Genomic DNA, 57,671 nt, shown 5'->3' with positions numbered 1-57,671 from the left:
CAACATTAACCGATTTAGTGTTGCCTGGCGAAACCAACCCTTTAAATAATTTATTTGGTGGCGAATTATTAGCACGAATGGATAGAGCCGCAAGTATTACTGCGCGTCGTCATTCGAGAAGAATTTGCGTTACGGCTTCTGTAAATCACGTGGCGTTTAACAGAGCCATTCCTTTAGGAAGTGTGGTTACGGTAGAATCTAAAGTATCGAGAACCTTCAATACTTCTATGGAAATTTTTATTGATGTTTGGATTGAAGATAGAGAATCAGGCATAAAAAATAAAGCCAACGAAGCCATTTATACTTTTGTTGCCGTTGACGAAACAGGTAGACCGGTTTCGGTTCCCGCTATCGAACCACAAACCGAATTAGAAATTGAACGTTTTGAAGCAGCGCTAAGAAGAAAACAATTAAGCTTGGTATTGGCAGGAAAAATGAAACCCAGTGAAGCAACGGAGTTACGAGCGTTGTTTATAGAATAATATTTTATCGTTTGTCAAACTGAACTTGTTTCAGTTTCTCTACTCCAACTGAGATTCTGAAACGAGTTCAGAATGACAAAATCAGAATTTAATTTGCGTTTACTAAAGCATATTCGGGATAGGTTTCTTTTAGATACGCTTCTGCTTTTTTAGGGATTTCTACAACCATAATGTATTCTATTAATATCAAAGAAACGAGAAGAAAACTAATACTTAATACACCAAGAGAATTCTCTAACACTTTTTCTGAATGCAGCATAATTTGAATTGGTAAATAAATCATTCCAACGATAGAAGAACGTCCCAAAATAATTTCTTTTAATAGCCATTTTTTTTGCGTTGCGGCATTTGCTTTTTTGTTTTTATTTGCAAAATATATGATAAAGAAATAAAAGCTTAAAATAATAATTACAAAAGCAATAAGTACAACATCTGCTTTATATAATGAGATATTTAAAAAAAAGTAGGTTATCCCAACTAACGTAGTTGTTAAAATAACTTTAGGTATTGTAAAAAATGTCTTAAAATGATTCCAAATGATTCCGTTGTATTTTCTGTTTAAGGCCGCTTGACGTTTTTCTACTACATCCATAAACCCAAAAACACCAAACTTTTTGAATTCTTTTTGCAACGCATCTTCAAATGAAATTTTTGAGTTTTCTTGCCATTGTGCTTCAATAGAATTAGCCAAATGATCTACTAATTCCGTTTGCAAATCGTAGTATTCCACATAATGTTGACGCGTGAATTGGTATAAGCGGTCTATTTGTTCGGGGGTTAGTTTCATATCAATTTATATTTTTTAATAAACTGTTGGTGTTTTACGAAATAATAAGCAGAAAAAGGAAAATTAGCTAAGACTAAAAATCCAATAAAATAAGCATAAGTAAACGAAATTTGGAAAATTATAAAGTAAAAAAACACCAACAAAACTGGGAAATGAAAATAATCAAAATGAAATCGAAAACTAGTTTTAACGCTTTTATTATTCATAATTCGTCGCAACAGAAAATAGACAATGCCACAAAATCCAACACTATATTTGAATAGCAAAATATTTTCATTTGATTTAGAAAAAGTAAAAAAGAAACTAAAAATTAGCGACGCTAACAAAACCAAAGCATAATGAAAAGCTACTTTATATTTTATTTTCTGAATTACAAAACAAGGAAATAACCGCTCGTTACTGATTAACCAATATTTTTTAACTTGTAACTCCGTTTTCCATAATTGACTTGCCATCAGAAATGCTTCTTCAAAAGACAATTTGTTTTGTTCCATTATGTCTTCGGTTGCAGTCGCTAAATGGTCTTTTAACTCCAATTTAAAATCTAAAAATCGAGTTGGTGCTGTTCTAAAAAACGGTCAATATAGTCGAGTTGTGTGTTGGTTAGTTTCATAGTTTAAACTTTAGATAATTTCCTTTCGAATTGAAAATGATTGTATAAAAAATAAAACGAATAAATTGAATAAACAATATACCAAATATTTTGGAAAACATTGAAAAATAATCGATTCATAGTAAACTTTTGATTCATCGCAAAAATATAATACCAATCGAATTCTATACAAATTAATTGGATTGCCAAAATAAGAACTGAACCCACACAATGAACATTAAACATATAACTGAAAATTGTTTTGGTTTCAGATTTGTAGACCAAATACCTTCCGATAAATAAAAATACAATTAACACAATTAAAAGTATTTCATATCCTTGTTCCAATTGGACTAAAAACTTATTTGATTTATTTTGCATTATTATCCAAACTGTTGTGAAAGTAATAACTACACTTAATAACAACCAATAGAAAGATTGCTTTTTTGATTCTTTAACCCATTTATCTATAAATAATTTGGGGCCATTTAACCAAAATGGTGACCAAAACGCGTTTGAAGCTGGTCTTAGCTGTGCTTCCCATTTATCAAAAGAATTGATTAATGCTGTTTTAAAATCAACATCTTGGTTTATCATTACTTCTTCAATATCTGAAGCAATATGGTCCGTCAGTTCTATTTTTATGTCGTCATAAACAACTCCGTTCAACACTAAAGTTTCGTCTATTTTTGCTATTTGTTCGATAGTTAATTTCATACTAAATATAATTATATCGATGTTTGTGAAATTTCACTAGTTCTTGAATAAAATAAGCAACATAACCAAAAAGTAAATACGAGAAAACAAACAAAGTTGTTTTAGAAATAGTTTCCATTTCATGATATCGAAGAAAAAGAAGCTGAAGCCAATAAATGAGAGCGAGTATGCTTCCGGTTTTTTCAACCCTGTAAAATCTTTTTTTTAGATAATACCTAAAATAAAAAAATTGAAAAGCAAACAGAAAAAGAATTAGCGAAATAACCATTTCTTTAAATTCAAAATTTGGAGTAAAAATCCGAATGATATCAAAATAATTAAAAAATAAAAATAAGAATACACCAAAAACTAAAATAATAGGGGATACTAAAAACAACAAAAACTGCTTGATAGGTTCCCAAGAGTAATCATGCCCTTTTTTATTATTTTTCAAGATAGCTTTTTTGTGAACAGCCATATAATCTTTGAAAGCATCATAAAAATCAAGTTGTTCTGAATTCATTTTTTGCTCTATTGCGGTTGCCACATGGTCGAGCATTTCCATACGAATGTCGTAATAAATGACTTCACTATTTTTTAGATAATTATCTATGAATTTAATGTTTTCGAGTGTTAGATTCATATTTATGCTAGTTTAGGATTCACAATGGTTTGCATATTTTTGATAAATTCTTCCAATTCAGACAAACGGTTTACAGTTTCTGTGGTGCCTTTTTCGGTAAGTTTATAGTATTTTCTTAAACGATTATCTACTTTTTCTACCTCAACATCTAATAAGCCATCGGCTTCTAATTTGTGCAAAGCAGGATATAATGCGCCTTCCGTAATGTTCAATTCGCCTTTAGTGATTTCTTTTACTTTTTGCGTAATTTCATAGCCATACATTCTGCCTTTTTCTTCTAAAAGCTTCATAATAATGGTATTCAAACTGCCTTTATATAATTGTGAGTTTTTCATTTTAGTTAAAATTTCAAAAGCAAATATATACATAATTTTCTTATGCATAACATTCTTAAGTATATTTTTTTGTTTTTTTTTCTTTTCTCTAACTTTTATATTCTTAATAAATAGTATTTTTGTAAAAAAACAAACATGGATTTTTATAAATTAGCCATAAAAGAAATCAAACGAGAAACAAAAAATGCGGTTTCAATCGTTTTTAATATTCCACAAGAATTAAAATCAGCTTACCAATTTATAGCTGGGCAATATGTAACTTTAAAACTAACTTTAGATGGGAAAGAACTTCGTAGAGCTTATTCTATTTGTTCTTCACCAAAAAGCAATGAAATGCGTATTGCAGTAAAAGAAGTAAAAAACGGTACTTTTTCCAAGTTTGCCAACACAAAATTAGCTGTTGGTGATTTGTTAGAAGTCAGTATTCCTGAAGGAAAATTTATTTTTGAAGCCAAACTAGAACACCAAAGAAGCTATGCCGCTTTTGCTGCTGGTAGCGGAATTACGCCTGTTTTATCGATTGCAAAAAGTGTCTTAGAAGAAGAACCAAATAGTACTTTTGTTTTAATTTATGGCAACAAAGACGAATCGGAAACTATATTTCACGAGGAATTAAAGGCGCTTCAACTAAAAAATTTAGGTCGATTTTTTGTGAATTTTGTGTATAGTCAAGCCAATATTGCTGGCGAATTATCTGGTAGAATTGACAAAAATGTTGTAAATACTGTTTTAAAAAACAAACATTCCGATAAAACCTTTTCTAAGTTTTATTTGTGCGGGCCTGAAGCAATGATACAAGTAGTTACGGCGACTTTAAAAGAAAACAATGTAGCTGAAAAAGACATTAAATTTGAATTGTTTGGCACTTCAACTGCATCAGAAAACAAAGTTGTGTCTGGAAATGAAGGTCACACGGCTATTTCAATTACAGTAGATGCTGATGAAGTTTCGTTTGAAATGAGTCAACAACAAACCATTTTAGAAGCAGCTTTAAAACAAGGTTTAGACGTGCCTTATTCTTGCCAAGGTGGTATTTGTAGCAGCTGTATTTGTCGAGTGACAGAAGGAAGCGCTACTATGAAGAAAAACCAAATTTTAACAGACAATGAAGTGGCTGAAGGATTGGTTTTAGCTTGTCAAGCTGTGCCAACATCCTCTGAAATTAAAATTGATTTTGATGATATTTAAATAGTCTAAAGTTTTAATGTCATAAAGTCTAAAGTCTTGTTATGATAAAAATTTCAAACCCTTGAAAAAATTATACGAAATGTTCAAAAAAATAGCGACTTGTTGGACGAACCAGAAGTTATGCAGTTGCCTGAATATTGCGAAAAATTACAAGATGAAATTGTTGATTATAAGTTTGATAAACAACAAGGCAAACAACTTATTTTGTTAGATATTATTAGGGAAATTATAATGGGTTGTAATGAAGTTGAAAAAGAGCAAATGGAACACGACCGTTTTGGTTATGAAGCGCCAAATTATCAAGCAACTATTTCTAATTTAAAGAGTTATATTTTAGAAATTTGTAAAGACAATCAGGTTTATTTGTGAGTCTTTTAAACCATTAAGGAATTAAGAAAATTAAGCATAAAACTTAATTTTCTTAATTCCTTAATGGTTTAAAACAAAATTAATTTTTCCAACAACATTTTCCACAGAAATACTTCGCATTGCGTTTTCATAGCCTACTACTTTTTTATTTCCATATACCGAAGTGGGTAAAAATGGATATTTTTTTCTATCTGAAGTCAGACAAAAATCATCTGGTTGATGGAATGGTTGAAATCCTGCAAATGGATGTGTAGCGCCCCAAAGGGTAATCACTTTTACGCCCAACATAGCGGCAATATGCGCATTTCCAGAATCCATAGATAACATTACATTTAAATTAGAAATTATGGCTAATTCTTCTTTTAAATTGGTTTTTCCGGCTAAAACAAGTACGTTTTCGTGATTGTTTTTTAGCTGATTTAGTTTCTTAATTTCTTCGCTACCGCCACCAAATAATAAAATTTTATTTGAATCGTTTTTGACTAATTCATCTATTACGTGTTGCATTAAATCTATTGGGTATACTTTGCTTTCGTATTGAGCAAAAGGTGCTATTCCTATCCAATTTTCTTCTTTTGTCCCAGTAATTTTTATTAATTCGTCAGATAAAATAACTTTTTCTGGAAATGTAGGTGATTCTAAATGTAAAGGAAAACCTAATTTTTCAAACGTTTCGCAATGTCTATCAAACATTGTTTTTGTTGGAGAAATGGTTTTAATGGCTAATTTTGTAAGGGCTTTTTTGTCTTGTCTGCCTTTATCTGTAGCAGCTAAATTTTTGCCATTCAAAGCAAATAGTGTTCTTATAATTTTTGATCGTAATACATTGTGTAAATCGGCAACGGCGTCAATATTCAGTTTTCGTAAATCGGAAAACAAACGCAAAAGTCCTAAAAAACCTTTATGTCTTTCCTTTAAATCAATTGGAAAAAAAGTTGTGTTTTCAATATCATCGAAAAAAGGTTTGAAAAACGGACGAGAAACAACGGTAATTTTTACGTTGGGATATTGCAAAGAAAAAGCTCTCAGTACAGGAACTGTCATAGCAACATCGCCCATAGCTGAAAGCCGAATAACTAAAATGTGTGAAGACATTTATTTTTTATTTTGATACAAAACTGGATTCAAATCCGCATCATTGTACATTTTCATTTGTTTATACACCTTCATAAATTTGTCGCCATTACCGATATCTTCAATTAATTGACTAATGGAAATAAACATATCGTTTTTTTGATCTAACAATACATTTAATTTTTCTTGACATTTTGCTCGGTGTTCAGCAGTGGCTTCTTCACGAGTAGCTTCTTCATTCATGTGGTAAATCTTCAAAGCTAAAATAGATAATCTATCCATTGCCCAAGCTGGACTTTCGGTATTAATTCTAGCATTTGGTTTCACTTGAACGTGTGCGTATTTTTGCAAGAAATAACCGTCAATATATTCTACCATATCGGTTCTGACTTGGTTAGAAGCATCAATTTTTCGTTTTAAATCTAACGCTGCAAAAGGATCAATATTTGGGTCGCGCACAATATCTTCATAATGCCACTGCACTGTATCTATCCAATTTTTAGCATACAATAAATGTTCAACTGAACCTTTTTCGTACGGATTTAATACCGGCTGATACACATCATCAATAATATGATACGCTTTAATAGATTGTTCAAAAATGGGAAAGGCAAATTCTGCAAACATAGTTTCTATTTTAATTTACAAAAATAAGGATTTTTTGTACTTTTAACCACAAATTACAAAATATCTCACATGAACATTCATTATATTTCCGAAGAAAACAGTATTTTAAATTATTTTTTAGGGCAACTTAGAGAAGTAACCATTCAAAAAGACAGCATGCGTTTCAGAAGAAATATGGAGCGTATTGGTGAAATTATGGCTTATGAAATTAGTAAAAAACTAACATATAGTGACATCGCTATTACAACTCCGTTAGGCATTAAAAATACTACAGAAATTGGAGACAAAATTGTGTTATGTTCTATACTAAGAGCTGGTTTAACGCTTCATCAGGGGTTTTTAAATTATTTTGATGAAGCAGAAAATGGTTTTATTTCAGCTTACAGAAATCATTATAATTCGGATGAAAATTTCGATATTTTGGTGGAATACCAAGCTGTGCCTAACATGAATAATAAAACATTAGTTTTGGTAGACCCGATGTTAGCCACTGGGCAGTCGTTAGTGGCGGTTTTAAATAAAATTTTAGCTATGCATCAACCAAAAGAAATTCATATTGCTGTTGTTATTGCTGCGCCTGAAGGCATTAAATACTTGGAAGAAAATTTGCCTAAAAACTGCCATTTATGGGTAGCTTCATTAGACGAAAAATTAAATGAAAAAAACTATATTATCCCCGGTTTAGGTGATGCTGGTGATTTAGCGTATGGAAACAAATTATAATTGAACAAAAAAGAAAAACAAGCCAATGCCTAACAACAAGTATAAAGACACTTCTTTATAAATAGAGTTTTCCATTTTTTCAAACATATTTGCCCCTAAAATAGATAAAGGCGCAAAAGTATACATTAGTAAATCATTAGATTTATTCGCTGAAAAAACATAAATACCCACAGCTAAAAGAAAAGCAAAATATACTTGTTTATAAGACGACTGCATATTTAAAGGTTTGTTTTGATAGTCGAATGTTTGAGAAACAAAAAACATTACACCAATAGAAACAAATAAAGACAAAGCCATGTTTTGATACACGTCTTTAAATTCAAAAAAGTTAAAACTTACCTGAAAAACAGCCTTGTTAATGGAATAGTTGTCAAATAAAAATAAACTAGTGGCAATATATAAAATCCAAACACAAAGAAATGACACAAATGGTAAAATCCAGTTTTTATATTCTTTCCCTGAGTGAAAAATCATAGAAATAAAAACCAAAATAATATACAAAATACTCCAAAAATGAAAAATAGCTGAAAGGAAAATCCAGAAAGAAGCATCAAATATTTTTTCCTTTGATGAGCTTAATGTTTTTAAAGAAATTAACCTTCGTAAAGCCAATAACAAAAACATATTTGATAGCACAATTTTAATGTTATTTAGTACCGATGGAAATAATAATATAAATACAAAAAACAAAAGTATTGCATAATTATCGTTTTGTGTTAAAGTGTTTTTAAGTGAAATGAAATTCACTAAAAAAAATGACAACAAAAGCAATAGAAAAACAATAATTTTGGAAAACAGATCACCTGAAGTAAAATTTTCATTTGGAACCTGAAATTGGTACAAAAAAAAGCAAGAAAACAACATTATTAATACTAATGCGTAATTTATTGGTCGAGTTTTACTAAAAAGACTTGCAATCATAAAGATATTTTATATTTTTGTAGTGTAAATATAATAATAAAAAAATGAAAGCATTTTTCGAAGCAATACAATTTTTATTTGTTGAAGTACTTTTTGTACCAATGGACTTTTTAAGAAGTTTAGAATTAACAAATTGGTGGGGAGCAAATATTATCAATTGGGTATTTATTTGTACTTGTTGTTATTTTGCATTTTACTGGACAAAACAATTACAGCTTTTCAAAAAGTCTGGAGCTGACGATCAGGACACCACTGCACATTCATTCTTAACAAAATAAAAGCATAAGATTCGATTATAAATCGAACCCTATATCTTTTCTATAATTCATCTTATCAAACTTTAGATTTTCTATGGTTTGATAAGATTTTTTTGTGGCCTCTATAAATGAATTCCCGAATGAAGTTACTGCTAACACTCTTCCGCCATTAGATACAATTTTTCCGTTTTCTTCTTTAGTTCCTGCATGAAAAATTAAAGAATCTGTTTTGTGGTCTAAACCAAAAATTTCTTTCCCTTTTTCGAATGCTTCAGGATAACCGCCCGAAACAACAACAACAGTCGCCGCCGTTCTTTCATCTAAACTCAAATCAAAATCTGCTAATTTTTCAGTGGCAACTGCTTCAAACAAAGCAACTAAATCACTTTTTATTCTTGGAATAACGACTTCTGTTTCTGGATCACCCATTCTTACGTTATACTCAATCACAAAAGGATTGTCGCCCACTTTTATCAAGCCGATAAATACGAAGCCTTTGTATTCAATATTGTCATTTTTTAAACCCGTAATGGTAGGAATCACAATTTGCGATTCGATTTTTTGCATTAAAGTAGCGTCTGCAAATGGAACTGGAGAAATAGCGCCCATTCCGCCTGTATTCAAGCCGGTGTCTCCTTCACCAATTCTTTTATAATCTTTTGCTGTGGGTAATATTTTATAGTTTTTCCCATCAGTTAGCACAAAACAACTTAATTCAATTCCATCTAAAAACTCTTCAATTACTACTTTTGCGCTTGCTGAACCGAATTTTGCATCGACAAGCATTGCTTTTAATTCGTTTTTAGCCTCTTGTAAATCATTTAGAATTACTACGCCTTTTCCAGCGGCTAAACCGTCTGCTTTAAGAACATATGGTGAAGATAAAGTTTCTAAAAATGCGTATCCTTTTTCTACGGTTTCAGAAGTAAAACTTTCATACTTTGCCGTTGGAATATTATTTTTTACTAAAAATTCTTTAGCAAATTCTTTGCTTCCTTCTAATTGTGCACCTAATTTACTAGGTCCAATTACTGGAATATGTGAAATTTGAATATCGTTTTTAAAGAAATCATAAATACCATTTACTAAAGGGTCTTCAGGGCCTACTATTACCATTTTTACAGCATTTTCCAAAACAAATTGTTTGATTGTTTCAAAATCGTTTGGATTTACTGAAATATTTGTTGCAATTTTTGCGGTTCCTGCATTTCCAGGTGCTACAAATAGTTGCTTGCATAACTGGCTTTGAGTCATTTTCCAAGCAAAAGCGTGTTCTCTTCCGCCAGATCCTAATAGTAAAATATTCATGATGGTGTGTGTTGTTTTTTATTGGTGCAAAAATAGTCTCTTTAATTAAAAAATAAGAAGGTTTTTTATAAGAAATTTATTTTTGCTCCTTCAATTTATGGAATTAAAATGAAGAATTTGAGTTAATACGCTTTTTCATCGCCTTTAATGGCGTTAATGACTGTTTTATTTATAATTTTTAAATCTAATAAAATAGACCAATTTTCTAAATAAAAAATGTCGAATTTCACTCTGTTTACAATATCTTTTTCTGTTTCTACTTCTCCTCTGCAGCCATTTATTTGTGCTAAACCGGTAATTCCTGGCTTTATAAAATGCCTAACCATAAATTTATCAACGCTTTTAGCATACATTTCGGTGTGACTAACCATGTGAGGTCTTGGTCCTACTACCGACATATCTCCTAATACTACGTTGAAAAATTGTGGCAACTCGTCAAGACTAAACTTTCGTAATATTTTTCCAAATTTAGTTACTCTTGGGTCGTTTTTTTGAACTTGTTCTAAATCAGCTTTTGAATTTAATCGCATAGATCTAAATTTATAACAATTAAACTCTTTATAATTCAACCCATTTCTTCTTTGTTTAAAGAAAACTGGCCCTCTGGATTCTATTTTTATTATTATTGCTATTAAAGGAGCTAACCACGATAAAAGCAATAAAATAACGAGTAATGAAAACACAACATCAAAAAAATGTTTGAATCTTTTGTTAATTATTTTATCTAAAGGTATGGTTCTTAAAGAAATAACAGGCACATAGCCATAGTATTCTACTGCTAGATTGCGTAACATTCTGTTTTTGCTATCTGGTAGCAGTTTTATGGTTTTAAGATTGTTATCTGCAAAATGTATTAATCCTTGTAAATCGGTACTATTGAGCGTGTTTAATGAGCCGTAAATTTCATCTACATTGTTTTTAGTTACAAAATCGTAACACGCTTTAATTTCTTCTTTTTTATTTATTTTTAGACTAAAAACATGCATTAAATTATATCCATAATTTGGATTGGTAGAAAAAAATGTTTTCAATTCTTCTACATCTTTTCCGTTCCCTAAAATGATAACATTTCTTATGTTTCCACCATATAATAATCGGTATTTTTTTAGCAGAAAAAATATTGAAAACTTAACAAAACCAACAGAAATGAAGGAAAAAATAATATAATTCCATACTTCATCTGGAGTTACATATTTATATTTATAACCAACGTATGCGAACGTAATTAAGCTTATAAAAATAAATTGCTTAAGAAGTTTTCCTAAAATTGTAATTTCTTTAGTAAACCTATACACTTCATAATATCCTGAATAGTATGAAACAACAATCCAAGATACCGATAAAATAGTATGATAGCCAAAATTACTCATAGCGGAACGAAGACAAACTAAAATTAAAAGATTTATTAATAATAAATCTATAAAAGTAATTAGAGGTCTAATAAATCCTGAATATCTTCCTTTTTTTGGCTTCAAACTAATAAATGTATTTTGAGAAATCTTTGTGTTCTTCTTTTGCTAATTCTTCTGGTGAAAGTGATTTAAAATACTCGTAGGTAATTTTCATGCCTTCTTCTCTTTTTACTTTAGCTGTCCATCCTAAAATTTCTTTAGCCTTAGTAATATCCGGTTGGCGTTGCATTGGGTCGTTTACGGGTAATTCTTTATAAATGACCTTTTGTTTGGTACCTGTTAATTTAATTATTTCTTCAGCAAAATCAGAAATAGTAATTTCATCCGGATTTCCAATATTTACTGGTAAATGGTAATCGGAAAGTAATAATCTATAAATACCTTCTACTTGATCTGTAACGTAACAAAATGAGCGAGTTTGACTTCCGTTCCCAAAAATCGTTAAATCTTCGCCTCGAAGCGCTTGACCAATAAATGCAGGAATAACTCGACCGTCATTTAATCGCATTCTTGGTCCGTAAGTATTAAAAATTCGGACAATTCGGGTTTCCACACCATGAAACGTGTGATAGGCCATTGTAATTGATTCTTGAAAACGTTTGGCTTCATCATATACGCCTCGTGGACCAATGGTATTTACGTTTCCGTAATATTCTTCTGTTTGTGGATGTACTAATGGATCACCATATATTTCAGAAGTAGAAGCAATTAATATTCTTGCTTTTTTAACTCTAGCCAAACCTAATAAATTATGAGTTCCTAAAGAGCCTACTTTTAAGGTTTGAATTGGAATTTTTAAATAATCAATTGGACTTGCTGGAGAAGCGAAGTGCAAAATATAATCTAAATTACCAGGAACATGAACAAATTTAGTAATATCATGATGATAAAACTCAAAGTTTTTTTCTTTAAATAAGTGCTCTATATTTTTTAAATCGCCCGTAATTAAATTATCCATTCCCATAACAAAATAGCCTTCAGCTAAAAACCGATCGCACAAATGAGAACCTAAAAATCCTGCAGCTCCTGTAATTAATATTCTTTTCATTTTATTTATTTTTCTAATTGTGGGTTTACTTTCGTGTTAAATAAACAATAAAAAAAGGCAAAAAACAAAACGCCTCTTTGTCTCCACAAAAAAGATTCTGTCAAAAATAAGCTTATGATTAGAATAGCAAAAGAAATATGTATAAAATCTTTACGTTTAAATGCATTTTTTATATTAGTAGCTAAAATTGTAATCAAAACTAAAAAACCTATGAAACCAAGTTCGGCAAAATTTTGAACATATTGATTATGAAAATTAAACAATCCGTATCCTGGATAAAGCTCGTATTTTTTCTCTTTTTCTATAAGTTTAGGTTGTGAAGCATTTAAACCTAATCCTTTCCAAAACAAAGGTTCTTCACTAAAAATTTCTAAAAACATTCGGAATTGATACACCCTGAAAGCAGTACCTGGAAAATAATCACCCTGTGAAAATGTCTCGTTGTTCCAAGCTTCATATATGCTTACATAATTAACGCCTTCATCTGCCTCATTGTAAACGCTATGGCTTACGCTGGTGTTGGTGTTGGATTGAAATTCGACTAAAAATCTATTTTTTATTTTACTAAAACTAAATACAGCTACTAAAATTAGGGTTAAAATGGATAAATTTCTCAAACGCATTTTGCTTGACGATTTTGAAAAATAAAAAAAATGAAGTCCAATTAAGAACACAAACACTATAATTATGTTTTTAGAAGATAGTAAAAAAATAAATCCAAAAAGAATAGCGGCACAAATGATATCAAACTTCTTTTTTATTTCCTGATTTAAGAAGTAAAAAAATGCCACAGCCATGTAAACAGATACGTGTATTGCGTTTAGTAATTTTGGTACCAATCCAAAATCATTGTCGTATTCACCATGATAGAAAAAAGCCCTTTGGTCTCCTGAAATCATATATCTAATCCATGCTCTTAATAGAAAAAAACCTGCATAAAACACCATTGCATAGCTATAATATTTTATTAATTTATAAACTTGATTTTTATTAAACGGCCGCATGATTAAAAAAGCCGCAGGAATTAATAACAAAAAGATTTCTTTGTAAATAGCTGGTATTGTTGCCGCTTTATCAATTGACCAAAAATATGAACTTGCCATCCAAATAAATAGTACTATTGGAAATAATAAAGTAACGTTAAATGAAATTTTGTTTGTTCTATTAAAAAACAAAACAGAAAAAATAAAAATCGCAGTACTAACATTATTAATTGCCATTATAGTTGGCAATGTAATGAGGATAAGCAAAAAAGGTAAAAAAGATTTATTTAACTTTTGCTCCTTTAGAATTTCTTGCCAGGCATTTGCTAAAAAACTGTAAATATTGTTCATTTATTTTGTTCCAATTAAAATTATTTGCGATGGCTTCAAAGTTGTTTTTTACAAACTGCAAGTTATCAATTTTTTTAATTGTTTCAAGTATTTTTTTAACATCTAATGAATTTTCAAAATAAAACGCGTTTTCTTTCAAAACACCATGATTGAAATGATTACGATGTGCAGCAATTAATGCTTGTGATGCCATCGCTTCCAATAAAGACGGATTCGTTCCGCCTACTGTATGACCATGAAAATATAAATTTGAAAAATATCTTAAATTATCTAAATGATTTAAATTATAAATCGCTCCTAAAAATTGTATTTTTTTGCAAGATGCAAACTTGGTTTTTAGGTAGTCCCCATATTTTGTGTTGTGATTTCCAATAACTAAAATTGGTTTTTCATCTTTACTTAACAACACCCCTTCCAAAACCATATCTAAATTATTTTCTGGTTCGAAACGTGCCATAATCAGGTTGAAATTATACTTTTCAACTTTATAACTATTTATAATTTCTTCGTTTGGCGTATCAAAATTATGTGCGCCATAAGCAATGTATTCACTTTCCTTGCTATGCGTTTTTAAAAGATACTCTTGAATACCTAAGGAATCTGCAATTAAATAATCGCTTTTTGTAGCCGCCCATTTTTCGGCAATCTTCAAAAGTTTTTGAACGGGTTTATTGTATTTACTTCGTCTCCATTCTAACCCATCCATATTAGTAATTACTACGCTGTTTTTTGGATGTAATCCATACCAAAAAGCACTGCTGGTGTAGCCTAATTGTAAAATGATGTCAAAATTTCTTTTTCGAGCATCTAAAATACAATTTAAATCATAAATAAATTGACCCGCTGTTCCGATTTTATGTTCCGGATCGTAGCATTTAATTAAATTTACCTTTTCAAATGTTTCCCCTGAATAGGTGTGATTATGAGGTGAATACACAAACACGTCATGACCTTCTTTTGCGGCATACGTGGCGAAAAATTCGGCAAATTGCTCAAATCCTCCATAATTATTGGGTATGCCTCGGGTTCCTAAAATTCCTATTTTCATTTGAATGAATTATTGAAACAAAAATAGTGTTTTTAAAAAAACATTCTAATTATTTTTCAAAATGTTACCTAAAACTGTAGCAGAAATTTTCCAAGAATATTTCGACTTAACTTTTTCTCTAATTTCTTCCACTGAAAATTGCGAAATTGCGAAAGAAATTTTTTGACTAATTTCGTCAATTGAATTTGGGTCAAATAAAAAATCTTTCATGAAAGTAAATTCTGACATTGCTGTTTTGTTGGAACAGATTGTTGGAATATTAGCGGCAATTGATTCAAGTGGCGGAATTCCGAAACCTTCCGCAAAAGAAGGATAAATAGAAATTGTAGCACCTCGAGTTAAAGAAAGAAGTTCTTTGGAATTTACTTTTTCTAAAAAAAAAACGGTTTTTTTAATGTCTCTTGATAGGCTGGAAAAATATTTTTCAAATGCTACATCTTGAATATCTTTACTTCCTACGAAAACCAATTGATGCTTTTTATAATACCCATCAATTACAAATGATTTAAGTAAATTTAAGTGGTTTTTTCTGGGCTCTCTTCTACTTACGAATAAAAAATAATTTTGAATTTTATGTTTTTCGAAAACCCGTTTTTGAATTGCCGCTTTATTATAAGAATCAAAATAAACTGCATCCACGGCGTTAGGTGTTACATAAATATTTTGTAATTTAAAATGTTGTATTAATCTTTCTTTTGAGTATTCTGAAACCGTTAAAACAAAATCCGCTTTTTTAGCACTTAAATAAAACAAAATTTTGTTTTTAATTCGATAGGCTAATGGGAAAAATTTTGGATAATCTAAAAACAGCACGTCATGAATTGTTACTATATATTTACATTTTTTTATGGGTGGTGCTATGTATTGAAAGTGCGCAAAATCAATGGAATGTTTCTTTATTATTGAAGGAATATCGAATAAGAGTCTTTTAAATTTATTTTTAGAAGGATATTTTAAATAAATGACATTTTCTCTTTGACCAAAAATACTTTTTAAAGTATCAGGATGAAATGAAATTAAATAAAACAAAATATTTACATCTTGAAATAATTCTGAGTAAATACCTTTTAAATAAGTTGTAGTGCCTTGTGCTTTTCCGTCAAAAACATGGCAATCCACTAACACTTTCGTTTTATTTGAGTAGTTATTTTTCAATTAAATTAGTATTAGATTGTTTTGCAATTACTTCTTTCAAAGCAATTAAAAAACCTATGATTATGGATTTATTATCTAATTTTAAATACAATCCTAAAAACACCCAATTAGAAACAATCAAAAACACACTTGTTCCGATTAATAAATAATTAATGTAAAGTAATTTTGGGTTATTCGTTTTGGGTTGTCTGAAAAGTAAAATTAAAAAAAAGATTAAAAAAAGCACCCCTAAAATTCCTGACTTAAAGAAAACTGTCATAAAACCATTATGAACATAAGGAATAAATTGAACAAATTCTCCATCATTAGTGAATACTTTTCTTCCTAAATTTAATCGGGAACCTAGCCCTTCACCAAATAATATTGCCAATGCTCCTTCATGAGAAACTTGCTGAACAGTTATAATATTTTCAAATGATCTGTAATTATCATTAAAATCTTTCCAATCGTTTTTATTAATTTTAGTCTTAAATGCTTCTTCTGGTGCAATTTTTATTTTATAAAGAAACGCGTCTAATCCTTTGCCTCCTCTTTTTGGATTGTATGATACGATAGCAAAATATGACACGGCTGTTAAACTAAAAATCGTAACTAAAACAGTTAGTGATTTTCTTGTTAATTTAAAATAGCCTTTCATCGCTAAAAACAAAATAACAAACTGAATCATATTTGTTCGAGCCGCATAAAGCGTACTCGACAAAACCACAACTATCAAAATATAGTTGATGCGTTTTTTAGAAATTGTAATATCTAACTCTTTATGAAAAATTAGCATTATAATGACATAAATTTCATAGTCGCTGAAATAACCTCCTTTTTCTCTTAATAAAGTAAGGTTTAAACTTTTAACTTGTAGAAAAGCAATAAAAATAGTACCAATGTGAATAATCGCTATAATTAAGCCAACATATATAAAATAATTTAATCGTAATGTTTTTTCGTTTTTAAAAATTTGATATCCTAATAATAAGCCAATAATAGGTTTAATCATGTAAGTAATATCTCTTATAAAAAGGAAAAGTTTAGGTTGATAAAATAACGAAGATAAAAAGGCGATAAGTAGAATTGCGGAAAATGTAGCAACGTATTTAAAAATAGTTACCGAATAGTTTTTATTAATAGTAACTAAAAATGTGATAAACCAAATTGCAAACGTTAATTCATAATTTGGGATTAATGAAACAACGATACATATTAAAAATAAAATTTTACTTGTAAAATCTTTATCAATTTTCATGTTTGGGAATAAGTATTGACTGTTTTATTAAAATTTTGACTTTAATGTTGCCTTTGTAAATATATAATAAAATAGTATAAATAATAATTCTGCAATAATAAGAGAAAAAACAATGGCTTTCAACTGAAATTGATTTACAAAAAACACTATTAAAGCTATATTAACTAAAGTAACAAAGATAGTCGTTTTAATATATTTGGCGTGTTTTTCCTTTATAAACATTAATTGTTCTAACGGAAGTGTTACGGCCATTAATAAAGAAACAAGCAAGGAAATTTTAAACAATGTGCTTAATTGGAAAATTGCTGTGGCAGATAATTGGAAAAAACGAAGCACTTGGTCTGAAAAAAGAAAAATACCAAGCAAAAAAAAGCTTATTATGGAGGCAGAAATCAGACTGTATTTTTTCCAATACATCAAACCATTTTGTGGGTTGTTTACGTATTTTAAACAAGCACTTGAGTAAAAAAACTTTAAGAAAACTTGTAAAAAAGTTCTACATAAACTAATGATTTGCTCAATGATTTTGTATTGCCCTGCAATGGAGAACCCTAGAAAAAAACTAGTAAGTACTAGCGGCGACAATTGTCTGACTGATAAAAACAATTGTGAAACACAAAACGAAAAGTCATTTTGAATTATTTTCCTAACCACTAAATAATTTGGCAAAACAATTTGAAAATTATATTTTCTCTTGATGACTAGTAGTCCAAAAAAATTGAATATAAAGGAACTAATTCCAAGGAAAAAATTTACAAAAATATAGTCGTTTTTGTGGTTTACAAGACAAAAAACCAAAATAACATAAATGGTTTTTGAAAATATGTTTAAAAAACTAACTAGCTTAAAATTTTCTATCCCTTGAAGAAACCAAACTGGATTAAAAACCTGTGCAAAAACAATGGTTAAGGCAAATAAAAACAAATCTCTTTCTTGATTAAAAAAATCAATAGAAAAAATAAGTGTTACAGAAATTAGTAACGCAAACACAAACAAAATTAACTTTGTAAAAATTGCAGTGTTTAATATTTTTTGTAATTTTTGTGAGCTGTTTCTGTTTTCGGAGACTTCTTTAGTACCTTTTATATCAAAAGCATAATCTACAATTAGCATCAAAAATAAGCAAAAGGCAAATGCTAATCCTACTTTTCCAAATCCGGCTTCACCGCAAATTAAAATAATTTTTGGCGCTACCACAAGTGGACTTAAGAGATTAAAAACTTGTCCAAATCCATAAATAAAAAAGTTGGTTTTTTTTTTATTTAAAATGAATGATGTGAGCTTGTTTTTAATCATACTTTTTATATCCAAAAATGAATTAATACTGGTTTTGGCGTTTGCTCATAAATTCCTTTCACGTAATAGTTATATTCTGGAACAAAACTTTTAATTAAATCTATTATTTCTTTTGGGTTGTTTTGAGTATGATATGTGGTAATGGCGATTTTTGGTTTGTTATTTTTTATAGTCTGTTCTGCGCCTTTTAGCATTTCTAACTCGAAACCTTCAATATCTGCTTTCAAATATGTAATTGTTTGATTTTTGTTGAAAAGAGTGTCTATTTTATTGATGGCTATTTCTTGAGTATTTGCTTTGTTTCCATTAGATATCATTCCTTCTAATGAATTTTCATCAAAATTAATTGTACCATCACTATTTCCAACAGCTACATTAAAAATAGTTGTTTTTTCTTTAAAATTAAGAAACGTTTTATTCAAACAATTACAAAACAATTTACTAGGTTCGATCATGTAAATATGTTCACATTTATCAATAACAGAAATAGGTAACAGTCCTTCTGCGGTGCCAATATCTAAAATAATTTCGCCGGGATTAATTTCGGTATGTTCTTTTTGATAATAATGCCAATCTTCGGTATCAAATGATTCTGCAACTACTTGATTTAGCCTTGATATAGAGAACTTAGAAGGCCAAAATAACTTTTTATTTAAATTAGTAAAAGTGATTTCGAAATCTTCATTATGAGTAATGTTTTTAATAAATTTATTAGCTATACTAGCAACTTTAGGCTTAAATAAAAATTTTATTAATTCGAAAAAACTAACATTGTTTTTATTAATAAAAATCCAAAAAAACAATATTTTTATTCTACGCATAAATAAATGTTTTTATTAAATAATAATGCTATTCTTGATCTCTAAGAATAGCATTACCAATATAGTTGTATATTATTATTTTACTAATTTTTCAATTTCTGGTTGCAATACCGTTTCGTGTGGGTATAAAGCTGGTTCTTGTCTTTTTCCGTCTTTAACTATTGCTTTTATAATTCCCGTTTTAAAATCTACTGAAGTAGAAAGTTCTGCCGGTCTGAAGTAATTTGCTAATAGAGGAATTTCTGATTTAAATGATTTTCCTAAATATTCAATATTTACACCGTTAAGTTTTATATCTTCTTGGTTATCATTAACACCAAAATCTAATCTAAACATAGTTGGAATAACATCTTCTGGTATATTGAAAACTATATCCTGTGGGTTCTCACTTCCTTTAACTTCAACCCAAACTGACTCTTTCTCGTTAAAATCACTTGAAGATTTTTCAGTATAATAAACCTGAAAATTATCATCTTTTTTTACTACTACATTTAAAGTAACTTTAAAATTTTTATTAATCTCTGTTTGATTAGTATCGACATTGGATTTCTCATTATTACTCTCGTTTTTACAACCGAATATTGTACTTACTACTAGTAAAATAGTTATAAATTTTGTTTTCATATTAATTGTTTTTTGCAAATTTAAAAATGTAATTTTATATATAACGCGTTTTTTATTAAAATATTTTATTTTCTTTTAAAATCTCCTCTTGAAAAGTATTTTTCAACGAAACAATATACTAAAATAAAAAAATAACGGCTCCCCATTTCTTTTATTTTAAGTTTGGATTCTCCATATTTTCTATTGGTCCATGAATTAGGAACAACGGTGTATGAATACCCTCTAATTATTGCTTTTAAAGGCAACTCTATTGTTAAGTTAAAATGAGGTGATAAAATAGGTTTTACGCCTTCAATCACTTCTCTTTTATATAATTTAAATGCGTTTGTGGTATCGTTATACTTAATTCGCATTACCATTCTGATTATAAAATTAGCAATTCTGTTTATAATTTTTTTAACCCATGGATAATCAATTACTTTACCGCCCTTTATAAATCGACTTCCAAACACACAATCATAATTTCCTTCTACCATTGTGTTATAATATAGTATTAAATCACTTGGAGAATCGGATAAATCTGCCATCATAACCGCAACACAATCTCCAGAGAAACGCTCTAATCCATAACGAACTGCATATCCAAAACCATTTGATCCAAAATTAGTTTCATATTTAACTGCGGGATATTTTTGTGCTAACGTTTCTAAAACTTTTAAAGTTCCATCTTTAGAATTATCGTTAACAATAAAAATTTCATGCTCAAAATTAACCTTAGAAAAAGCATGTTCAATACAGTCTATCGTTTCGGCTATAGATTCTTCTTCGTTATATGCAGGAATTACTATACTTAGCTTCATAACTGGCTTTTATTTTGATAAATTATTTCACTAAAATCTCCAAATCCATGTTTTATTACAGCTATTTGCTTAAATCCATTTGTGTTTAATAATTCTTCGATTTTTTCTTGCTGATTATTATTAATATACATGTCGTCGTTGTGACTTTCTATTTGGATGTATTTAATAGGTATAATTTTTATCTCATTGCTAAACAATCCTTCTAAACACTGTAACTCATGTCCTTCCACATCAATTTTTAAAACATCAAAAAAGATGTTTGAATTCTCGTTTAAATAATCTAATAATCTAATAACATTTACTTTATAACTATCTACTATGATATTTTCTTTTGAAATTCCTAAAACCTTTGCTTTCTTGTCTAAATATTTTGAATCTAAATTGAGTTCTTCAAAAGTAGAGGTTTCGTCAAGAATATTCTCATGAAACTCCAATTCCCCTTTGATTTTACTCACCCCAAAATTATGAATAGTAATATTTGTTTTTGATTTGTATTTGTTTTCCAAATACCTAAACAGTTTCTTGTTGGGCTCAAAAGCGTTTATTTTAGCATTAAAATTTACTTTCAGAAAAAAATCTATTGATTGTCCTTTGTTTGCACCAATATCTAAAATATTTATTTCTTGACTTTTTAAATTTTCTTTATAAAACTTCTTTAGTTTCGGGTAAAAGAAAATAGCTTCATTGATATGAATAAGTTGTTGGATTATTTTTGTTCTAAAACTCATCAATAATTATCGTTTAGACATATTCTCATATATCTGAGTTAAAATATCATTAATATTATATTTCCAATTCCATCCCGGATAATGTGATTTGAATTTGCTTACATCACTTATCCACCAAATGTGATCGCCAATTCTGTTGGCTTCAGAATATTCATAATTCATCGGTTTCCCTGTGATATTTTCGCACATTTCAATAGCTTCTGACATAGAGCAGTTAGAATGTCTTCCACCACCAGCATTATAGACTTCACCTTGCTTTGGGTTTTGATAAAAATGCCAAAACATGTTTACTAAATCCCAACTATGAATGTTATCTCTAACTTGTTTCCCTTTGTATCCAAAAACTGTATATTTATCTTCTATGATGGCACATTTCATTAAATAAGAAAGAAATCCATGTAACTGTGTTCCAGAATGATTTGGTCCTGTTAAGCAACCTCCTCTGAAAACTCCGGTATTCATCCCAAAATATTTACCATATTCTTGAACCAAAACATCTGCTGCTACTTTTGAAGCACCAAATAAAGAATGTTTGGTGTGATCGATACTCATGTTTTCGTCTATTCCTTCTTTAAAAAACTGATGATTTTCGTCAATTTCCCAACGTTTTTCTAACTCAATTAAAGGTAAATAATTTGGTGTATCACCGTATACTTTGTTTGTTGAAGTAAAAATAAAAACTGCTTTTTCGCAATGCAATCTGGTCATTTCTAGCAAATTCAACGTTCCATTAGCATTTACGGTAAAATCAGTAATCGGTTCATTTGCGGCCCAATCATGACTTGGTTGTGCAGCTGTGTGAACCACCAATTTAATATCAGAATTGTATTTTGAAAAAATAATTTCTAGTTCATTAATGTTACGAATATCTGCGTTGTTATGTTCAAAATTAGGAATGGTGTCAATTAATCTTTTAGTATTCCATTCCGTAGAAGCGTCTTCGCCAAAAAATTTGGCTCTCATGTTATTGTCTATTCCAATAACTTTGTCAAATTTTTCTGCAAAAAAACTTACAGATTCGCTTCCTATTAAACCAGAAGAACCGGTGATGATACAAATATTCATTATTGTGTGATTTTTTTTGAATTAAAAATTCTTTTTTTCCCTTTATTATCTACAAGCAAATATAGTTTATTATAGTTAACTGGTAAATCTTGGGTTTTAATCCTGAAAATACATCCGGCACTTTCTAAATTAGCTTTCTTAAAATATGGGTTCAAATCATATCGTTTAAATTTTTGTCCTTTAAAAAATATTTTTCTGTTTTGAATGGTATCTTCAATAGCTAAGGTTATTTCTTGGTCTTTGGTGTTTAAACTATCAATGAAAGCCCACCCTTCAATATAAACTGAGTTTTGTAATTTTTCAATTTTATCAATATTACCCGAAACAGAATTGCTTTCATAATTATTTAGGTCTACATCTATTTTATTAGAATAATTTATTTCTTTATTTACTAAATCTTCAGTTGGTAAAAAATAAGTTTCTGAAGCATTAGCTTTTAATAATACGTTTTTATAATAATCTTGTTCAAAACCATTTAAATTTTTGTGATTCCCGTTATAGTAACTTAACACTCCATAATAATTCTGCTTTTTTCTAAATTCTAAATATTCTTGCTGTGGAAAGCTCATTGCAAAAAAATATCCAGTAGTAAATACTAATAAAACCGAATTTAAGTACCATAAATTAATCTTCGTTTTTGGAGTATTTTCAATAAAAAAGAAAATCATGCAAATTAAAAAAATACAGCTATTTATTCTGTATCTTGAAGCTATAGACATATCAATACCTAGCTGAGATCTAGTTATTCCTGTAACAAATGAAATCAAAATAAATAAAGACATTACTGAAAAAACAAAAAGGTTTTTTCTAAAGTATTTTATCTTAATCAAGTAAATATAAAAAACAAAAAACAAAAAGCCTACACCAGTAGAAATCATCAATGATTCGTTAATATCATTAGTGAAAATTAAATTTTTGGCGAAAATGTTACCTAAAAATGAAAATGAGAATAAAAAAGATCTGAACTTAAAATTTCTTAAAGTTTCTATTATTTCTGGACTATTAGGTGGTTTTTGGTAATCGATAAAATAAATTACAATTAATATTAACGAAATAATTAGAAACTGAAATAAATATTTTTTCTCTTTATTTAAAAACAATATGACTGACAAAATTAAAATAAGAAACAAACCAGCGCCTTGAGTAAAAATAGCAAGTATTAAAAATAAAATAGTTAAGATAAAATTCTTTTTAGTAATGTTGGGTTTAGTTATAAAATGTAGAGATAGTAATGAGAATAATACAACTGTAAAATTGGATAAATTTGCCATTGCAAAAGTAATATTCTCATGAAAAGAAAAATTAAAAATCAAAACCGCTAATGGAAACAAATAAATTGTGTTATCAGCTTTTTCTTTAAATTTAAGTAGAAAGAAAATAAAAATACCCAATAATGATAAATTACCAATTAATGACAAATGATTGAAATTTACTTGTTGAGATAATTTATAATCGATAAAAAACCATAATTTATCATATAAAATTCTGTGCTCATTATGCTGTTTAAAAAACAGTTTTATTTTTTCAAAAAAAGAATCGGCATTTACAATATCGGTAAAGTTGTCCAATACTGAATAATCATCATTAATTGGAATATTAGAAGTGGTTGAAAAGAATGTATAAAAGAAATATATAATCAAGGAAATTGATAAAAAGGAATCAATTATTAATAATTTTTTATTGCCTATTTTCATCTTACTTCAAAATTGATTCTAACTGTTTTTCATTTTCTTGAATCCAAAGATAAATGTCTTTAAAAATAGTTTCTACTGATTTTTTGGGTTTCCAGCCAATTTCAGTTTCAATTTTTGTGTTATCCGTGATAAAAATTCTTAAATCTGCGGTTCTGGTTTCGGCAACTTCGTCAATTTGAATTTTATTTCCCGTGATTTTTTCACAAATTGCTGTCATTTCTTGTAAAGAAGCACTGTTTTGTAATCCGCCACCTACATTATAAACTTTGCCCTGAAATTTTTCAATATTATGAATTTGAAAGTCTATTAGTTCCACTAAATCATCAACATGTAATAAATCTCTAACTTGTTTGCCTTTACCGCCGTATCCAATATATTTTAACGATTGGTTCCAATAATGTTTTGCCATCCACAACGTAACAACACCTTGGTCTGTTTTGCCCATTTGTCTTGGGCCAGCAATCACTCCAAATCTGGTTACAGCTGCTTTTAATCCGTAAAATGCGGCGTATTCATGTATAAATAATTCTGAACTCAATTTTGTAGTTCCATAAAAAGAACGTGCGCCTTCAAGAGCTAATTCTTCAGAAATGCCTTTGGAAGAAATGCCTTTTATTTCTTGATTGTCTATAAATAAAAATTTAGTTTCTTCTTCGTTAAAAAGTGCGTTTTCAATCGTTTCAATGGGATACACTCGGCTTGTGGATAGAAAAATTAATTTTGCATCATTTTTTATGCAAGCATTAAAACAATTAATGGAACCATATAAATTATTATTTATAACATAAGTTGGGTCCGAATCCAATCCTGCCGTAACAGATGGCTCTGCGGAAGCTTCAATTAAAACATCAAAACTTCCCAAAGCGTGCAAATCTTCGTTGTTTCTAATATCTCCATGAATAAAATCAATCGCATTTTTTTGAAAATCAATTAAATTTAGCTCTGAACCTCTTCTTTTTAAGTTGTCAAAAGCCACAATTTCATATTGTGGATATTTCTCTCTTAACTGCAAACATAATGTAGAACCTACAAAGCCCGCTCCTCCTGTTACTACTATTTTCATTTTACTTTTATTAAACTTTCCTTCCAATCTTTTACCTCAACACCAAAAACACTTTTAATCTTACTTTTGTCCAAAACACTATATGCTGGTCTTTTAGCCGGCGTGGGATATGCGGATGTTGGAATAGCTTGTAAATTTATGGAAATGTTATTTACTTTAAATATTTCTTTGGCAAAATCGTACCAAGAACACTGGCCTTCGTTGCTGAGGTTGTAAATACCATATAGGTGTTGGGTTTTGGGCGTTGGGTGTTGGGTGCTAATAATGGCTAATAAGCATTCTGCTAAATCTACAGCGTTTGTAGGTGTTCCGATTTGATCTGAAACCACAGATATACTGTCTCTTTCCGATGCCAATCGCAACATAGTTTTCATAAAATTGTTGGCAAATTGCGAATATACCCAAGATGTTCTAATAATAAAATGCTTCTCCCAAGTGTTTTGGATGGCTTGTTCGCCTTGTAATTTGGTTACTCCGTAAACGCCTGTTGGATTTGGAACGTCTTCTTCTGAATAAGGTTGAGTTGCTAATCCGTCAAAAACAAAATCGGTTGAAACATGCAATAAAACGGTGTTGTGCGCTTTACAAACGGCAGCTAAATTTTGCGCCCCTGTAACATTTATAGCATATGCTTTTTCTGATTCCGTTTCCGCTTTGTCAACAGCGGTGTAAGCCGCTGCATTAATGCAAAATTGTGGTTTATGTTTTTTGAAAATGGTTTCACAATTATTTTTATCAGTAATGTTTAATTCTGATGACGAACAAAACACAAAATCGATTGAAGGAAAATTTCCTACAACCGACTGAATAGCTTGTCCTAATTGTCCGTTTGCGCCTGTTACTAAAACTACCATACTTTTTTTGCTTTTTCTAAAGTTGGTAATATTTGGTCTTTTTCTGAAATAATTAGTTGTTCGATTGGAAAATTCCAATCAATATTTACAGATGCATCATTATAAATCAATCCGCCTTCACTTTCTTTATTGTAGAAATTATCACATTTATAAAAGAAAGTTGCTGTATCGCTCAACACTAAAAACCCGTGGGCAAAACCTCTTGGAATAAAAAATTGAGTTTGATTTTCAGCTGTTAAAAGTACCGTTTCGTATTGTCCAAAAGTCGGTGAATTAGGTCTTAAATCAACCGCAATATCTAATACTTCTCCTTGTAAAACGCGTACTAATTTTGCTTGTGCATGTTCCCTTGTTTGATAATGTAAACCACGTAAAACGCCTTTTGAAGAAAACGACTGATTGTCTTGTACAAAAGTTACTTTTTGTCCTACGCCTTCAGAAAAAGTGTTTTCGTTGAAACTTTCCATGAAATAGCCACGGTCGTCTTTTATTATTTTTGGTTCAAGGATAAAACATCCCTTTAATTTAGTTTCTATAAATTTCATGTGTTCAATTTGTCAATTAGACAATGTTCAATATGCCAATTCTTTGTTCAATGTGTCAATTTATTCGAAAAACATGGCCCATTGATTATTGACTAATTGAGAATTAAATAATACTCATTAAATGTGTTCCGTAGCCGCTTTTTAATAATGGTTCGGCTAGTTTTTTTAACTGATCTGCGTTAATAAAGCCCATTTTATATGCTGCTTCTTCGATAGCACCAATTTTTAATCCTTGGCGTTCTTCAATAACCTGAACGAATTGCCCAGCTTGCATTAACGACTGAAATGTTCCCGTGTCTAACCAAGCGGTTCCTCTGTCTAAAATACTTACTTTAAGTTTTCCTTGTTCTAAATAAGCTTTATTAATGTCGGTAATCTCTAATTCGCCACGGTGACTTGGTTGTATGTTTGCCGCAATTTCTATTACAGAATTGTCATAAAAATAAATACCCGGAACAGCAAAATTTGATTTTGGTTCTTTAGGTTTTTCTTCAATAGAAAGCACTTTTCCTGTTGCGTCAAATTCTACTACACCGTAACGTTCAGGGTCGTGTACATGATAAGCATATACAATTCCGCCGTCTGGATTATTGTTTGCCTGAAGCAATTCCGCCAATCCTGTCCCGTAAAAAATATTGTCACCTAAAACTAAAGCTACTTTATCGTTACCCACAAATTCTTTTCCAATAATAAACGCTTCTGCTAAACCGTTTGGATGTTCTTGTACGGCATATTCAAATCTGCACCCTAAACTGCTTCCGTCGCCTAATAAGTGTTGAAACAAAGGCAAATCGTGTGGGGTAGAAATAATTAAAATTTCGTTGATTCCTGCCCACATCAAAGTTGATAGCGGATAGTAAATCATGGGTTTGTCATAAATTGGCATTAATTGTTTACTTACCGCTAATGTTAACGGGTGTAATCTTGTTCCAGAGCCTCCGGCTAATATAATTCCTTTCATAGTTTTTTTGTTTAATTTGTTTCAGGTTTCAGGTTTCAGGTTAATTAACTTGAAACAAAAATAACTTTAAACTTGAAACTTTTTCAAATACCATTCAATTGTTTTTTTAATTCCTGTTTCAAAATTTTCATCTGCTTTCCAGCCTAGTTCTGTTTCAATTTTTGTGGCATCAATTGCGTAACGTAAATCGTGTCCAGGGCGGTCTGTTACAAAAGTAATTTGGTCTTGGTACTTTCCTGCTGCCTTTGGTTTTAACTGGTTTAAGATGTTACAAACAGCATCTACAATTTGTAAATTATTACGTTCGTTTCTTCCTCCAATATTATACGTTTCTCCAGATCTTCCTGTTTTGAAAGCCAATTCAATTCCTTTACAATGGTCTAAAACATATAACCAGTCGCGCACATTTTTTCCGTCTCCGTAAATTGGAATATTTTCTCCAGCTAATGCTTTACGAATAATAGTAGGAATTAACTTTTCGTTATGTTGTTTTGGACCGTAATTATTGGAACAATTTGAAGTAACCACATTCATTCCGTATGTATGAAAATAACTACGAACAATCATATCTGAACCTGCTTTTGATGCTGAATATGGGCTATTTGGCGCATAAGGCGTAGTTTCTTCAAACAAACCTGTTTCACCTAAAGTTCCATAAACCTCATCGGTAGAAACATGGTGAAAGCGAGCGTTTTTGAAAGCTTCATTATATTGATTAGGTGCCGACATCCAAAGTTTTCTAGCGGTATCTAACAGGTTAAAGGTTCCTAAAACATTGGTTTTAATAAACGCTTCAGGACCAGAAATGGAGTTGTCCACATGACTTTCAGCAGCAAAATGAATAACATCATGAAATTGATATTGATCAAATAAACTTTTAATAAATTCGGCATCTACAATATCTCCTTTTACGAACGTATATCGCTCGTGATTTTCGACTTCTACTACGTTTTCTAAATTTCCTGCATACGTTAAAGCGTCTAAATTTACCAAATGATAATCAGGATTATTCTCTATAAAATAAGGGACAAAATTTGCGCCAATAAACCCGGCTCCGCCGGTTACTAAAATGTGTTTCATTATGCTGTAATTCTTTGTTTTTGATGTTTATATACTTTTGAAAACCAATATCCTAATAAATAAAAAAGCACCAACAAAATCGGTAAAATAAATTTTAATTTATTGTTTGCTCCGCTTGTATTCATTTGATTTGATACAATATCTTGTTCTTTAATAATTTTTTCAAACTCTAATCGGTTGGTTGCTAATTTTTGGTTTTCGAAAATTAAATTATCTTTTTTTTGAATAAGATCACTAATGCCTGTGTTTTCAGATATTGAAACACTACTTCCGGTTTCATTTTGATTTAGACTTAAAATAATTTGGTCAATCTGATTGATTAATGATTTGTTAGCTACTAATTTTTCTTCTAAATTATTTTGTTGAATTTTCTGAAGTTTAATAAAATATTCCGACTGTTGTAAATAGTTTAATATAGGGTCTATTAAGTCTTTTTGGTGGTGAGCTTCAGAAGTTTTGATATTTATTCCGTGTAAATAATAGTTTTTACTGGTAGTTTGGTCTTGAATAATTTTATCTACATCACCATTTTCTGCCATTAATTTAACCAGTTCAAAATTATTTTTTTGGACTTCTGAATTAATAAAACTATAAATCCCGTTAATGGGTTGAATTTCAATAGAAATAAAATCTTCAATATTTTTAATTCCAATTTTAGCAAAAAACGCGTGGTCTTTTTCTTTTAATTTTAGAGAAATTAAATTTATTTTATCGTACAAATACTCATTGCTTCCAAAATTAGGAATCACCAAAATATCGTTTGTATAGTTAGGTTCTTTGTCTAAATAAAAACCTAAACCTCCTCCAATAATCAATAAAGTAAAAACAATTATAAGTCTCTTTTGTATAAAAAACAACAAATCGAAACATCTGTTTACCGCTTTTTGAAATCCTTTTGAAATCCTTTTTCCAATTTGGTTTAAATCAATTTCCTGCTCTTGAGAATTTGTACTCATGTCTTTAATTTACGTTAAAAATTTGTTCTAATATTTTGATGGTAATTAAATAAGTTGGTTTTACACCGGTAGTTCCTAAACCGCCAGAGGCTAATGTGCTTCCTGTTTCTAACGGATTATCTGAGGCGTAATACGCATATCTTACTTTTACGTTGGTATTAATACTTTTTCTAATTCTTGACGCAGATTGAATGGCTTTTTGATAATACGATCCTTCCATTTCTAAACCAATGGCTTCCCAGGTGGATTCGTGGAAAAATTTTAGTAAATCTCTATTTTGTAAAGACGTTCCTAAAACGGTTATCATAGGTCCTGAAAAAACAGGGATTCCATTTCCTTCAAACATTTCTTTTGTAAGTTCATTTTCGAAATGATAATTATCTGCCGTTCCTTCATTCACGTGTGCGTTTGGAATCATAATATCGCCTTTCCCGCCTTCTAAAATTCCGGCTTTACCCATTATTGAAACTGATTCCACATTCAATAACGTCTTAGTTTTATCAACTTTATACGGCTTTAAAAGCTCATCAATAGTTTCATACGCTTGTTCGCCAAAAGCATAATCCATTACAATAAGTACTGGTTTTTCTTTTAAAACTGCCGATGGAAAGGCTGTTTTTTTCCAATCGAATTTCGCAGTGTCAAAAATCTGCACATCAATATTTGTCCCCGAAGTATCAGGCAGGGAAATCATTCCGTTTTGCAACGCAACATCTTCCACTTTTTTACGTAACTCTTTGTGAGAAGACGAGCTTAAGTCTTCGTAAATTTGAAACGCTTCTTTTCCTTTATATTTTGCCGCTAAAACCGCAGGTGCAAAAACAGAATTCATTACACTGTGCATATTCGCACTAATTATATGAATCGGTCGTTCTAATAAATTGTTTTTGCTAAGTGTTTCTTTAATGTTGTTTGCCCAAATTTCTCCGTAAATATGATGCCCTAATCGTTCTCTTAAAATCGGACTAAACGTAATGGTGCGTTTGTTATTGTCTACAATTTCTTCAATCGCAATTTTTCCTAACCAATATACAATTTGTAAAAAACGTTCTGGTGCTTCAGTTGTGGCAAATCCATCATAAATATCTTGGACTTCTGCAAAGGTTCTTCCCAAAACGTTTGCCGCGTGAGACATCGCAATTTCTCTTTCAACTGGCGTTAATTTTTTGGTTTGTAGCGCAAATTGTGCTAGTTTTTGCCAGTCGCGAGAAACAGCACCTTCATCGTCAATTAAAACTCTATCTTTAATTTTATGCGATTCGATAAAAATAAACGTAAGGTGTGTTAGAATATCGTAAATATCTGAACGGCCACGGGTAATTTCAATATTCATTTGTTCGTCATCTATACGATAACAATTTCTTCTTCTTTTTGGCGGAACAATAGCTTTAAAGTGCGAATTCGCATAGCCTTCATCCGAGGTTAAATTGATATAACGACATTGCTCGATACCAACCGGTAAACGCTCAATTACATATAATAATCCGTTTAACTCTACTTTTTCTTCTGCAATAGAACCATAAATTTCCGGTCGTAAGGATAATAAAGCTTCACGTAAGGTTTCTCCTGAAATGCCCATTGGTTTGTAAAAACCTCTGTTAAATAAGTGTCGCATAGTAATGTACAATCGTTCGATAGCTGACGACGATTCTTGCGCCCGAGAACGCGAAATGTTTTTAATGTCTTTCATTAATTTCTATTTTATAACCAACAAAGGTAATAAATTTATTCTATAGTCCGGTTTCGTTCGCTTTTTGTGCATAGAAAGTTAACCTTTTCTTTATTTACAATGGAAAAAAAGCAGCAATTTTTCTATCGTTGCTTAATCTAGGTAATTTGTTTTGTCCGCCTAATTTTCCGATGGATTTCATATAGTTTTGAAAACCATTTTTTACCACTTTCGTAATCACAAGTGTTCGCAACACATTGCCTTTTATCAAATCGTCGTAATACACATTTTGTTGTCGCATTTTTGTATCAATTTTTAATGCAAAAGCTTGTAAATCTTCTGGTTCCGAATCAAATTCTATGAACCATTCGTGATACGGCAAACCACTTTTCGGATTAATTTGTGGCGCAACTGTAAACTCATTTACGCTTATATTTGTTCCCAAAATGGCGTTTTGCAAAGCGGTTTCCACTTCTTTTCCTATCACGTGTTCGCCAAAAGCAGAGATGTAATGTTTAATTCTTCCGGTAACAATAATGCGATACGGTTTTGTAGAAGTAAACGCAATTGTATCGCCAATATTGTATGCCCAAAGTCCGGCATTCGTAGAAATAATTAAAACATAACTTACGTTAATTTCTACTTCGCTAATTGTCAGTCGTTTAGGTTTTTCGGTGAAAAACTCATCAGCTTTAATAAATTCATAAAAAATGCCAGAGTTCAGAAGCAATAACATTCCTTTTTCGGTTTGCGAATCTTGATAGGCAAAAAAGCCTTCAGATGCAGGAAATAATTCGATAGCATCGACTTTTCTGCCTATTAATTGTTCAAATTTAGCACGGTAAGGTTCATAATTCACACCGCCATAAATGAATAAATTAAAATTTTTAAATAAATCGCCAACAGGCAAATTCGATTTTGTTTTTAACTTTTCAAAATACATTTGTACCCAACTTGGAATACCTGAAATCACCGTCATATTTTGATGAATCGTTTCTTCTACAATCGCATCTACTTTGGTTTCCCAATCTTCAATACAATTGGTTTTCCAACTTGGTAATCGGTTTTTTTGTAAATATTTTGGGACATAATGTGCTACAATTCCGGAAAGTCTGCCTAGTTTAATTCCGTTTTTTTTCTCCATTTCTGGACTTCCTTGTAAGAAAATCATTTTTCCGTCTACAAAATCTGCTTTTCCAGTTTCGTGAATGTAACTTAAAATGGCGTTTTTAGCCGCCTGAATATGAAAAGGCATCGATGCTGCAGTAAGTGGAATATATTTAGCGCCCGATGTAGTTCCTGAAGTTTTAGCAAAATATAAGGGTTTGCCTTTCCACAAAACATCCGATTCACCAGTAACAACTTTATTTATATATGGTTTTAAGTCTTCATAATCTCGAATAGGAACTTGTTTCGCAAAATCTTCAAATGATTTGATGGTTGAAAAGTTATGCTCTTTTCCAAATTGCGTGTTTTTCGCTTCACGTAATAAAGATTGAAACACCTTTTCTTGAGTAGCAACAGGAGAATTTGCCCATTTTTGAGTTTGTATGTGCGAATATCTGGCGAGTATTTTGGCTGCAACTGCTTTTATTGACATAGTTGTCGGATTTATTTTTTTGCTTTTTGTTGAAGTTGATTTACTTCTTTTCTTAGTTGTATTTCTTTTTCAGAAACGGTAACATCAATTTTTTCTGTGGCGTTTTCTGCCACTTTTATAGAATCTTTATTAAGTTTTGCGAATTCTAAATCGCCATTTAATACCGATTTTACAGACTGAATGTAGGCGTTATTCTCTTTTGTAACTTTTAATAAAGAATCTGATTTAATTGTTAATGCTACGGCTTGTTTTTTTAATTCTGTAGAGGCATAACCCGGAACATACTCGCGCAAAGGCGTAAAAGCAATAATAAAAGTGGTGATAAAAACAATTAAAATAGCACTTAAAGAAGACGCTATAAATACATTCATTAACGTTAATTTTAAAGAAAATGACTCTTCTAACGTGTCTTCATTATAGATAATTAGTCGTCTTTTACTTACTAATATTTGCTTTAACGCCTGAAATTTTAACCTTTTTTGAGACATATCTCTTAATTTTATACAAATATAACACAATTAGCCAATGTGCCAATTAGTAAATCCCGAGATTCGGGACAAGTTATATCAATAAAAAAGAATAATTTTATTTGTGTTTTAATTTTTTATGTACCTTTGTAGTATAAATTTTAAATTTAAAAAAATGAATTCTTTATATATAACTTTAGGAACCATTGGTGGAACAGAGTGGATTATTATTATTGCTGTTGTTGTCTTATTTTTTGGAGGTAAAAAAATTCCAGAATTAATGAAAGGACTTGGTGGTGGTATCAAGGAATTTAAAAAAGCGGCTAAAGGTGAAGATGAAACGCCAGTAGTTAAAAAAGAAGAAGAAACTAAAGAATAAATTTTTTAAAATTCCAAATTCCAAATTCCAAATTTAAAAACTTGGGATTTGGAATTTTTTGGTTTTGGTTTTTTATAATACCATCGTCAACTGTATTCTTTTTCTTGCTTCATCTACCTCAACTACTTTTACTTGCACGTGTTGATGTAATTTTACGACTTCGTTTACATCGGAGACAAAACCTGCTTTTAGTTGGGAAATATGTACCAAACCACTTTCTTTGGTTCCGATATCCACAAAACAACCAAAAGCGGTGATATTATTTACTATTCCGGGTAAAATCATACCTGTTTTTAAATCTTTTATCGTTCGAACATTCGGGTCAAATTCAAAAACTTTAGCTGCTTTTCTTGGATCTAAACCGGGTTTTTCTAATTCTTTTAAAGCGTCTTTTAGTGTTAAAACTCCAATTTCAGATGTAATATAATTTTCTGGTTGTATTTGTGCTATTTTTTCTTTGTTGGCAAACAAATCTGTTGTTTTTACACCTAAATCTTTAGCCATTTTTTCAACAATTGCATACGCTTCTGGGTGAACTGCCGAATTATCTAACGGGTTTTTTCCGTCTTTTATTCGAATAAATGCTGCGGCTTGTTGGTACGCTTTTTCTCCTAAGCGTGGTACTTTTTTTAGTTGTTTTCTGTCTTCAAAAGGACCGTTTTCAGAACGATAAGCAACAATGTTTTCCGCCATTTTTTCTCCAATTCCAGAAACATAGCTCAATAACGATTTACTTGCGGTATTAATGTTAATTCCAACTGCATTTACGCAACTCATTACCACAATATCTAATTGCTCTTTTAATTTGTTTTGATCTACATCGTGTTGGTATTGTCCAACTCCAATGGATTTTGGATCTATTTTTACCAATTCCGCCAACGGATCTGAAAGTCGTCTTCCAATAGAAACCGAACCACGAACCGTTACGTCGTAGTTTGGAAATTCATCTCGCGCAATTTTACTCGCCGAATACACCGATGCACCTGCTTCTGAAACCACAAAAACCTGAACGGGTTTATCAAAAGCAATTTTTTTAATGAAAAACTCCGTTTCGCGAGATGCCGTTCCGTTTCCAATAGAAATAGCTTCAATATTGTAAGCATTAACCATCGAACGTATTTTTTTCATCGCCATAGCGCTATCGTTTTGTGGTGCGTGCGGATAAACGGTTTCGTTGTTTAATAAATCACCTTTTTCATCCAAACAAACTAATTTACAGCCGCTTCTGTAACCTGGGTCAATAGCTAAAATGCGTTTTTCACCTAATGGTGGCGCCAATAATAACTGACGTAAATTTTCTGCAAAAACATCAATGGCTTTGATGTCGGCTTTGGTTTTTGCTTCTTGCAACGTTTCGTTTGAAATAGCGGGTTCTAACAATCTTTTATAGCTGTCTTTTATAGCTTTTTCAATTTGTTCGCCGCTTTCGTTATTGGTTTTAATTAAGTTATCTTCCATAAAACGAATCACTTCGGCTTTATCTTCCTCATTTAAACCTACATTCAACTTAATAAATCCTTCGGCTTCAGCACGTAACATCGCTAATAATCGATGCGATGGCGCTTTGCTTACATTTTCAGACCAATCAAAATATTGAGAAAATTTTTGAGCCGCTTCGTCGTCTTTTTTGGTTTTTACTACTTTAGTGGTAATTTCGGCTTTACGCTGAAAGGTTCTTCTTAGCGATTTTCGAATGAAAACATTTTCGTTTATCCATTCGGCAATTATATCTCGAGCGCCCTGAAGAGCTTCGTCTTCATTTGTAACTTTTTCGTTTAAATATTTCGAAGCTAAAAACTCAATGTCATCATTTTTTTGACTCATGATAATTTTCGCCAAAGGTTCTAATCCGTTTTCACGAGCGGTATCAGCTTTGGTTTTTTTCTTCTTTTTATATGGTAAATAGAAATCTTCCAATTCTTGTAAATCAAAACTGTTTTCGATTTTTGATTTCAATTCTGCCGAAAGTGCATTTTGCTCCTCAATCGATTTTAAAATGCTTTCTTTTCGTTTTACAATTTCAATAAATTGCTTGTTTAATTTTGTAATGGTTTCAATTTGCACCTCGTCTAAATTTCCAGTTTGGTCTTTTCGATAACGAGAAATAAATGGAATTGTGCAATCTTCCAAAAGTAATTTAATCGTGGCTTCAATGCTTTTTACGGCAATGTTGGTTTGGTTTTGTAGGTATTGGATTGTGGTCATTATTTTCCAAAAAATTAATTCTATTTTTAATTGTGATTTACTTCACAAAAACAATTGGATTTATGTAATATTCTTTGATTTTATTTTGTTTGATTTTTATTGATGCATAGACAGAATAAGCTGTATTTACTATAATTAATATAAAATAAGAATAAAATAAAATTTCAGTGTTAAAAGTATGAGATATTTTGAAATAAGCAGTGACAAAAAATAATAAATTACTCACTATAGAAAATAAAATTTGAAAATTTAATATATTTTTTCCTTGTTTGTCTACGTTTATAATGCTTTCTCTTTTGTTTAGCCACAAAATCAATGGAAAAATAATATTTCCTAAAGGAATAATTACATTTGAAATTATAGATAAATGAAGAAACATAAGATAACTTTTGTCTTCTATTTTACCATAATTAATAATTTCTTCAAGATTAATTTGTAACGTTTCACAAATTAATCTTAATGTGTTGCCGCTTGGTTGGTTTTGGTCTTTTTCAATTCTTTGTAACGTTCTTAAATTAATTTTTGATAAGTCGGAAAGTTCTTCTTGAGACATTCCTTTTTGTTTTCTAATTTTTGAAATCTTTGATCCGATTGTTTCCATTTTAATTTTTTTAAAAATTTCATCAAAATTAAAATGAAATTGATATTTGGTATTATGGTTTTTTTACGACATTTCTACGACATTTGTGCCCAACTGCTGTATTTAAACGTTTTTTAAGTAATAATATTAAACTTTTAATACTTTTTAAAGCTATGTTCGTTGATTTTATATGAATTGAATAGTGGTCATTATGAAAATTTAGTAGAAAATATAAATTCCGCCAATTACGACGGAATTTAAATAAGTAATAAATAAAATATTATTTACACGCAATTTTATTTACTCTATTTGCGTGTCTTCCGCCTTCAAAATCGGTGTTTAAAAATGTAGCTACCATTTCCACAGCTTGTTGGATAGATGTATAACGCGCTGGAATAGAAATTATATTCGCATCATTATGCTGACGGGCTAATTCCGCAATTTCTTTCGTCCAACATAAAGCGGCACGAATATCTTGGTGTTTGTTTGCAGACATCGCAATTCCGTTTCCAGAGCCACAAATTACAATTCCAAAATGAGCTTTCTTACTTACAACATCATTCGCCACAGCGTGACCAAAATCTGGATAGTCAACACTTTCAAAAGTATCTGTTCCGTGGTTAATAACTTGATAATTGTTGCTTTCTAAATAGTTAACTATTGCTTTTTTGTAGTCTGGACCCGCGTGGTCGTTACCAATTGATACTGTCATAATAGTGAGTAGTGTTGTTAATATTGTTTTACAAAAATAATCAATATGTAGCGTATCATAAAGTAAATTTGTAAATATTATTGGTTTTCTATTTTAATTTTTTATAAAAACCAATTGAAAAAAGAGCGTTGTTAATACTTTTAGATAATGAGTTGATAATCAGTTAATGTTAATTTAACATTACGTGTTGATAACTTAAGATAGAAAATAATAATTTTTTTACTGGTGTGAAATTAAAATTTGTAATGCAAATCTTAAATTTAAAATCAAAATTTAGTTATTACATTTTATTTTATTTTTATGAATACTTTTTACGTGGTTATTAACAAAATTTATAAATTGACTTATATACAAAACAAACGCGGATTAAGATTTTAACAGGTGTTAATAAGATTTGTTTTAAAAATAAAAATTCGTTGTAAAAGAAGTAATTAGCAAAATTTTTGAGTGTTTATTAAGTTGTATAACTTACAATAAGTTTGTAAAACAACATTTGAAAATAAATTTATACTACATATTAACACGCTATAATAACCATCAATAATTTAAATTTAATTAAAAATTTTTTTTTTTTTTTTAATATATGTTGAAAACTTTTAAGTTTTAGAAAATTAAAATTTTATTAAATCTTACTACTTAATTCCGTTTTCTGATTTCTTCTTTGTACCTTTAATGCATATTAAGAATGATATATGAAAAAGAATTTCAGAAAAATGACAAAAAAAGGCAAAGATTTTTCGGCACATGTATATAAAATACTATCCGCATCACCTACTAAAGACTTTAATTACAAACAAATAGCTGCGATAATTGAAGTGAATGATACACAAAGTAGAAACGAAATTATTAAAGAATTAGGTATTTTAAAGAAAGTAGGTAAAATAGAAGAAACAGAACGCGGTAAATATAAAATAATATCAAAAGCAGAATATTACGAAGGAACTGTAGATATGACGTCTCGTAAATCGGGATATTTTGTTTGTTCTGAATTAGAAGATGATGTATATATTCCGTTTATTAATTTAAACCACGCTTTAGATGGTGATAAAGTTAAATGTTATATTTACAATAGAAGAAGTAGTAGAAAACCAGAAGCCGAAGTTTTAGAAATTTTAGAAAGAGCAAAAACTGACTTTGTTGGTGTAATTGATATTCAGAAAAATTTTGGATTTGTAACTACTACAAACGCTAAAATGTATACCGATATTTTTATTCCTAAAAATGAAATAGCTACTGCAGAACACGGTGATGTTGTTTTAGTTTCTATGGTTGATTGGCCAAAAAAAGCAGATTCTCCGTTTGGAAAAGTAATAAAAGTTTTAGGAAAACCAGGAGAACACAATACAGAAATCCACGCGATTTTAGCAGAATATGGATTACCAAATGATTTTCCTGTTGAAGTAGAAGCGTATGCCAATCAAATAGATACTTCAATTACAGAAGAAGAAATTGCAAAACGAAGAGATATGCGAAATATTTTAACGTTTACAATTGATCCAAAAGATGCAAAAGATTTTGATGATGCCTTATCTTTTCAAGTATTACCAAATGGAAATTATGAAATTGGAGTACATATTGCTGATGTTTCTCATTATTTACAAGAAGGAACTATTTTAGATGATGAAGCGTATGAAAGAGCTACTTCTGTTTATTTAGTGGATAGAGTGGTTCCAATGTTACCAGAAGTTTTATCAAATTTTGCTTGTTCTTTACGACCAAATGAAGAAAAATATACATTTTCAGCTATTTTTCAATTAAATAATAAAGCGGAAGTGGTGGATTCTTGGTTTGGAAGAACGGTTATTTATTCAGATCAACGATTTGCGTATGAAGAAGCACAAGAAATCATTGAAAGTAAATCAGATATAATTCCAGCTCATATTTCGTTGATTGGAAAGGAATATCACGCACCAAAACCAATTGTAGAAGCGACTCTAAAAATGGACGAATTAGCAAAAATTCTTCGTAGAAAAAGAATGAATGCGGGTGCCATTTCTTTTGATAAAGTAGAAGTAAAATTCAATTTAAACGAACACGCAGAACCTGTTGGCGTATATTTCAAACAAAGTAAAGACGCGAATCATTTAATTGAAGAATTTATGTTATTAGCCAATAGAAAAGTGGCTGAATTTATCGGAAAACAAAAGAAAACGTTTATTTACAGAATTCACGATGAACCAAATGAAGATAAATTATTTGGTTTACAAAATGTAATTTCTAAATTCGGATATAATTTAAATTTAAAATCGAAACAAGATATTTCTACTTCGTTAAATAAATTATTAGAAGAGGTTCAAGGAAAAAAAGAACAAAATATGGTCGACACACTTACAATTCGTTGTATGAGTAAAGCAGCGTATTCAACACATAATATTGGTCATTATGGCTTAGCGTTCGATTATTATTCGCATTTTACTTCGCCAATTCGTCGTTATCCGGATGTGATGGCACACCGTTTGCTACAATTTTATTTAGATGGCGGAAAAAGTGTAAGTGAAGAATTGTTTGAAGAAAAATGTATGCATTCGTCCGATAGAGAAAATTTAGCTGCAAAAGCGGAAAGAGATTCTGTAAAATATATGCAAGTGAAATATATGCAAGACCATAAAGATCAAGAATTTTTAGGTGTAGTTTCAGGAGTTACCGAATGGGGAATTTATGTTGAAATTATCGAAAATAAATGTGAAGGAATGGTGCGTATTAGAGAAATTAAAGACGATTATTACACGTTTGATGACAAACAATATGCGTTAGTAGGTGAAGTTTCTAAAAACTTAATACAATTAGGAGAAGAAGTGTACGTTAAAGTAAAAAATGCCGATTTAGTAAAAAAACAATTGGATTTTCATTTTGTGAGAGAAAATAAATAAGAGTGTTCAGTAATCAGTTTTTAGTGTTCAGTTAAAATAACAATTCAAAATTGTTATTCTGAACTTGTTTCAATATCTAAAAAATATGAAGTTATGAAAAAAATTATTTATTCCTTATTATTAATCAGTTCGGTAACTTTCGCACAAACCGAAAGATTTGTTGGTGATTTTACCAAAGTAACTTCTTTTGATCAAATAGATGTAGAGTTGGTTTTAGGTACTGAAAATAAAGTAATTTTAAAAGGTACTAATTCTGAAGAAGTAGAATTAATAAATAATAATGGTGAATTAAAAATTAGAATGTCATTAGCAAAAATGCTTAGTGGTGATGCTATTTCAGCAACTGTTTATTATAAAAAATTAGATGCTTTAGAAGCCAATGAAGGCAGTAGAATTTCTTGTGAAACAGAAATAAAAGCCATTGGTTTTGATATTATTACCAAAGAAGTCGCAGAAATTGTTTTAAATATTCTTAGTGCAGATAAATTAAAAATACGTTGCGGCGCAGGAAGTATAGTTACTATAAAAGGAATAGTTAAAAACCAGGATATTTTAGCAAATTCTGGTGCTAAATATGATGGTCAAGATTGTATTACCCAACAAACTACAGTAACCGTTAATGCTGGCGGAATAGCTAATGTAAATGTTTCTGATATCGTGGATGCTAAAACCCGAGCAGGCGGAACAATTATTATTTACGGCAATCCAAAACAAATAAATCAAAAATCGGTTGCTGGCGGAAAAATTATTCAAGCAAAATAAAATTTACCTTCAAGTTTTTTTATAACTTTAAAAATTAGTAGTTTTACATTTAAGTGCATTAGTTTAATAAACCTTTTAAACTTATAACCTTTTTAAACTTATAACCTTTTTAATGATTCACGATATATTATTAGCTATTCCTTGGGCATTTTTGTTAGCTATTTCAATTGGCCCCGGTTTTTTCATGATATTAGAAACCAGTATTACTAAAGGTTTTAAAGCGGCTTTTACTTTAGATTTAGGAATTGTATTTAGTGATATTATTTTTATACTTATTGCTTATTTTGCCACGAATCAAATACTTTCGCAATTAAAAGACAACCCTGTTTTATATATTGTTGGAGGAATTATAATGTCGGTTTATGGATTGATTTCTTACGTTCAATTAAAGAAAAAATTTAATGAAAAAATGGAAGATGACGACGAGGAAGATATTCAGAAAAACAATTACTTAGGTTTATTTTTTAAAGGTATTTTTTTAAATATTATTAATGTCGGTGTTTTAGGATTTTGGATGATGATTATAATAACTCACGGCCCAAAATTAGAAATGAACCCATTACGCATTTTTATATTTTTCACTGCAATTTTAGTGTTTTATTTACTAATTGATATTTATAAAATACTATTAGCCAAGCAATTAAAACATAAATTAACACCAAATAACATTTATAAAATTAAAAGAATTATAAGTATAGTAATATTAATTTTTGGGGTGTTTTTTATTCTTCAAGGGCTTTTTCCAAAAAGCAAACAAATTGTAAATAAAAAATTAGGTATCGAGGAAGTTGTGAAGTAATTTCTTATTAATTCTAAAAAACCACTATTTCAAGTAACTCTTTCTGAGGCATCGTCAGGATTCGAACCATAATATTATTTAATTTTTTAAAAAAATTACAAAAAAAAGAGCTACTTTTTCAAGTAACTCTTTCAGAGGCATCGTCCGGATTCGAACCGGAGTAGACGGTTTTGCAGACCGGTGCCTAGCCGCTCGGCCACGACGCCATTATTGGATTGCAAATATAGATATAAAAATTTCAATATTCAAAACCCAAATTCCAAATATTTTAAATTCTATTTTGTTTTTCTATTTTATTTTCTAAAAACTATCTTTTTTCACTCATAATTATAGTAACCCCTTTAACATCACCTCCAATTGGCGGGTTTAGTTTTGTTACCTGAATTTTGATTTTTAATACAGGAAGTAATTCTTTTAAAACCCTATCAATAATTCTTTGTGCCACGTGTTCTAAAAGTTTGGCACGAATTGCCATTTCTTCTACTACAATTCGATTTAAATCTACATAATCTACTGTATCATTTAGTTCATCGGTTTGAGCAGATGGTTTTAAATTGGTTTTTATAGTTAAATCTACTCGATAATTACTTCCAATTTTTGCTTCTTCTTCCAAACAACCGTGATATGAAAAGGTTCGAATATTAGTTAATTTTATTTTTCCCATTAATTTTTTGTTTCAGGTTTCAAGTTCAAAGTTAGTTAGTTTTTTCAACTTTTTAAACAACTTTAAACCTTAAACTTGAAACATTTTCTATCTTTGTCAAAAGAAAGAAAATTATTATGTCTGCAGAAGAAAAATCTTTAAATTTTATAGAACAAATTATAGAAGACGATTTAAAAAACGGTTTATCATCTGATAAGTTACGTTTTCGTTTTCCCCCAGAACCTAACGGATATTTACATATTGGTCACGCAAGTGCTATTTGCCTTAATTTTGGTTTAGGTACAGATTATAAAGCACCTGTTAATTTGCGTTTTGATGATACAAATCCTTCAAAAGAAGAACAAGAGTTTGTGGACGCGATTAAAAAAGACGTCGAATGGCTCGGTTTTAAATGGGATAAAGAATGTTATGCATCGGATTATTTCCAACAATTATACGATTGGGCAGTAGAATTAATTAAAAAAGACAAGGCATATGTGGATAGTCAGTCTTCCGAAGATATGGCCATTCAAAAAGGAACACCAACTTCGCCAGGAACAGATTCTCCTTTTAGAACACGTTCTATAGAAGAAAATTTAGATTTATTTACACGTATGAAAAATGGTGATTTCGAAAAAGGAACTCACGTTTTGCGCGCTAAAATAAGTATGAAGGCCAATAATATGCTAATGCGCGACCCTATCATTTATCGTATTATGCACGCACATCATCATCGCACAGGAAACAATTGGTGTATTTATCCAATGTACGATTGGGCACACGGAGAAAGTGATTATTTAGAACAAATTTCACACTCATTCTGTACGTTAGAATTTTTACCACATAGAGAATTATACGATTGGTTTTTAAATCAAATTTATGACGAAAACAAAGTACGACCAAAACAAAGAGAATTTGCTCGTAGAAATTTATCGCACACCGTGGTTTCTAAACGTAAATTATTACAATTAGTTGAAGAAAAGCACGTTACGGCTTGGGATGATCCAAGAATGAGTACGATTTCTGGTATGAGAAGACGTGGAATAACCGCAACCGCTATTCGAAATTTTGCCAATACTATCGGAATTGCTAAACGTACGAATTTAATTGATGTATCGCTTTTAGATTTCTGTATTCGTGAAGATTTAAATAAAATTGCACCTCGTGTAATGGCGGTTTTAAATCCAATAAAACTGGTAATTACAAATTATCCAGATGGAAAAGAAGAATGGTTAACGGCAGAAAACAATCCAGAAGTAGAAGTAATGACATTTAGAGAAGTACCTTTTTCTAAAGAATTATATATTGAAAGAGAAGATTTCCAAGAAGAGGCACACAAAAAATTTTTCCGTTTAACTTTAGGAACTGAAGTGCGTTTAAAAAACGCCTATATCATTAAAGGCGAATCTGTTGTAAAAGACGCAGAAGGAAATATTACCGAAATCCATTGCACTTACGATGTAGATTCTAAATCGGGTAGCGGCACAGAAGCTAGTAATAGAAAAGTAAAAGGCGTAATTCATTGGGTTTCTATAGCACACGCTAAAGAAGCGGAAGTTAGATTATATGACCGTCTTTTTACACACGAAAACCCAGACGGAAATAAAGAGGTTGATTTTAAAGGATACATCAATCCAGAGTCTTTAAAAGTGATTACAGGCTATGTTGAACCAAGTTTACAAACCGCAAAAGAATTAGATCATTTTCAATTTCAACGGTTAGGTTATTTTTGTGTAGACAGAGATTCAACCGCTGAAAAAATAGTTTTCAATAAAACAGTTGGATTAAGAGATACTTGGGCAAAAGTTTCTGAACAGTAAAAAAAGTAGTAAGTTTCTTGTATTAAGAATTAAGACTTAAAACCTATAAGATGTTTTTTCTTGTAGGTTTTTTTTATTCCCTTTTTGTGCCTATTTCATAGTATTACAAAAAACTATTAAAACAATAATTAGTATAAGTTTAAACTTTAAAAAAAGGCTTTCATAAATAAATTTTAAATCAAAAACTTTTTTAGGTAAAGTGTTTTTACATTCCAATTACTAAAAATGTCTAAAATCGCTTTATTTAAATTTTAGCCATAAAAAAGACTATTTTTAATCCTGACAGGTTTCAAAAACCTGTCAGGATTCTATTTTTAACAATTAGACACAAAAAAAACCAACAATTGTAAAATTGTTGGTTTCGTTTTGTCAATCAGAACTTTTCAGATTCTAACATTTTTATGCTTCGCTAGTATCGCTTGGATTATAATCTGCTGAAGTATGATCAGTTTTTTTCTTTGCTCGTTTTGGCTGATTTTTCATCGTTTCACCAATTTGGTTACTGGCTGTAAAACTTGCTACCATATTATTTAACATATCGCTTCCAGCTTGTGGTGAGTTTGGTAATAAAATTAAATTACTATTTGTATCGGCACCAATTGCTTGTAAGGTATCATAATGTTGTGTAACCACAATTAATGCCGAAGCTTCTTGCGAATTAATTCCAACATTATTTAATACTTCTACACTTTCTACTAAACCTCTTGCAATTTCTCTTCGTTGGTCTGCGATACCTTGTCCTTGTAGTTTTTTACTTTCTGCTTCTGCTTTCGCTTTTGCTACAATTCTAATACGTTGTGCTTCCGATTCAAATTCTGCAGCTGTTTTTTCTCTATCGGCAGCATTAATTCTGTTCATCGCATTTTTAACTTGAATATCTGGATCGATATCGGTTACTAACGTATTAATAATATCGTATCCGTAAGTGGTCATAGATTCGTTCAATTCACGTTTTACAGCAATAGCGATGTCGTCTTTTCTTAAAAATACATCATCTAAAATTAATTTTGGGACTTCAGCACGAACCACATCAAATACATAAGCCGTAATTTGATCGTGTGGATATTCTAATTTGTAAAACGCTTCGTATACTTTACTTTGAATTACGTTAAACTGAACCGAAACTTTCATTTTAATAAAAACGTTGTCTTTTGTTTTCGTTTCAATAATAACGTCTAATTGTTGAATTCTAAGATTTACTCTTCCGGCAATTCTATCAATTACAGGAATTTTTAATTGTAAACCAGAATTTCTAATGCTTGTAAATTTTCCAAATCGCTCTATTACAACAGCGGTTTGTTGCTTTACAGTAAAAAAGGAACTTAGTAAGATAAATAATCCTAAAACAAGGGCGAAAATGATAATTGGAGACATAAGTGATAATTTAAAGTTATACTAATTATACGTTGCTTTTGTGTAAAAGTTACAAGAAGTACAAATTATCACTTATATCTTAATTTTGGTGTTTATAAAGTTGCAATTGCTTTTTCAATTCTATTTGATGTTTCTGCTTTTCCAATTAACTCAATAATATCAAATAAATGCGGACCTTTTAATGCGCCAACTAAACTTAATCGTAGCGGTTGCATTACTTTTCCCATACCAATTTCGTTTGTTGTCATCCAGTCTTTTAAAAGAGTTTCAATATTGGTTGATGTAAAATCTTCTATATTTTGTAATTGTTCAACAACTTGTTTCATTAATTCTGGTGTTTCTTCTTTCCAGTTTTTAGCTGCTTTTTCATCGTAAGACGTTGGCGCAACAAAGAAATAATCGGCTAAATCCCAAAACTCTGTTATAAAATTAGCGCGTTCTTTAATTGAAGCAACAATTCTTGTAATATCTAAAGAACTTGAAACTCCTTTTTCTTCTAAGATTACTTTAAATGCTTCGGCTAAACTTTCATCCGTTTGTTTTTGTAAGTATTGATGATTGAACCATTTGTTTTTTTCTGGATCAAATTTTGCACCTGATTTATGAATTCGTTTTAAATCGAACTTTTCAATAAGTTCTGCCAAACTAAATATTTCTTGTTCCGTTCCGTCATTCCAACCCAATAAGGCTAAAAAGTTAATTACGGCTTCCGGAAAAAATCCAGCTTCTTTATACCCTTTTGTAATTGTTTGATTTGCAACATCTCTCCATTGTAAAGGAAATACAGGAAACCCTAATTTATCACCATCACGTTTGCTTAATTTTCCATTCCCGATAGGTTTTAAAATCAAAGGTAAATGTGCAAATTCCGGTGCTTCCCAACCAAATGCTCTGTAAAGCATTACGTGTAAAGGCATAGACGGCAACCATTCTTCACCTCTAATCACGTGTGAAGTTTCCATTAAATGATCATCTACAATATTCGCTAAATGGTAGGTTGGCATTCCGTCCGATTTAAATAAGACTTTATCGTCAAGTAAATTGGTATCAAAATGTACCTCACCGCGAATGATATCTTGTAAATGCAAGGTTTCGTTAACAGTTGTTTTAAATCGGATTACATAATGTTCTCCATTTGTAATTCGGGTTTTTACTATTTCATCTGAAAAATTCAATGAAGTATCTAATTTTTCTCTAACAGTATGATTGTATATAAATGTTTTTCCTTCAGTTTCTGCTTGTTTGCGCAATTCGTCCAGTTTTTCTGGAGTATCAAACGCATAATACGCCCAACCAGATTGAATTAACTCATCGGCATATTGCTTGTACATTTCTTTTCTATCCGATTGACGGTACGGTCCAAATTTTTCATTTTTTCCAATGGTTTCATCAGGAGAAATTCCTAACCATTCTAAAGCTTCAAAAATATAATCTTCAGCTTCAGCTACAAAACGAGTTTGGTCGGTATCTTCAATACGTATATAAAAAGTACCGCCGTGTTTTTTGGCAAATAAATAATTAAAAAGTGCAGTTCTTACACCGCCAATATGTAAAGGCCCTGTTGGACTTGGGGCAAATCGTACTCTTACCGGTTTATTCATCTTAATATATTTTTGGCAAAGATACTATTTTGAACACAGATTAAAGAAATTATATAAATTTTTAAAATTTTACTAATCTTTGTTTAACTACTTTTTTATCTTGTTATTGATTTTTAACATTGATATTGTTATTGATTTTTTTTGTAATTTTATCGGTTATAAACAAATTAGTAACAATCTTGGAAAAGAAAGCCATAATTTACGATAAACTGGAAGGCTTTATCAAAAAGTTTTACACGAATGAGTTGATAAAAGGAGTACTTCTTTTTATTACCATTGGCTTATTGTATTTTATTTTTACTTTTTTAATTGAATATTTTTTATGGTTTTCTACCCAAGGAAGAACTATTTTGTTTGGGTTGTTTTTGTTTGTAGAAGTATTTTTGTTAGCTAAATTTATTATTTTTCCGTTAACGAAATTATTTAAAATTCAAAAAGGGTTAAATTATACCGAAGCTTCAAAAATTATCGGAACTCATTTTGATGAAGTACAAGATAAATTACTTAATTTCTTACAATTAGCCAATACTACTGAACCTTCAGAATTGGTTTTGGCTTCTATAGAACAAAAAGCGAAGAACTTACAACCCGTTCCGTTTTCAAACGCTATTAACTTTAATTCCAACAAAAAATATTTACCATTTGCGCTTATTCCATTGTTGTTTATTTTGTTTTTCTATATTTCTGGAAATTCAGATGTGATTTCTAAAAGTTTTGCCAGAGTGATTCAATACGATACAAATTTTGAAAAACCAGCCGCGTTTAAGTTTGAAATTGTTTCTACTACTTTAAACGTGGAACAAAACAAATCGTTTAAGTTAATCGTTAAAATTGTTGGAAGTATCATTCCAGAAAATGCGTCAATTGTAATTAATAACGAAGCCTATTTTTTAGAAAACACTTCGCCGGGTAATTTTACTTATCAGTTTGAAAACGTACAGAAAGATATTAAATTTCATTTTCAATCTAACGAAATCACTTCTACCGATTATGTTTTAAACGTGGTGAACGTACCAACCATTTCATTATTTACGATGCAATTAAATTTTCCAAAATATTTAGGAAAAAAATCAGAAATTATTCAAGGCACAGGAAATGCAGTTATTCCTGAAGGCACAACGGTAAATTGGAAATTAAATACGTTTGCTACTACACAAGTAGCTTTTAAAGATCAATCTGCAATTAGTTTGTTTCAAAAAAACGCAGCGCAATTTTCATATGCAAAACGAATTACTAACGCTACCGATTATCAAATTTCAATTTCAAACAAGCAACTTAAAAACCACGAAAGCCTTCAGTATAAATTGACTATTTTAAAAGATCAGTTTCCAACCATTTCTGTAACCGAAACGCCTGACAGTTTAAAACTAAAACAAAAAGTAATTATTGGCCAAATAGCTGATGATTATGGAATGACAAGATTACAAGTGGTGTTTTATGATAAAAACAAACCTAACATTCTTTTCAAAAAAGGTTTGATTTTAAAAAACAAAGTGGTTGACCAATTTGTATATGCTTTTCCTGATGGAATTGCGTTACAACCCGGAATTAATTACGAATATTATTTCGAAGTGTTTGATAATGATGTAGTTAATGGTTTAAAATCATCTAAATCATCAGTTTTTTCTCATACGGAACTTACAAAAGAACAAAAAGAGCAAAAATCATTACAAGAACAGCAATCCAACATCAATAGTTTACAAAAAGCGTTAGATAATCAAGACAAACAATTTGAAGCATTAGACAAGCTTAAAAAGCTTGACAAACAAAAAGACAACTTGGATTATAAAGACCAAAAGAAAATTCAAGACTTTATTAATCGTCAAAAAGAGCAAGATGAAATGATGAAAGAATTTTCCGAAAAAATGAAGGAAAATCTGGAACAATTTAAGCCTGAGCAAAAAGACGAAATGAAACAAGAGCTTTTAAATCGCTTAGAAAAAAACGAGAAACAAGCTGCTAAAAATGATAAGCTATTAAAGGAACTTGAAGCGTTAACTAAAAAATTAGAAAAAGACGAATTGTTTGATAAAGCCGACAAATTAAAACACCAAACGAAAACACAGCAAAAATCGTTAGAACAATTGGTTGAGTTAACCAAAAGATATTATGTTGAACAAAAAGCAGAACAACTGGCTGATAAATTAGACAAATTAGCGAACAAACAAGATAAACTTTCAGATAAAGAAAGCCCAACGAAAGAGGAACAAGAAAACCTTTCAAAAGAGTTCGATGATTTAAAAAAAGAACTTGACGATTTAGAAAAAGAAAACAAAGAATTGAAATCGCCAATGGATATTCCAAATGATAAAGGCGACCAAAAAGACGTAGACGAAGAGCAACAAAAAGCGGAAGATAATTTAGAAAAGAAAGACCAAAAACAAGCCAAAAAGAATCAAAAAGCAGCGGCTCAAAAAATGAAAGAGATGAGCCAAAAAATGTCTGAATCGATGTCGGCTGGTGAAATGGAAGACAATGCTGAAGACGCTAAAGTAATGCGTCAAATTTTAGATAATTTATTGTCTTTTTCGTTTGATCAAGAAAAGGTAATGAAACAATTTAAGGCGGTTTCTAATTCCAAATCTAATGTAAGCGCTTTACTTAAAAATCAACAAGATTTAAAAACGCAATTCAAGCACGTTGATGACAGTTTGTTTACTTTGTCTTTGCGACAACCCAAACTTTCCGATTTGGTTTTAAAAGAAGTTGAAGAAATTCATTATAATTTAGATAAGTCCATTGAAAATTTAGTATCCACTACCCGATCTAAAGGTATTTCGCATCAGCAATTTACATTATCTTCTGCAAATAAATTAGCTGATTTTCTGAGTAATGTGCAAAGTGAAATGAGCATGAGTATGTCCTCTTCTGGTGGTAGCGGAAAGCCTAAACCCGGAAAAGGTAAAGGCGACCAGTTATCGGATATTATTTCTAAACAAAAAGGATTAGGCGAAAAAATGCAAGACGGAAAACCGAAACCCGGCGAGGGACAAAAACCAGGACAAGGCAAAAAAGGAAAGCAAGAAGGCGAAGGCGGCTCACAAGGTAACGATGGCAAAGACGGCGAAGGTGATGCGGGCAAATTATTAGAAATAATTAAAGAACAACAAGCGCTACGTGAATCGTTGCAAAACGAATTGGAAAAAAGCGGTATGGGCGGAAACGGACATAACGCTATAAAACAAATGAAGGAGTTGGAGAAGCAACTAATTAGTAAAGGACTTACGCAATACAATATTAATCGTGCGCTACAAATAAATCACGAATTATTAAAGTTAGAATCAGCGCTTAAACAACAAGGTCAAGACTCTAAAAGAGAATCAAATACAAATAAAAATGATCTTTTAGGGAGCAATGCGCCGCTACCTCCTGCGTTATTAAATTATTTAAAAAGTGTTGAAATATTAAACAGACAAAGCCTACCTTTGCAACCCAATTTTAACACCAAAGTGCAACAATATTTTAAAAACAATGATTAGTTTTAATTACGAATCTGATTTTATTTTAGAACAAGAACCTGTCTATTCTTCTTGGATTGAAAACATAATATTGTCTGAAAACAAAACGTTAGGTGAAATTTCTTATATTTTTTGTGACGATGCGTATCTGCACAATATCAATATGCAATACTTAAACCACGACACACTTACGGATATTATTAGTTTTGATTACACAGAAGGCGATATAATTAGTGGTGATATTTTTATTTCTATCGAAAGAGTTAAAGACAATGCTATTGATTTTAATGTCTCTTTCGAAGAAGAATTAAAACGAGTTTTAGCTCACGGTATTTTGCATTATTGCGGATACAAAGACAAAACAGATACAAACGTTGCTTTAATGCGCGCTAAAGAAGAAGAAAAAATAAAATTGTTCCACGTGGAACTTTAATATAGTAATCAGGTTTTTTTGTTCAACGTGGAACAAAAAAACATAAAGAAAAACCACGTGTTTCACGTGGAACAAAAGATATGTTTCAAGAAAAATACGATGTAATTGTTGTAGGAGCCGGACACGCAGGATGCGAGGCCGCTGCTGCTGCTGCCAATATGGGTTGTAGTACTTTATTGGTTACTATGAATTTGCAAAACATTGCTCAAATGTCTTGCAATCCAGCCATGGGAGGAATTGCAAAAGGTCAAATTGTTCGTGAAATTGATGCTTTAGGCGGTTATTCAGGGATTGTTTCTGATGTAACAGCCATTCAGTTTAAAATGCTAAATCTCTCAAAAGGCCCTGCTATGTGGTCGCCTCGTTGTCAATCCGACAGAATGCGTTTTGCTGAAGAATGGAGAATGATGCTAGAAGGAACTCCGAATTTAGATTTTTATCAAGAAATGGCTTCGGGTATTATAACCGAAGGAAATCATATTGTAGGCATTAAAACATCTTTAGGATTAGAGATTAAAGCTAAAACAGTAGTGCTTACAAACGGCACCTTTTTGAACGGTTTAATTCATATCGGAGACAAACAATTTGGAGGAGGACGTGCAGGCGAAAGCGCTTCTTTTGGTATTACTGAAGATTTATTAAAATTAGGTTTCGAATCAGGAAGAATGAAAACAGGTACGCCGCCTCGTGTAGATGGTCGTTCTTTAGATTATTCTAAAATGATTGAACAACCAGGTGATATAAACCCTTCAAAATTTTCGTATTCCGATGTTACAAAACCATTAACAGAACAACGTTCTTGTTTTATGACTTACACTTCTGAGGTGGTTCACGATTTATTACGAGAAGGTTTTGATAGAAGCCCAATGTTTAACGGCAGAATTAAATCTATCGGACCAAGATATTGCCCTTCTATTGAAGATAAAATTAATCGTTTTGCGGATAAAGATCGTCATCAATTGTTTATTGAACCTGAAGGATGGAAAACGTGTGAAGTCTATGTAAACGGTTTCTCAACCTCGCTTCCAGAAGATGTGCAATTTAAAGCCTTACGTTCTGTGGTTGGGTTTGAAAACGTGAAGTTTTTCCGACCAGGATATGCTATTGAGTACGATTACTTCCCTCCTACGCAACTAAAACACACTTTAGAGACAAAACTAATTAATGGATTGTATTTTGCTGGACAGATTAACGGCACAACCGGATACGAAGAAGCAGCATCACAAGGATTAATGGCGGGTATTAACGCAGCATTACAAGTTCAAGAAAAAGAACCTTTAATATTAAAACGAGATGAAGCATATATAGGTGTTTTAATTGATGATTTAATTACTAAAGGAACAGATGAGCCTTACAGAATGTTTACTTCTCGTGCTGAATATAGAACGTTATTAAGACAAGACAATGCCGATTTACGTTTAACGCCGAAAGGATATGGTATTGGTTTAGCGAAAGAAGATCGTTTGAAACGAATGGAATATAAATTAGACGCTTCTGATAAATTTGTTACTTTCTTTAAAGAAACAAGCATTAAAGCAGAAGTAGCCAATCCTATTTTAGAAGCAAAAGGATCAAGTTTGATGACACAAGGCGACAAAATGTTTAAAGTGTTTTCTCGACCTCAAATCGATTTAGACGATATTTTAAAGTTTAAAGCGGTTACCGATTATATTACAGAGCATAGTTTAGATCAAGAAGTGATTGAACAAGCCGAAATTCAAGTAAAATATTCTGGTTATATCGAAAAAGAGAAAAATCACGCGGATAAAGTGAATCGTCTTGAAGATGTTCGCATTCCAGACAACTATGATTTCGATAAAATTAAAGCGATTTCTATTGAAGCGCGTCAAAAATTAACAAAAATACGACCAACAACTATAGCACAAGCTTCACGTATTAGCGGCGTTTCACCAAGTGATATTTCGGTATTACTAATTCATATGGGAAGATAAATGTATTTACGATTTGAGATTTTTGATTTACGATTTAGACGTTTCGTAAATCAAAAATCAAAAATCGTAATTTTCAGGTTCCACGTGAAACAACGTTGTTAAAGCCAATAAATTAAGAGAAAATGAATTTTTTAGAAGAAAACCAATTTATAATTATCAAAGACCATTCGGTTTCAAAAGAAACCTTTTCCTTGTTATACAACAAAGAATACGATATTTTAAAAACACATCCTACTCCGTCGTTAGGGGTTTTACCTAAGTATTACGAAAGCGAAGATTATATTTCGCACACAGATGGTAAAAGAACACTGTTTGAAAAAAAATATCATTTAGTAAAACGAAATGCTATTAAAGGCAAAGTTTCATTACTTAATAAAGAACAAAACAGTAAAGGCAAGTTGTTAGATATTGGATGCGGAACGGGCGATTTTTTAGTAGAAGCTAAAAACCAAGGTTGGACTATTTTGGGTTTTGAACCAAATTCTGACGCGAAACAATTGGCTGCTAATAAGGGCGTTTCGTTTACGGAAGATATTTTTGCTTTACCAGAAAACACCTTTGATGCGGTAACTATGTGGCACGTTTTAGAACACGTACCAAATTTATCAGAATATATTGCCAATTTAAAGCGCATTGTTAAGCCAGACGGAACCATTATTATAGCGGTACCAAATTACAAATCGTACGATGCAAAATATTACAATCGTTTTTGGGCAGCGTATGATGTGCCTCGTCATTTATGGCATTTTTCAAAAACCAGTATAAAAAGATTATTTTCGGATGTGGATATGGAATTGAAAAAAGTGAAACCAATGTGGTTTGATAGTTTTTATGTTTCCCTATTATCTGAAAAATACAAAAACGGTAAAATGAGTTTTGTAAAAGGATTTTTAATCGGATTTATTTCAAATGTGTCAGGTTTGTTCAAAAATGAGTTTTCATCGCACATTTACATCATAAAAAACAAAGAAAACGCCAAATAAAGCGATTTTAGCGTTGGTTTCTATTAAAAACATCTAAACATATTGCTAAAAAAAGATGTTTTATGAAAGCAGGGTTTAAATAATCGGATTTTAATAGTAAATATTTATCGTAATTTTAAAAAGATATAAGATTTTGCTATAGTTTCTATTTTATAATTTATTTCGAAAAAAGAATTAAAAATTAAAAGAAACCTATTATTTTTACCAAAATTAAAAAAAACGATTACAAATTAAATAATCATACTTTACAAAAATGAAAAAATTAGTAAGCATTGTTGCATTAAGTGTAGCATTAATTTCTTGTCAAGAAACAACAACTTCAAAATCAGAATTTAAAACAGGATATATTGACACCTCTATTTTATTAGAAAAATACGAAAAGTTTAAAGATGAAAACGAAAAATTTAAAGTTAAGTCTGAAGAAACGGGTCGCCCATTAGAAACTAAAGGCAGACAATTACAAGCTGAAAAAGATGCTTTTCAACGTAACGCACAAGCAAACGGACAAGCTTGGGCACAACAAAAATATGCCGAATTGCAACAAAGAGAACAACAAATTTTACAAGAAAGAGATCAAGTTTTAGCACAAATTCAAACAGAAGGCGGAAAGCTACAAGACACTTTAATTAAACAAGTTAAAAAATACATCAGAGATTTCGGTAAAAAAGAAAAATTCGATTATATTTTTACTACTTCAGAAGATGCTCCTTCTGTAATTTATGCAAAAGATTCGTATAACTTAACGGATAAGTTGCTGAAAGAGTTAAACGAACAATACAAAGCAACAAAAGAAAAAAAATAAAACATTAGCCTTGAGAAATCAGGGCTTTTTTTATATTTTAGTATTTCGAACTTGTTTCAGAATTTTTTTTCAATTAAATTTGTTATCAACGAACCACTTAATTATTTGCCATTAACATTATCCTAATTTATACGCCAAATGAAACACCTATCTAAAGCCGCTCAGTACACCTTACAATTTATCAACCAAACCAACAAATCTGTTTTTTTAACAGGTAAAGCAGGCACAGGAAAAACCACACTTCTTAAAGAAATTATTGCCACGTCACACAAAAACACGGTAGTAGTTGCCCCTACCGGAATTGCTGCACTTAATGCAGGTGGCGTTACCATTCATTCTATGTTTCAATTGCCGTTTGCGGCTTTTATTCCTGATTATAAAGTTATAAATTCCAATTCGTATCAATATAAATTTGAAACGAAAAGCACAATTAGTAAACACTTCCGAATGAACGGCACTAAAAAACAAGTGCTGGTAAATTTAGAATTGCTAATTATTGATGAAGTATCTATGCTTCGACCAGACGTGTTGGATGCGATTGATTTTATGCTTCAAAAAGTGCGTCGAATTGATGCTCCTTTTGGTGGCGTTCAAGTACTTTTTATTGGCGATTTATTGCAATTACAGCCCGTAATTAAGCAAGAAGAATGGTACGAATTAAAGAACTATTATCAAGGTATGTTCTTTTTTCATTCGCAAGTTATACAACAAAACCCACCGTTATATATTGAATTGGATAAAATTTATCGTCAAGACGACGAAGTATTCATTTCTATTTTAAACAACCTTAGAAATAATAAAATTACGAAGGAAAACATTGCTATTTTAAATCAATATGTAAATCCAAATTTTAATATCAAAAACCATAATGGCTTTATAATTGTTACCACGCACAATGCAAAAGCAGACGAAATTAATAAAGAGGCCTTAACAGAATTAAAAGTAAAAACGGTTTCTTACTTTCCCGAAATTGTAGAAGATTTTCCGGAAAAAATGTATCCTATTGAACCAAAAATGGATTTAAAAGTGGGCGCGCAAGTGATGTTTATTAAAAACGATACCTCTTTTGAAAAAAATTATTTTAACGGAAAAATAGGGAAAATTACCTCATTAGCTGAAAAAGAAATTTTAGTTCATTTTGAAGAAGAAAACAAAACCGTTGAAGTAGATTTATACACTTGGGAAAACATAAAATATACGGTAAATCCTGACACCAAAGAGATTGAAGAAACCGTCGTAGGAACATTTAGTCATTATCCTTTAAAATTGGCTTGGGCAATTACGGTTCATAAAAGTCAAGGCTTAACTTTTGATAACGCAGCATTAGATGTTTCACGAGTTTTTGCGCCTGGACAAGCCTACGTGGCTTTATCCCGACTTCGTTCGTTAAAAGGCTTAATTTTGCTTTCTCCTATACAGTTAAATGGCATTTCTTCAGATACCGAAGTATTAAATTACGCCAATAATAAGGCGGATGAAATCGTATTAGAAAAATCATTAGCATTAGAAACGAAGCATTTTTTACGATTAGAATTGTGTAAAAGTTTCGATTTCAGACAATTGGCTCAAGAATGGCGCAATCATTTATTTTCGTATAACGACGAAGTATCCAATTCAACCAATTCAACCAAATCGAAATATCGAATTTGGGCTCAACAAAACGAAAGCATCGTGGCGGCTTTATTGGATTCTTCTCAGAAATTTAGCAATCAAATCCAGAAAATTTGTTTCCAAGAAACTATCGACATTCCTTTTCTGGCAGAACGATGCGAGGCGGCGTATGATTATTATTTTAAAACATTAGATTATCAGGTAACCGATTTGCTTTTAAAAATTGCGGAAGTAAGCAACTTAAAAAAATCTAAAACGTTTCACGATGAACTTTTGGAATTAGAAGAAATTCAGGTAAAAACAGTTTTACAATTGAAAAAATCAATGCTATTGATTAAAAATTTAGTAAATGAAATTGATTTTAATAAAAGCACGATGTCTTCAGACGAAATGAAGTACTATAAAATTAATAAAATTGCTTCGTTATCAGAAAAATTCAAAGAAATTGATGGTTTTGTAGCCAAAGATTATTCGGAAACTTTTAGTAAGAAAACGAAAGCCAAAAAAGCCAAATCAACAGAACCTAAAAAATCTACAATCGAAATCACATTAGAGCTTTGGAAACAAAATTTGTCTTTGGAAGAAATTGCTACCAAAAGAAAACTAACCGTAAGTTCGATTTATTTACATTTTACGAAACTTATTGAAATGGAAGCATTAACCATTTCAGATATTATGTCAGATGAAAAAATCGCTGCCTTAGAAGAAGCGTTTAAGGGCTATAAGAATGAAGGCTTAGGCCTTTTAAAAGAAAAACACGGCAATCAATTTTCTTGGGAAGAATTGCGTTTGTTTAAAGTAAGTTTGTAATAAAAAAACTCGGATTAATCTGAGTTTTTTATAACGTAATTCCAAAATCGTAAATCGTAATTTTCTTACAGCCAATACACACCCAACAATGCTGGAATTAAATAAATCACAATCGTTCTGGCTCCATCGTAATCTTTCGCTACACGTTGTCCGAAAAGCAACAGCAATAACGTTACACAAGAAACCATACAAGCATAATCGCCCATAACAGTTCGGCCACTCGTAATGTTTTCAGCAATTCCCACAATAGACAATACTCCGGCTACAATTTCTAAAGCTAAAATAGTAAGTAATGCCGCTGGAACTTGGTTTTTAAGAAAAGTTTGAGAAAAATGACCTTTTAACCAACTTACATTTCCGTTCCAATCGGCAATTTTATCGTATCCTGATTGTAAAAAAGTAATCGCTAAAAAAGCTA

At 30.6% G+C, this 57,671-nt stretch carries 54 protein-coding genes and 1 tRNA gene (1 of these 55 running past the window's edge); 16 read left to right on the top strand and 39 right to left on the bottom strand.

What is annotated here, in order from left to right; all coding sequences use genetic code 11:
* Positions 1-482, top strand: the 3' portion of a protein-coding gene (locus tag ABWP78_RS05850; RefSeq protein WP_353169845.1) for an acyl-CoA thioesterase. The gene continues 31 nt to the left of window position 1, outside the view; only the last 482 of its 513 coding nucleotides appear in the window; its start codon lies off the left edge, out of view; it ends in the stop codon at positions 480-482.
* A gap of 88 nt (positions 483-570) precedes the next feature.
* On the opposite strand, the gene ABWP78_RS05845 is transcribed toward ABWP78_RS05850, so the two are convergent.
* The 5 genes from ABWP78_RS05845 to ABWP78_RS05825 all read right to left on the bottom strand — a co-directional run bounded on the left by ABWP78_RS05845 (position 571) and on the right by ABWP78_RS05825 (position 3,535).
* A complete protein-coding gene (locus ABWP78_RS05845) occupies positions 571-1,269 on the bottom strand; it encodes a hypothetical protein (protein WP_353169844.1) in 699 nt (232 codons plus the stop codon).
* Complete coding sequence (locus tag ABWP78_RS05840; RefSeq protein WP_353169843.1) at positions 1,266-1,805, bottom strand: hypothetical protein; 540 nt, start codon at positions 1,803-1,805, stop codon at positions 1,266-1,268. The genes ABWP78_RS05845 and ABWP78_RS05840 overlap by 4 nt, the downstream gene beginning before the upstream one ends.
* 80 nt (positions 1,806-1,885) lie before the next feature.
* Positions 1,886-2,578, bottom strand: coding sequence for a hypothetical protein (locus ABWP78_RS05835; protein WP_353169842.1), 693 nt, complete (start codon positions 2,576-2,578; stop codon positions 1,886-1,888).
* Between the two features lies 1 nt (position 2,579).
* Complete coding sequence (locus ABWP78_RS05830) at positions 2,580-3,080, bottom strand: hypothetical protein (RefSeq protein WP_353169841.1); 501 nt, start codon at positions 3,078-3,080, stop codon at positions 2,580-2,582.
* 122 nt (positions 3,081-3,202) lie between these two features.
* Entirely contained in the window at positions 3,203-3,535 is a 333-nt protein-coding gene (locus ABWP78_RS05825; RefSeq protein WP_353169840.1) for a PadR family transcriptional regulator, read from the bottom strand.
* 135 nt (positions 3,536-3,670) lie between these two features.
* Between ABWP78_RS05825 and ABWP78_RS05820 the strand changes: the two genes are divergently transcribed.
* Both ABWP78_RS05820 and ABWP78_RS05815 read left to right on the top strand, forming a co-directional pair.
* On the top strand, positions 3,671-4,723 hold the full coding sequence (locus ABWP78_RS05820; RefSeq protein ID WP_353169839.1) for a 2Fe-2S iron-sulfur cluster-binding protein: 1,053 nt from the start codon (positions 3,671-3,673) through the stop codon (positions 4,721-4,723).
* A 99-nt stretch (positions 4,724-4,822) separates the two neighbouring features.
* Complete coding sequence (locus ABWP78_RS05815; RefSeq protein ID WP_353169838.1) at positions 4,823-5,092, top strand: hypothetical protein; 270 nt, start codon at positions 4,823-4,825, stop codon at positions 5,090-5,092.
* 60 nt (positions 5,093-5,152) lie between these two features.
* Here ABWP78_RS05815 and ABWP78_RS05810 read toward each other — a convergent pair whose 3' ends face one another.
* Both ABWP78_RS05810 and ABWP78_RS05805 read right to left on the bottom strand, forming a co-directional pair.
* On the bottom strand, positions 5,153-6,187 hold the full coding sequence (locus ABWP78_RS05810; RefSeq protein WP_353169837.1) for a glycosyltransferase family 9 protein: 1,035 nt from the start codon (positions 6,185-6,187) through the stop codon (positions 5,153-5,155).
* A complete protein-coding gene (locus ABWP78_RS05805) occupies positions 6,188-6,793 on the bottom strand; it encodes a DUF4254 domain-containing protein (RefSeq protein ID WP_353169836.1) in 606 nt (201 codons plus the stop codon).
* A 69-nt stretch (positions 6,794-6,862) separates the two neighbouring features.
* Here ABWP78_RS05805 and upp point away from each other — a divergent pair, with 69 nt between their 5' ends.
* On the top strand, positions 6,863-7,516 hold the full coding sequence (gene upp / locus ABWP78_RS05800) for a uracil phosphoribosyltransferase (RefSeq protein ID WP_353169835.1): 654 nt from the start codon (positions 6,863-6,865) through the stop codon (positions 7,514-7,516).
* On the opposite strand, the gene ABWP78_RS05795 is transcribed toward upp, so the two are convergent.
* Entirely contained in the window at positions 7,511-8,437 is a 927-nt protein-coding gene (locus ABWP78_RS05795) for a DUF6427 family protein (RefSeq protein ID WP_353169834.1), read from the bottom strand. The genes upp and ABWP78_RS05795 overlap by 6 nt on opposite strands.
* A gap of 44 nt (positions 8,438-8,481) precedes the next feature.
* Between ABWP78_RS05795 and ABWP78_RS05790 the strand changes: the two genes are divergently transcribed.
* Entirely contained in the window at positions 8,482-8,715 is a 234-nt protein-coding gene (locus ABWP78_RS05790; protein WP_353169833.1) for a DUF6341 family protein, read from the top strand.
* A gap of 15 nt (positions 8,716-8,730) precedes the next feature.
* Here ABWP78_RS05790 and purD read toward each other — a convergent pair whose 3' ends face one another.
* From purD to ABWP78_RS05675, 23 genes are all read right to left on the bottom strand, one after another.
* On the bottom strand, positions 8,731-10,002 hold the full coding sequence (gene purD, locus ABWP78_RS05785) for a phosphoribosylamine--glycine ligase (RefSeq protein WP_353169832.1): 1,272 nt from the start codon (positions 10,000-10,002) through the stop codon (positions 8,731-8,733).
* Between the two features lie 122 nt (positions 10,003-10,124).
* Positions 10,125-11,477 carry an exopolysaccharide biosynthesis polyprenyl glycosylphosphotransferase gene (locus tag ABWP78_RS05780; protein ID WP_353169831.1) on the bottom strand — a complete coding sequence of 451 codons (1,353 nt, stop codon included), beginning with the start codon at positions 11,475-11,477 and terminating at the stop codon, positions 10,125-10,127.
* Between the two features lies 1 nt (position 11,478).
* A complete protein-coding gene (locus ABWP78_RS05775) occupies positions 11,479-12,462 on the bottom strand; it encodes a UDP-glucuronic acid decarboxylase family protein (protein WP_353169830.1) in 984 nt (327 codons plus the stop codon).
* A 5-nt stretch (positions 12,463-12,467) separates the two neighbouring features.
* Positions 12,468-13,682 (bottom strand): O-antigen ligase family protein, encoded by a 1,215-nt coding sequence (locus ABWP78_RS05770; RefSeq protein ID WP_353169829.1) that lies wholly within the window; start codon positions 13,680-13,682, stop codon positions 12,468-12,470.
* A gap of 46 nt (positions 13,683-13,728) precedes the next feature.
* On the bottom strand, positions 13,729-14,844 hold the full coding sequence (locus ABWP78_RS05765) for a DUF1972 domain-containing protein (protein ID WP_353169828.1): 1,116 nt from the start codon (positions 14,842-14,844) through the stop codon (positions 13,729-13,731).
* A 45-nt stretch (positions 14,845-14,889) separates the two neighbouring features.
* Positions 14,890-15,999 (bottom strand): glycosyltransferase family 4 protein, encoded by a 1,110-nt coding sequence (locus ABWP78_RS05760; RefSeq protein ID WP_353169827.1) that lies wholly within the window; start codon positions 15,997-15,999, stop codon positions 14,890-14,892.
* Positions 15,989-17,236: a hypothetical protein gene (locus tag ABWP78_RS05755; protein ID WP_353169826.1), complete on the bottom strand. Its 1,248-nt coding sequence runs from the start codon at positions 17,234-17,236 to the stop codon at positions 15,989-15,991. The genes ABWP78_RS05760 and ABWP78_RS05755 overlap by 11 nt, the downstream gene beginning before the upstream one ends.
* A gap of 27 nt (positions 17,237-17,263) precedes the next feature.
* Complete coding sequence (locus ABWP78_RS05750; RefSeq protein ID WP_353169825.1) at positions 17,264-18,532, bottom strand: lipopolysaccharide biosynthesis protein; 1,269 nt, start codon at positions 18,530-18,532, stop codon at positions 17,264-17,266.
* 5 nt (positions 18,533-18,537) lie between these two features.
* A complete protein-coding gene (locus ABWP78_RS05745; RefSeq protein ID WP_353169824.1) occupies positions 18,538-19,353 on the bottom strand; it encodes an FkbM family methyltransferase in 816 nt (271 codons plus the stop codon).
* A gap of 75 nt (positions 19,354-19,428) precedes the next feature.
* Positions 19,429-19,977: a hypothetical protein gene (locus ABWP78_RS05740; RefSeq protein WP_353169823.1), complete on the bottom strand. Its 549-nt coding sequence runs from the start codon at positions 19,975-19,977 to the stop codon at positions 19,429-19,431.
* A 65-nt stretch (positions 19,978-20,042) separates the two neighbouring features.
* On the bottom strand, positions 20,043-20,777 hold the full coding sequence (locus ABWP78_RS05735) for a glycosyltransferase (protein ID WP_353169822.1): 735 nt from the start codon (positions 20,775-20,777) through the stop codon (positions 20,043-20,045).
* Complete coding sequence (locus tag ABWP78_RS05730) at positions 20,774-21,505, bottom strand: FkbM family methyltransferase (protein ID WP_353169821.1); 732 nt, start codon at positions 21,503-21,505, stop codon at positions 20,774-20,776. The genes ABWP78_RS05735 and ABWP78_RS05730 overlap by 4 nt, the downstream gene beginning before the upstream one ends.
* Before the next feature lie 6 nt (positions 21,506-21,511).
* On the bottom strand, positions 21,512-22,570 hold the full coding sequence (locus tag ABWP78_RS05725) for an NAD-dependent epimerase/dehydratase family protein (protein ID WP_353169820.1): 1,059 nt from the start codon (positions 22,568-22,570) through the stop codon (positions 21,512-21,514).
* A complete protein-coding gene (locus tag ABWP78_RS05720) occupies positions 22,570-24,264 on the bottom strand; it encodes a hypothetical protein (protein WP_353169819.1) in 1,695 nt (564 codons plus the stop codon). The genes ABWP78_RS05725 and ABWP78_RS05720 overlap by 1 nt, the downstream gene beginning before the upstream one ends.
* Before the next feature lies 1 nt (position 24,265).
* Positions 24,266-25,327 (bottom strand): NAD-dependent epimerase/dehydratase family protein, encoded by a 1,062-nt coding sequence (locus ABWP78_RS05715; RefSeq protein WP_353169818.1) that lies wholly within the window; start codon positions 25,325-25,327, stop codon positions 24,266-24,268.
* Positions 25,324-26,181, bottom strand: a complete 858-nt coding sequence (rfbD, locus tag ABWP78_RS05710) for a dTDP-4-dehydrorhamnose reductase (protein ID WP_353169817.1) — start codon at positions 26,179-26,181, stop codon at positions 25,324-25,326. The genes ABWP78_RS05715 and rfbD overlap by 4 nt, the downstream gene beginning before the upstream one ends.
* Positions 26,175-26,726 (bottom strand): dTDP-4-dehydrorhamnose 3,5-epimerase, encoded by a 552-nt coding sequence (gene rfbC / locus ABWP78_RS05705; RefSeq protein ID WP_353169816.1) that lies wholly within the window; start codon positions 26,724-26,726, stop codon positions 26,175-26,177. The genes rfbD and rfbC overlap by 7 nt, the downstream gene beginning before the upstream one ends.
* A 103-nt stretch (positions 26,727-26,829) precedes the next feature.
* Positions 26,830-27,687, bottom strand: a complete 858-nt coding sequence (rfbA, locus tag ABWP78_RS05700; RefSeq protein ID WP_353169815.1) for a glucose-1-phosphate thymidylyltransferase RfbA — start codon at positions 27,685-27,687, stop codon at positions 26,830-26,832.
* Between the two features lie 66 nt (positions 27,688-27,753).
* Positions 27,754-28,767 carry a dTDP-glucose 4,6-dehydratase gene (gene rfbB / locus ABWP78_RS05695; RefSeq protein WP_353169814.1) on the bottom strand — a complete coding sequence of 338 codons (1,014 nt, stop codon included), beginning with the start codon at positions 28,765-28,767 and terminating at the stop codon, positions 27,754-27,756.
* On the bottom strand, positions 28,767-29,723 hold the full coding sequence (locus ABWP78_RS05690) for a hypothetical protein (protein WP_353169813.1): 957 nt from the start codon (positions 29,721-29,723) through the stop codon (positions 28,767-28,769). The genes rfbB and ABWP78_RS05690 overlap by 1 nt, the downstream gene beginning before the upstream one ends.
* Before the next feature lie 4 nt (positions 29,724-29,727).
* A complete protein-coding gene (locus tag ABWP78_RS05685; protein ID WP_353169812.1) occupies positions 29,728-31,413 on the bottom strand; it encodes a DUF6909 family protein in 1,686 nt (561 codons plus the stop codon).
* A gap of 94 nt (positions 31,414-31,507) precedes the next feature.
* Positions 31,508-32,992, bottom strand: coding sequence for a GH3 auxin-responsive promoter family protein (locus ABWP78_RS05680; protein WP_353169811.1), 1,485 nt, complete (start codon positions 32,990-32,992; stop codon positions 31,508-31,510).
* A gap of 11 nt (positions 32,993-33,003) precedes the next feature.
* A complete protein-coding gene (locus ABWP78_RS05675; RefSeq protein WP_353169810.1) occupies positions 33,004-33,480 on the bottom strand; it encodes a peptidase in 477 nt (158 codons plus the stop codon).
* A 154-nt stretch (positions 33,481-33,634) separates the two neighbouring features.
* Here ABWP78_RS05675 and ABWP78_RS05670 point away from each other — a divergent pair, with 154 nt between their 5' ends.
* On the top strand, positions 33,635-33,838 hold the full coding sequence (locus ABWP78_RS05670; RefSeq protein WP_353078536.1) for a Sec-independent protein translocase subunit TatA/TatB: 204 nt from the start codon (positions 33,635-33,637) through the stop codon (positions 33,836-33,838).
* Between the two features lie 72 nt (positions 33,839-33,910).
* Here the strand turns inward: ABWP78_RS05670 and ABWP78_RS05665 are convergent, their stop codons facing one another.
* The 3 genes from ABWP78_RS05665 to rpiB all read right to left on the bottom strand — a co-directional run bounded on the left by ABWP78_RS05665 (position 33,911) and on the right by rpiB (position 37,335).
* Complete coding sequence (locus ABWP78_RS05665; RefSeq protein WP_353169809.1) at positions 33,911-36,043, bottom strand: Tex family protein; 2,133 nt, start codon at positions 36,041-36,043, stop codon at positions 33,911-33,913.
* A gap of 37 nt (positions 36,044-36,080) precedes the next feature.
* Positions 36,081-36,644 (bottom strand): magnetosome magnetite crystal formation protein family, encoded by a 564-nt coding sequence (locus ABWP78_RS05660; protein WP_353169808.1) that lies wholly within the window; start codon positions 36,642-36,644, stop codon positions 36,081-36,083.
* Positions 36,645-36,903: 259 nt separating this feature from the next.
* Positions 36,904-37,335, bottom strand: a complete 432-nt coding sequence (rpiB, locus tag ABWP78_RS05655; protein WP_353078543.1) for a ribose 5-phosphate isomerase B — start codon at positions 37,333-37,335, stop codon at positions 36,904-36,906.
* Positions 37,336-38,027: 692 nt separating this feature from the next.
* Between rpiB and rnr the strand changes: the two genes are divergently transcribed.
* The 3 genes from rnr (at position 38,028) to ABWP78_RS05640 (ending at position 41,766) form a co-directional block, all read left to right on the top strand.
* The gene (gene rnr, locus ABWP78_RS05650; RefSeq protein WP_353169807.1) at positions 38,028-40,205 is read left to right on the top strand and encodes a ribonuclease R; all 2,178 of its coding nucleotides are present in this window, start codon (positions 38,028-38,030) and stop codon (positions 40,203-40,205) included.
* A 93-nt stretch (positions 40,206-40,298) separates the two neighbouring features.
* Complete coding sequence (locus ABWP78_RS05645) at positions 40,299-40,967, top strand: head GIN domain-containing protein (RefSeq protein ID WP_353169806.1); 669 nt, start codon at positions 40,299-40,301, stop codon at positions 40,965-40,967.
* Between the two features lie 112 nt (positions 40,968-41,079).
* Positions 41,080-41,766: a LysE family translocator gene (locus ABWP78_RS05640; RefSeq protein ID WP_353169805.1), complete on the top strand. Its 687-nt coding sequence runs from the start codon at positions 41,080-41,082 to the stop codon at positions 41,764-41,766.
* A 135-nt stretch (positions 41,767-41,901) separates the two neighbouring features.
* Here the strand turns inward: ABWP78_RS05640 and ABWP78_RS05635 are convergent.
* Positions 41,902-41,972: transfer RNA gene (locus ABWP78_RS05635), tRNA-Cys, on the bottom strand.
* Between the two features lie 101 nt (positions 41,973-42,073).
* Positions 42,074-42,430, bottom strand: a complete 357-nt coding sequence (gene folB, locus ABWP78_RS05630; RefSeq protein ID WP_353169804.1) for a dihydroneopterin aldolase — start codon at positions 42,428-42,430, stop codon at positions 42,074-42,076.
* A gap of 116 nt (positions 42,431-42,546) precedes the next feature.
* Between folB and ABWP78_RS05625 the strand changes: the two genes are divergently transcribed.
* Positions 42,547-44,229, top strand: coding sequence for a glutamine--tRNA ligase/YqeY domain fusion protein (locus ABWP78_RS05625; protein WP_353169803.1), 1,683 nt, complete (start codon positions 42,547-42,549; stop codon positions 44,227-44,229).
* A 399-nt stretch (positions 44,230-44,628) separates the two neighbouring features.
* Here ABWP78_RS05625 and ABWP78_RS05620 read toward each other — a convergent pair whose 3' ends face one another.
* Together ABWP78_RS05620 and gltX are read right to left on the bottom strand one after the other, a co-directional pair.
* A complete protein-coding gene (locus ABWP78_RS05620) occupies positions 44,629-45,603 on the bottom strand; it encodes an SPFH domain-containing protein (protein ID WP_353169802.1) in 975 nt (324 codons plus the stop codon).
* A 92-nt stretch (positions 45,604-45,695) separates the two neighbouring features.
* A complete protein-coding gene (gltX, locus tag ABWP78_RS05615; RefSeq protein WP_353169801.1) occupies positions 45,696-47,204 on the bottom strand; it encodes a glutamate--tRNA ligase in 1,509 nt (502 codons plus the stop codon).
* A 179-nt stretch (positions 47,205-47,383) separates the two neighbouring features.
* Between gltX and ABWP78_RS05610 the strand changes: the two genes are divergently transcribed.
* The 6 genes from ABWP78_RS05610 to ABWP78_RS05585 all read left to right on the top strand — a co-directional run bounded on the left by ABWP78_RS05610 (position 47,384) and on the right by ABWP78_RS05585 (position 57,253).
* Positions 47,384-50,683 (top strand): coiled-coil domain-containing protein, encoded by a 3,300-nt coding sequence (locus ABWP78_RS05610; RefSeq protein WP_353169800.1) that lies wholly within the window; start codon positions 47,384-47,386, stop codon positions 50,681-50,683.
* The gene (gene ybeY, locus ABWP78_RS05605) at positions 50,676-51,095 is read left to right on the top strand and encodes an rRNA maturation RNase YbeY (protein WP_353169799.1); all 420 of its coding nucleotides are present in this window, start codon (positions 50,676-50,678) and stop codon (positions 51,093-51,095) included. The genes ABWP78_RS05610 and ybeY overlap by 8 nt, the downstream gene beginning before the upstream one ends.
* A gap of 80 nt (positions 51,096-51,175) precedes the next feature.
* Entirely contained in the window at positions 51,176-53,047 is a 1,872-nt protein-coding gene (mnmG, locus tag ABWP78_RS05600) for a tRNA uridine-5-carboxymethylaminomethyl(34) synthesis enzyme MnmG (protein ID WP_353169798.1), read from the top strand.
* A gap of 122 nt (positions 53,048-53,169) precedes the next feature.
* Entirely contained in the window at positions 53,170-54,030 is an 861-nt protein-coding gene (locus ABWP78_RS05595; RefSeq protein WP_353169797.1) for a class I SAM-dependent methyltransferase, read from the top strand.
* A 253-nt stretch (positions 54,031-54,283) separates the two neighbouring features.
* Entirely contained in the window at positions 54,284-54,832 is a 549-nt protein-coding gene (locus tag ABWP78_RS05590) for an OmpH/Skp family outer membrane protein (protein ID WP_353169796.1), read from the top strand.
* A gap of 138 nt (positions 54,833-54,970) precedes the next feature.
* Positions 54,971-57,253, top strand: a complete 2,283-nt coding sequence (locus tag ABWP78_RS05585; RefSeq protein WP_353169795.1) for a helix-turn-helix domain-containing protein — start codon at positions 54,971-54,973, stop codon at positions 57,251-57,253.
* 65 nt (positions 57,254-57,318) lie between these two features.
* On the opposite strand, the gene ABWP78_RS05580 is transcribed toward ABWP78_RS05585, so the two are convergent.
* Positions 57,319-57,671 (bottom strand): DoxX family membrane protein (locus ABWP78_RS05580; protein ID WP_353169794.1); only part of this gene is annotated, 353 nt, incomplete at its 5' end.

The organism is Flavobacterium sp., from assembly GCF_040402955.1.
Lineage (GTDB): Bacteria > Bacteroidota > Bacteroidia > Flavobacteriales > Flavobacteriaceae > Flavobacterium.
The sequence above is the reverse complement of the archived record's forward strand: the minus strand, read 5'-3'. Positions and strand labels throughout refer to the sequence as shown.

What these genes read in the sequence shown, in the direction of transcription:
- folB (WP_353169804.1), bottom strand. Translation starts at nt 42,430, where the DNA reads ATGGGAAAAATAAAATTAACTAATATTCGAACCTTTTCATATCACGGT.
- ABWP78_RS05775 (WP_353169830.1), bottom strand. Translation starts at nt 12,462, where the DNA reads ATGAAAAGAATATTAATTACAGGAGCTGCAGGATTTTTAGGTTCTCAT.
- ABWP78_RS05795 (WP_353169834.1), bottom strand. Translation starts at nt 8,437, where the DNA reads ATGATTGCAAGTCTTTTTAGTAAAACTCGACCAATAAATTACGCATTA.
- ABWP78_RS05715 (WP_353169818.1), bottom strand. Translation starts at nt 25,327, where the DNA reads ATGAAAATAGTAGTAACAGGAGGAGCGGGCTTTGTAGGTTCTACATTA.
- ABWP78_RS05845 (WP_353169844.1), bottom strand. Translation starts at nt 1,269, where the DNA reads ATGAAACTAACCCCCGAACAAATAGACCGCTTATACCAATTCACGCGT.
- ABWP78_RS05770 (WP_353169829.1), bottom strand. Translation starts at nt 13,682, where the DNA reads ATGGCAATTAATAATGTTAGTACTGCGATTTTTATTTTTTCTGTTTTG.
- ABWP78_RS05685 (WP_353169812.1), bottom strand. Translation starts at nt 31,413, where the DNA reads ATGAAAGACATTAAAAACATTTCGCGTTCTCGGGCGCAAGAATCGTCG.
- ABWP78_RS05740 (WP_353169823.1), bottom strand. Translation starts at nt 19,977, where the DNA reads ATGAAAACAAAATTTATAACTATTTTACTAGTAGTAAGTACAATATTC.
- ABWP78_RS05590 (WP_353169796.1), top strand. Translation starts at nt 54,284, where the DNA reads ATGAAAAAATTAGTAAGCATTGTTGCATTAAGTGTAGCATTAATTTCT.
- rfbD (WP_353169817.1), bottom strand. Translation starts at nt 26,181, where the DNA reads ATGGTAGTTTTAGTAACAGGCGCAAACGGACAATTAGGACAAGCTATT.
- ABWP78_RS05810 (WP_353169837.1), bottom strand. Translation starts at nt 6,187, where the DNA reads ATGTCTTCACACATTTTAGTTATTCGGCTTTCAGCTATGGGCGATGTT.
- ABWP78_RS05735 (WP_353169822.1), bottom strand. Translation starts at nt 20,777, where the DNA reads ATGAAGCTAAGTATAGTAATTCCTGCATATAACGAAGAAGAATCTATA.
- ABWP78_RS05690 (WP_353169813.1), bottom strand. Translation starts at nt 29,723, where the DNA reads ATGAGTACAAATTCTCAAGAGCAGGAAATTGATTTAAACCAAATTGGA.
- ABWP78_RS05645 (WP_353169806.1), top strand. Translation starts at nt 40,299, where the DNA reads ATGAAAAAAATTATTTATTCCTTATTATTAATCAGTTCGGTAACTTTC.
- ABWP78_RS05620 (WP_353169802.1), bottom strand. Translation starts at nt 45,603, where the DNA reads ATGTCTCCAATTATCATTTTCGCCCTTGTTTTAGGATTATTTATCTTA.
- ABWP78_RS05830 (WP_353169841.1), bottom strand. Translation starts at nt 3,080, where the DNA reads ATGAATTCAGAACAACTTGATTTTTATGATGCTTTCAAAGATTATATG.
- ABWP78_RS05835 (WP_353169842.1), bottom strand. Translation starts at nt 2,578, where the DNA reads ATGAAATTAACTATCGAACAAATAGCAAAAATAGACGAAACTTTAGTG.
- ABWP78_RS05665 (WP_353169809.1), bottom strand. Translation starts at nt 36,043, where the DNA reads ATGACCACAATCCAATACCTACAAAACCAAACCAACATTGCCGTAAAA.
- ABWP78_RS05625 (WP_353169803.1), top strand. Translation starts at nt 42,547, where the DNA reads ATGTCTGCAGAAGAAAAATCTTTAAATTTTATAGAACAAATTATAGAA.
- rpiB (WP_353078543.1), bottom strand. Translation starts at nt 37,335, where the DNA reads ATGACAGTATCAATTGGTAACGACCACGCGGGTCCAGACTACAAAAAA.
- ABWP78_RS05675 (WP_353169810.1), bottom strand. Translation starts at nt 33,480, where the DNA reads ATGTCTCAAAAAAGGTTAAAATTTCAGGCGTTAAAGCAAATATTAGTA.
- ABWP78_RS05745 (WP_353169824.1), bottom strand. Translation starts at nt 19,353, where the DNA reads ATGCGTAGAATAAAAATATTGTTTTTTTGGATTTTTATTAATAAAAAC.
- ABWP78_RS05790 (WP_353169833.1), top strand. Translation starts at nt 8,482, where the DNA reads ATGAAAGCATTTTTCGAAGCAATACAATTTTTATTTGTTGAAGTACTT.
- ABWP78_RS05660 (WP_353169808.1), bottom strand. Translation starts at nt 36,644, where the DNA reads ATGGAAACAATCGGATCAAAGATTTCAAAAATTAGAAAACAAAAAGGA.
- rfbB (WP_353169814.1), bottom strand. Translation starts at nt 28,767, where the DNA reads ATGAAACACATTTTAGTAACCGGCGGAGCCGGGTTTATTGGCGCAAAT.
- ABWP78_RS05765 (WP_353169828.1), bottom strand. Translation starts at nt 14,844, where the DNA reads ATGAAAATAGGAATTTTAGGAACCCGAGGCATACCCAATAATTATGGA.
- ABWP78_RS05720 (WP_353169819.1), bottom strand. Translation starts at nt 24,264, where the DNA reads ATGAAAATAGGCAATAAAAAATTATTAATAATTGATTCCTTTTTATCA.
- ABWP78_RS05670 (WP_353078536.1), top strand. Translation starts at nt 33,635, where the DNA reads ATGAATTCTTTATATATAACTTTAGGAACCATTGGTGGAACAGAGTGG.
- ABWP78_RS05640 (WP_353169805.1), top strand. Translation starts at nt 41,080, where the DNA reads ATGATTCACGATATATTATTAGCTATTCCTTGGGCATTTTTGTTAGCT.
- ABWP78_RS05730 (WP_353169821.1), bottom strand. Translation starts at nt 21,505, where the DNA reads ATGAGTTTTAGAACAAAAATAATCCAACAACTTATTCATATCAATGAA.
- ABWP78_RS05680 (WP_353169811.1), bottom strand. Translation starts at nt 32,992, where the DNA reads ATGTCAATAAAAGCAGTTGCAGCCAAAATACTCGCCAGATATTCGCAC.
- upp (WP_353169835.1), top strand. Translation starts at nt 6,863, where the DNA reads ATGAACATTCATTATATTTCCGAAGAAAACAGTATTTTAAATTATTTT.
- ABWP78_RS05585 (WP_353169795.1), top strand. Translation starts at nt 54,971, where the DNA reads ATGAAACACCTATCTAAAGCCGCTCAGTACACCTTACAATTTATCAAC.
- ABWP78_RS05725 (WP_353169820.1), bottom strand. Translation starts at nt 22,570, where the DNA reads ATGAATATTTGTATCATCACCGGTTCTTCTGGTTTAATAGGAAGCGAA.
- gltX (WP_353169801.1), bottom strand. Translation starts at nt 47,204, where the DNA reads ATGAATAAACCGGTAAGAGTACGATTTGCCCCAAGTCCAACAGGGCCT.
- rnr (WP_353169807.1), top strand. Translation starts at nt 38,028, where the DNA reads ATGAAAAAGAATTTCAGAAAAATGACAAAAAAAGGCAAAGATTTTTCG.
- ABWP78_RS05805 (WP_353169836.1), bottom strand. Translation starts at nt 6,793, where the DNA reads ATGTTTGCAGAATTTGCCTTTCCCATTTTTGAACAATCTATTAAAGCG.
- purD (WP_353169832.1), bottom strand. Translation starts at nt 10,002, where the DNA reads ATGAATATTTTACTATTAGGATCTGGCGGAAGAGAACACGCTTTTGCT.
- rfbA (WP_353169815.1), bottom strand. Translation starts at nt 27,687, where the DNA reads ATGAAAGGAATTATATTAGCCGGAGGCTCTGGAACAAGATTACACCCG.
- ybeY (WP_353169799.1), top strand. Translation starts at nt 50,676, where the DNA reads ATGATTAGTTTTAATTACGAATCTGATTTTATTTTAGAACAAGAACCT.
- ABWP78_RS05755 (WP_353169826.1), bottom strand. Translation starts at nt 17,236, where the DNA reads ATGAAAATTGATAAAGATTTTACAAGTAAAATTTTATTTTTAATATGT.
- ABWP78_RS05595 (WP_353169797.1), top strand. Translation starts at nt 53,170, where the DNA reads ATGAATTTTTTAGAAGAAAACCAATTTATAATTATCAAAGACCATTCG.
- ABWP78_RS05825 (WP_353169840.1), bottom strand. Translation starts at nt 3,535, where the DNA reads ATGAAAAACTCACAATTATATAAAGGCAGTTTGAATACCATTATTATG.
- mnmG (WP_353169798.1), top strand. Translation starts at nt 51,176, where the DNA reads ATGTTTCAAGAAAAATACGATGTAATTGTTGTAGGAGCCGGACACGCA.
- rfbC (WP_353169816.1), bottom strand. Translation starts at nt 26,726, where the DNA reads ATGAAATTTATAGAAACTAAATTAAAGGGATGTTTTATCCTTGAACCA.
- ABWP78_RS05820 (WP_353169839.1), top strand. Translation starts at nt 3,671, where the DNA reads ATGGATTTTTATAAATTAGCCATAAAAGAAATCAAACGAGAAACAAAA.
- ABWP78_RS05750 (WP_353169825.1), bottom strand. Translation starts at nt 18,532, where the DNA reads ATGATTAAAAACAAGCTCACATCATTCATTTTAAATAAAAAAAAAACC.